This window comes from Pseudomonas sp. 1176_21, from assembly GCF_052850635.1.
Genome location: NZ_VXCV01000001.1, coordinates 272331 through 329094, shown reverse-complemented (window position 1 = coordinate 329094; position 56764 = coordinate 272331). Strand labels below are relative to the sequence as shown.

General features: G+C 66.2%; 50 protein-coding genes and 1 tRNA gene (2 of these 51 only partly in view). 20 read left to right on the top strand and 31 right to left on the bottom strand.

From position 1 onward, the window contains the following. From FW760_RS01805 to FW760_RS01770, 8 genes are all read right to left on the bottom strand, one after another. Positions 1 to 150, bottom strand: partial view of a thiamine pyrophosphate-binding protein gene (locus FW760_RS01805; RefSeq protein WP_116055328.1) — the start only. Its footprint begins 1536 nt before the window's first position; the window shows 150 of its 1686 coding nt (coding positions 1-150); the start codon lies at positions 148 to 150; its stop codon lies beyond the left edge, outside the window. A 27-nt stretch (positions 151 to 177) separates the two neighbouring features. Next, positions 178 to 1374, bottom strand: a complete 1197-nt coding sequence (locus tag FW760_RS01800) for an NAD(P)/FAD-dependent oxidoreductase (RefSeq protein ID WP_116053703.1) — start codon at positions 1372 to 1374, stop codon at positions 178 to 180. 33 nt (positions 1375 to 1407) lie between these two features. Continuing rightward, positions 1408 to 2220: an NAD-dependent epimerase/dehydratase family protein gene (locus FW760_RS01795; RefSeq protein ID WP_043864051.1), complete on the bottom strand. Its 813-nt coding sequence runs from the start codon at positions 2218 to 2220 to the stop codon at positions 1408 to 1410. A gap of 33 nt (positions 2221 to 2253) precedes the next feature. Further along, positions 2254 to 3456 (bottom strand): aminotransferase class I/II-fold pyridoxal phosphate-dependent enzyme, encoded by a 1203-nt coding sequence (locus tag FW760_RS01790; protein WP_043864052.1) that lies wholly within the window; start codon positions 3454 to 3456, stop codon positions 2254 to 2256. A 3-nt stretch (positions 3457 to 3459) separates the two neighbouring features. Further along, a complete protein-coding gene (locus FW760_RS01785) occupies positions 3460 to 5112 on the bottom strand; it encodes a hydantoinase B/oxoprolinase family protein (protein ID WP_236171901.1) in 1653 nt (550 codons plus the stop codon). Between the two features lie 40 nt (positions 5113 to 5152). After that, a complete protein-coding gene (locus tag FW760_RS01780) occupies positions 5153 to 7228 on the bottom strand; it encodes a hydantoinase/oxoprolinase family protein (protein ID WP_043864054.1) in 2076 nt (691 codons plus the stop codon). Positions 7229 to 7388: 160 nt separating this feature from the next. Continuing rightward, positions 7389 to 8147 carry an SDR family oxidoreductase gene (locus tag FW760_RS01775; RefSeq protein WP_116053700.1) on the bottom strand — a complete coding sequence of 253 codons (759 nt, stop codon included), beginning with the start codon at positions 8145 to 8147 and terminating at the stop codon, positions 7389 to 7391. Next, positions 8140 to 8889, bottom strand: coding sequence for an SDR family NAD(P)-dependent oxidoreductase (locus tag FW760_RS01770; RefSeq protein ID WP_043864056.1), 750 nt, complete (start codon positions 8887 to 8889; stop codon positions 8140 to 8142). Before FW760_RS01770 ends, FW760_RS01775 begins: the two co-directional genes overlap by 8 nt. A gap of 97 nt (positions 8890 to 8986) precedes the next feature. Here FW760_RS01770 and FW760_RS01765 point away from each other — a divergent pair, with 97 nt between their 5' ends. Further along, on the top strand, positions 8987 to 9589 hold the full coding sequence (locus FW760_RS01765) for a TetR/AcrR family transcriptional regulator (RefSeq protein ID WP_054914335.1): 603 nt from the start codon (positions 8987 to 8989) through the stop codon (positions 9587 to 9589). Between the two features lie 5 nt (positions 9590 to 9594). Continuing rightward, positions 9595 to 10824, top strand: coding sequence for a DUF3422 domain-containing protein (locus FW760_RS01760; RefSeq protein WP_446443535.1), 1230 nt, complete (start codon positions 9595 to 9597; stop codon positions 10822 to 10824). 154 nt (positions 10825 to 10978) lie between these two features. Here the strand turns inward: FW760_RS01760 and FW760_RS01755 are convergent. Both FW760_RS01755 and FW760_RS01750 read right to left on the bottom strand, forming a co-directional pair. Next, positions 10979 to 11053: transfer RNA gene (locus tag FW760_RS01755), tRNA-Gln, on the bottom strand. Between the two features lie 124 nt (positions 11054 to 11177). After that, on the bottom strand, positions 11178 to 12218 hold the full coding sequence (locus FW760_RS01750) for a GlxA family transcriptional regulator (protein WP_253086961.1): 1041 nt from the start codon (positions 12216 to 12218) through the stop codon (positions 11178 to 11180). A gap of 176 nt (positions 12219 to 12394) precedes the next feature. Between FW760_RS01750 and FW760_RS01745 the strand changes: the two genes are divergently transcribed. From FW760_RS01745 to FW760_RS01720, 6 genes are all read left to right on the top strand, one after another. Beyond that, positions 12395 to 14185, top strand: a complete 1791-nt coding sequence (locus FW760_RS01745; protein WP_054914333.1) for a thiamine pyrophosphate-requiring protein — start codon at positions 12395 to 12397, stop codon at positions 14183 to 14185. A 219-nt stretch (positions 14186 to 14404) separates the two neighbouring features. Then, positions 14405 to 14878: a hemerythrin domain-containing protein gene (locus FW760_RS01740; protein WP_446443534.1), complete on the top strand. Its 474-nt coding sequence runs from the start codon at positions 14405 to 14407 to the stop codon at positions 14876 to 14878. Between the two features lie 185 nt (positions 14879 to 15063). Beyond that, on the top strand, positions 15064 to 15645 hold the full coding sequence (locus FW760_RS01735; protein WP_116053692.1) for a hypothetical protein: 582 nt from the start codon (positions 15064 to 15066) through the stop codon (positions 15643 to 15645). Next, a complete protein-coding gene (locus FW760_RS01730; protein ID WP_078481157.1) occupies positions 15645 to 16073 on the top strand; it encodes a phage holin family protein in 429 nt (142 codons plus the stop codon). The genes FW760_RS01735 and FW760_RS01730 overlap by 1 nt, the downstream gene beginning before the upstream one ends. After that, positions 16070 to 16864: a DUF3618 domain-containing protein gene (locus FW760_RS01725; protein ID WP_446443533.1), complete on the top strand. Its 795-nt coding sequence runs from the start codon at positions 16070 to 16072 to the stop codon at positions 16862 to 16864. The genes FW760_RS01730 and FW760_RS01725 overlap by 4 nt, the downstream gene beginning before the upstream one ends. 74 nt (positions 16865 to 16938) lie before the next feature. Continuing rightward, the gene (locus FW760_RS01720) at positions 16939 to 18159 is read left to right on the top strand and encodes a zinc-dependent alcohol dehydrogenase (protein WP_446443532.1); all 1221 of its coding nucleotides are present in this window, start codon (positions 16939 to 16941) and stop codon (positions 18157 to 18159) included. Between the two features lie 46 nt (positions 18160 to 18205). Here FW760_RS01720 and FW760_RS01715 read toward each other — a convergent pair whose 3' ends face one another. The 8 genes from FW760_RS01715 to FW760_RS01680 form a co-directional block, all read right to left on the bottom strand. Continuing rightward, on the bottom strand, positions 18206 to 18586 hold the full coding sequence (locus FW760_RS01715; RefSeq protein WP_327781019.1) for a termination factor Rho: 381 nt from the start codon (positions 18584 to 18586) through the stop codon (positions 18206 to 18208). 172 nt (positions 18587 to 18758) lie between these two features. Further along, complete coding sequence (locus FW760_RS01710; RefSeq protein WP_054914329.1) at positions 18759 to 20072, bottom strand: MFS transporter; 1314 nt, start codon at positions 20070 to 20072, stop codon at positions 18759 to 18761. Positions 20073 to 20158: 86 nt separating this feature from the next. After that, the gene (locus FW760_RS01705; RefSeq protein WP_123753253.1) at positions 20159 to 21376 is read right to left on the bottom strand and encodes a fumarylacetoacetate hydrolase family protein; all 1218 of its coding nucleotides are present in this window, start codon (positions 21374 to 21376) and stop codon (positions 20159 to 20161) included. Between the two features lie 26 nt (positions 21377 to 21402). Next, positions 21403 to 22461, bottom strand: coding sequence for an Ldh family oxidoreductase (locus tag FW760_RS01700; RefSeq protein WP_446443531.1), 1059 nt, complete (start codon positions 22459 to 22461; stop codon positions 21403 to 21405). Then, positions 22454 to 24040 (bottom strand): aldehyde dehydrogenase (NADP(+)), encoded by a 1587-nt coding sequence (locus tag FW760_RS01695; protein ID WP_446443530.1) that lies wholly within the window; start codon positions 24038 to 24040, stop codon positions 22454 to 22456. Before FW760_RS01695 ends, FW760_RS01700 begins: the two co-directional genes overlap by 8 nt. A gap of 36 nt (positions 24041 to 24076) precedes the next feature. Further along, the gene (locus FW760_RS01690; RefSeq protein ID WP_043864068.1) at positions 24077 to 25627 is read right to left on the bottom strand and encodes a UxaA family hydrolase; all 1551 of its coding nucleotides are present in this window, start codon (positions 25625 to 25627) and stop codon (positions 24077 to 24079) included. A 158-nt stretch (positions 25628 to 25785) separates the two neighbouring features. Beyond that, positions 25786 to 26757 (bottom strand): LysR family transcriptional regulator, encoded by a 972-nt coding sequence (locus FW760_RS01685; protein ID WP_054914326.1) that lies wholly within the window; start codon positions 26755 to 26757, stop codon positions 25786 to 25788. Between the two features lie 38 nt (positions 26758 to 26795). Then, the gene (locus FW760_RS01680; RefSeq protein ID WP_054914325.1) at positions 26796 to 27743 is read right to left on the bottom strand and encodes a LysR substrate-binding domain-containing protein; all 948 of its coding nucleotides are present in this window, start codon (positions 27741 to 27743) and stop codon (positions 26796 to 26798) included. Between the two features lie 101 nt (positions 27744 to 27844). On the opposite strand from FW760_RS01680, the gene FW760_RS01675 reads away from it, so the two are divergent. The 5 genes from FW760_RS01675 to FW760_RS01655 all read left to right on the top strand — a co-directional run bounded on the left by FW760_RS01675 (position 27845) and on the right by FW760_RS01655 (position 36586). Next, positions 27845 to 29155, top strand: coding sequence for an L-fuconate dehydratase (locus FW760_RS01675; protein ID WP_043864071.1), 1311 nt, complete (start codon positions 27845 to 27847; stop codon positions 29153 to 29155). Between the two features lie 70 nt (positions 29156 to 29225). Continuing rightward, the gene (locus FW760_RS01670) at positions 29226 to 30539 is read left to right on the top strand and encodes an MFS transporter (protein ID WP_043864072.1); all 1314 of its coding nucleotides are present in this window, start codon (positions 29226 to 29228) and stop codon (positions 30537 to 30539) included. A 201-nt stretch (positions 30540 to 30740) separates the two neighbouring features. Next, the gene (mexE, locus tag FW760_RS01665; protein WP_100632623.1) at positions 30741 to 31973 is read left to right on the top strand and encodes a multidrug efflux RND transporter periplasmic adaptor subunit MexE; all 1233 of its coding nucleotides are present in this window, start codon (positions 30741 to 30743) and stop codon (positions 31971 to 31973) included. A gap of 12 nt (positions 31974 to 31985) precedes the next feature. After that, positions 31986 to 35165, top strand: coding sequence for an efflux RND transporter permease subunit (locus tag FW760_RS01660; protein ID WP_054914324.1), 3180 nt, complete (start codon positions 31986 to 31988; stop codon positions 35163 to 35165). After that, positions 35162 to 36586 (top strand): efflux transporter outer membrane subunit, encoded by a 1425-nt coding sequence (locus tag FW760_RS01655; protein ID WP_043864075.1) that lies wholly within the window; start codon positions 35162 to 35164, stop codon positions 36584 to 36586. The genes FW760_RS01660 and FW760_RS01655 overlap by 4 nt, the downstream gene beginning before the upstream one ends. 180 nt (positions 36587 to 36766) lie before the next feature. On the opposite strand, the gene nfuA is transcribed toward FW760_RS01655, so the two are convergent. From nfuA to FW760_RS01640, 3 genes are all read right to left on the bottom strand, one after another. Then, a complete protein-coding gene (gene nfuA, locus FW760_RS01650) occupies positions 36767 to 37351 on the bottom strand; it encodes a Fe-S biogenesis protein NfuA (RefSeq protein WP_043864076.1) in 585 nt (194 codons plus the stop codon). 57 nt (positions 37352 to 37408) lie between these two features. After that, positions 37409 to 38443: an acyltransferase family protein gene (locus tag FW760_RS01645; protein WP_446443529.1), complete on the bottom strand. Its 1035-nt coding sequence runs from the start codon at positions 38441 to 38443 to the stop codon at positions 37409 to 37411. A gap of 111 nt (positions 38444 to 38554) precedes the next feature. Then, positions 38555 to 40852, bottom strand: coding sequence for a fatty acid cis/trans isomerase (locus FW760_RS01640; protein ID WP_054914322.1), 2298 nt, complete (start codon positions 40850 to 40852; stop codon positions 38555 to 38557). Between the two features lie 156 nt (positions 40853 to 41008). Between FW760_RS01640 and metH the strand changes: the two genes are divergently transcribed. Both metH and FW760_RS01630 read left to right on the top strand, forming a co-directional pair. Then, positions 41009 to 44716 carry a methionine synthase gene (gene metH, locus FW760_RS01635; protein WP_058540347.1) on the top strand — a complete coding sequence of 1236 codons (3708 nt, stop codon included), beginning with the start codon at positions 41009 to 41011 and terminating at the stop codon, positions 44714 to 44716. A 54-nt stretch (positions 44717 to 44770) separates the two neighbouring features. Then, positions 44771 to 44989 (top strand): DUF2970 domain-containing protein, encoded by a 219-nt coding sequence (locus FW760_RS01630; protein WP_043864080.1) that lies wholly within the window; start codon positions 44771 to 44773, stop codon positions 44987 to 44989. Between the two features lie 98 nt (positions 44990 to 45087). Here the strand turns inward: FW760_RS01630 and FW760_RS01625 are convergent, their stop codons facing one another. After that, a complete protein-coding gene (locus tag FW760_RS01625) occupies positions 45088 to 45708 on the bottom strand; it encodes a TetR/AcrR family transcriptional regulator (protein WP_043864081.1) in 621 nt (206 codons plus the stop codon). A gap of 159 nt (positions 45709 to 45867) precedes the next feature. Between FW760_RS01625 and dkgB the strand changes: the two genes are divergently transcribed. Continuing rightward, a complete protein-coding gene (gene dkgB, locus FW760_RS01620; RefSeq protein ID WP_078481166.1) occupies positions 45868 to 46671 on the top strand; it encodes a 2,5-didehydrogluconate reductase DkgB in 804 nt (267 codons plus the stop codon). On the opposite strand, the gene FW760_RS01615 is transcribed toward dkgB, so the two are convergent. From FW760_RS01615 to FW760_RS01600, 4 genes are read right to left on the bottom strand one after another with little or no spacing between them, the layout of a single operon-like run. After that, positions 46672 to 46911: a DUF2790 domain-containing protein gene (locus FW760_RS01615; RefSeq protein ID WP_078481167.1), complete on the bottom strand. Its 240-nt coding sequence runs from the start codon at positions 46909 to 46911 to the stop codon at positions 46672 to 46674. It lies immediately after the preceding gene. Positions 46912 to 46966: 55 nt separating this feature from the next. Continuing rightward, on the bottom strand, positions 46967 to 48184 hold the full coding sequence (locus FW760_RS01610) for a cyanate transporter (protein WP_054914319.1): 1218 nt from the start codon (positions 48182 to 48184) through the stop codon (positions 46967 to 46969). Further along, entirely contained in the window at positions 48184 to 48639 is a 456-nt protein-coding gene (locus FW760_RS01605; RefSeq protein WP_054914318.1) for a nucleoside deaminase, read from the bottom strand. Before FW760_RS01605 ends, FW760_RS01610 begins: the two co-directional genes overlap by 1 nt. Before the next feature lie 19 nt (positions 48640 to 48658). Next, positions 48659 to 49324, bottom strand: a complete 666-nt coding sequence (locus FW760_RS01600; RefSeq protein ID WP_446443528.1) for an ankyrin repeat domain-containing protein — start codon at positions 49322 to 49324, stop codon at positions 48659 to 48661. 92 nt (positions 49325 to 49416) lie between these two features. Here FW760_RS01600 and FW760_RS01595 point away from each other — a divergent pair, with 92 nt between their 5' ends. Next, a complete protein-coding gene (locus tag FW760_RS01595) occupies positions 49417 to 50340 on the top strand; it encodes a LysR substrate-binding domain-containing protein (protein WP_446443527.1) in 924 nt (307 codons plus the stop codon). On the opposite strand, the gene FW760_RS01590 is transcribed toward FW760_RS01595, so the two are convergent. Beyond that, positions 50282 to 51292 carry an AraC family transcriptional regulator gene (locus FW760_RS01590; RefSeq protein ID WP_104572573.1) on the bottom strand — a complete coding sequence of 337 codons (1011 nt, stop codon included), beginning with the start codon at positions 51290 to 51292 and terminating at the stop codon, positions 50282 to 50284. The genes FW760_RS01595 and FW760_RS01590 overlap by 59 nt on opposite strands. 180 nt (positions 51293 to 51472) lie before the next feature. Here FW760_RS01590 and FW760_RS01585 point away from each other — a divergent pair, with 180 nt between their 5' ends. From FW760_RS01585 to FW760_RS01575, 3 genes are read left to right on the top strand one after another with little or no spacing between them, the layout of a single operon-like run. Beyond that, positions 51473 to 52657 (top strand): acetyl-CoA C-acyltransferase family protein, encoded by a 1185-nt coding sequence (locus FW760_RS01585; protein WP_043861759.1) that lies wholly within the window; start codon positions 51473 to 51475, stop codon positions 52655 to 52657. Between the two features lie 13 nt (positions 52658 to 52670). Next, the gene (locus tag FW760_RS01580; RefSeq protein WP_043861758.1) at positions 52671 to 53519 is read left to right on the top strand and encodes a 3-hydroxybutyryl-CoA dehydrogenase; all 849 of its coding nucleotides are present in this window, start codon (positions 52671 to 52673) and stop codon (positions 53517 to 53519) included. Between the two features lie 9 nt (positions 53520 to 53528). After that, positions 53529 to 54134, top strand: coding sequence for a TetR/AcrR family transcriptional regulator (locus FW760_RS01575; protein WP_446443526.1), 606 nt, complete (start codon positions 53529 to 53531; stop codon positions 54132 to 54134). Between the two features lie 19 nt (positions 54135 to 54153). On the opposite strand, the gene FW760_RS01570 is transcribed toward FW760_RS01575, so the two are convergent. The 4 genes in view from FW760_RS01570 to FW760_RS01555 are tightly spaced (at most 55 nt apart) and all read right to left on the bottom strand, a layout consistent with a single transcriptional unit that may run on beyond the window. Further along, complete coding sequence (locus FW760_RS01570; protein WP_043861756.1) at positions 54154 to 54531, bottom strand: response regulator; 378 nt, start codon at positions 54529 to 54531, stop codon at positions 54154 to 54156. A 55-nt stretch (positions 54532 to 54586) separates the two neighbouring features. Then, on the bottom strand, positions 54587 to 55813 hold the full coding sequence (locus FW760_RS01565) for a hybrid sensor histidine kinase/response regulator (protein ID WP_043861755.1): 1227 nt from the start codon (positions 55811 to 55813) through the stop codon (positions 54587 to 54589). Further along, positions 55807 to 56382: a chemotaxis protein CheB gene (locus FW760_RS01560; protein ID WP_043861754.1), complete on the bottom strand. Its 576-nt coding sequence runs from the start codon at positions 56380 to 56382 to the stop codon at positions 55807 to 55809. The genes FW760_RS01565 and FW760_RS01560 overlap by 7 nt, the downstream gene beginning before the upstream one ends. Beyond that, positions 56379 to 56764: the 3' end of a CheR family methyltransferase gene (locus tag FW760_RS01555; protein ID WP_043861753.1), read on the bottom strand. The gene runs 436 nt beyond the window's last position; only the last 386 of its 822 coding nucleotides appear in the window; its start codon lies off the right edge, out of view — the gene reads right to left on this strand; it ends in the stop codon at positions 56379 to 56381. Before FW760_RS01555 ends, FW760_RS01560 begins: the two co-directional genes overlap by 4 nt.

Genomic DNA, 56764 nt, shown 5'->3' with positions numbered 1-56764 from the left:
CTCGATGTCGTCCCTGGCATCGTGCAAGGCATCGAGCACCGCCAGGTAGCTCTCGCCGGGCACGCAGAACGCGCGTTCCACGCCATTGATGCGCAAGGCATCGACCAGCACCTGCCCGCCCGTGCGCAGCCCGTTGTTGTCAGTGTTCATCTTGTTGTTCTCCATCAGGCGGCGCGGTCAGATGACCGAGTCTTCCAGGAAAGGACGGTTCTCGATCACCCGTTGATAACTCAGGGCACTCAGGTCCAGGGTGCGGTAGCCCCCGTAGATGATCAGCTCGCTCAGGCCGCGGCCGATGGCCGGTGCCTGCTGCAGGCCGTGGCCACTGAAACCGTTGCAGAACAGGAAGTTGCGCACCTGGTCATGGGGGCCGACGATGGCGTTGTGGTCGAGCACGCAGAAGTCGTAGTGCCCGGCCCAGGAGTTGACCACCTTGATCGCCTCGAACGCCGGCACACGCTCGGCCAGCACCGGCCACACCTCTTCCTCGAACTCGTCGTGCATCACGTCGAAGTCGCTGAAATCCACCTCCGGGTCGTGGCGTGGGTAGGTGCCGCCCAGGTACAGGTGGCCTTCGGGGCGGAAGAACACCCCGGTGGGGTCGATGGTCAGCGGCACGGTGCCGGGCAGCGGCGTATGGCAGTCGAACACGAACAGCGAACGGCGCCGCGCCTCCACCGGAATGTCCAGCCCGGCCAGGCGCGCCACCTGGCGTCCACGGGTGCCGGCGGTGTTGACCAGTTGGCCACAGCCGATCAACTGGCCATCGCCCAGGCGCACACCGGTGATCACATCACCCTCGCGCAGCACCTGGACCACTTCGTTCTCGACATACTCCACGCCCAGGCTGCGGGCCTTTCTGCGAAAGCCGTTCATGATCCCGTAGTTGTCGAACCAGCCCTCGTCCTTCTCGCCATAGGTGCCGCCGGCCAGGCTGTCGGGGTTGACCCACGGGAAGCGGCGGATCAGCGCCTCGGTGTCCAGCAACGTGACGTCGGCACCGTTGTCCAGCTGGGTCTGGTGCAGACGCCTGAGCACGTCGAAGCCTTTCTGGTCGGCCAGGAACAGGTAGCCGTTCTCCTTGAAGGCCAGGTCGGGCCTGTCGCCATTGACCGCCATCAGTTCGGGGAAGTCGCGGATGAACTGCGCGCCAAAGCGCGAGATCTGGATGTTGATCGGGTTGGAGAACTGCACCCGGATAGAGCTGCTGGACAACGCCGTGGCCGATTGGGCATAGGTCCAGTCGCGCTCCACCACCAGCACCGAGCCGGTGAAGTCCGGGTTGCTGGCCAGAAAATACGCGGTGGCGCTGCCATTCACCGCACCGCCGACGATCACCACATCGTAATGCTGCTTTGTTGCTGTCGAAGCCATGGCTGGGGTCTCTTCAAAAGTGCTCGGAAAAGGTCATTTCGGGTCTTCGAAGTGGCCGGCGCCGGCGAAGTTGCCGCCGTGGTAGCGCGCCGCCGGCTCGTTCGGGTCCAGCGGCGGGTGCTCGGCCAGGACCTTCTCGCGGTAGTCGTCGGCGCTGTCCCTGGGCACGTAGCCGAGGGAGGACGCCAGGCGGTTGTCCCACAGGGTTTCGCGGTTGTCGGACATGCCGTACACGATCATGTGGCCGACCCGTGGCGCCAGCAGCGAGCGCTCGCACAGCTGCGCGAAGTCGGCGAACGACAGCCAGGTGGCGAGCATGCGCCGGTCCAGCGGCTCGGGGAACGAGGAGCCGATGCGCAGGTTCACCGACTCGATGGCGAACTTGTCCCAGTAGTAGCGGCCCAGGTCCTCGGCAAAGCACTTGCTCACCCCGTACAGGCTGTCGGGGCGGTGCGCTGCGCTGGCGTCGATGGTTTCGGTGCGGTCATAGAAGCCGATGGCGTGGTTGGAGCTGGTGTAGATCACGCGCTTGACGCCATGCTGGCGCGCCGCTTCATAGATGTTGTAGGTGCCCACGATGTTGCCGTTGAGGATCGCCGCGAAGGTGTCCTCCACCGGCACGCCGCCGGCATGGATGATGGCATCCACGCCCTCGGCCAGCGGCAGCACATCGGCCAGGTTGCCCAGGTCGCAGCGCACCAGCTCTTCGTGCGGCGCGGCGCTGCCCATGTCGGCGATATCGGTCAGGCGCAGCTCGTCGGCAAAGGCCTGCATGTGCTTGCGCAACACGCTGCCCAGGCGGCCGGCTGCACCGGTGATCAACAAACGTTTGAACGGCTTGCTCATGCTTGAAACCTCGTGAAAGTCGGTTTGTCGGTACTAGGCCAGCGCCGCGAACGCATCGCGCAGCTGCCCCAGGGCCTGCTCCAGCTCCTGGCGTGAGGTGGCGAACGACAGGCGAATGTAGGGTTCGAGGCCAAAGGCCGAGCCCGGCACCGTGGCCACCTTGCCCACCCGCAGCAGGTAGCTGGCAAGGTCGGCGTCGGTTTCGATCACCTGCCCGTCCGGTGTGCGCCTGCCGATGAACGCGGCGCATTGCGGGAAGGCATAGAACGCGCCCTCGGGCATCTGCAGGCTCAGCCCCTCGATGGCCGCCAGGCCCTCGACCACCAGCGCCCCTCGGGCCTGGTACTCGCGATTGGCCTGGCGCACGAAATCCTGCGGGCCGTTGAGCGCCGCAGCAGCCGCCAGTTGCGAAATGGTCGACGGGCAGGTGGTGGTCTGCGACTGGGTCTTGTTCATTGCCACGATCAGCTCGCGTGGCCCGGCCGCATAGCCCAGGCGGTAGCCGGTCATGGCGTAGGCCTTGGACACGCCGTTGATCAGCAGAGTGCGCTCGCGCAGGTGCGGGCAGGCGCTGACGAACGACACGAACGGCTGCCTGCCCAGCACGATGTGCTCGTAGATCTCGTCGGAGATCACCAGCACCCGGGGGTGGCGCTCCAGCACGGCGCCCAGGGCCGCGAACTCTTCACGGCTGTAGATCGCCCCGCAGGGGTTGTTCGGCGAGTTCAGCATCAACCAGCGGGTACGCGGGGTGATGGCGGCCTCAAGGCGCGCGGCATCCAGCTTGAAGCCGTGTTCGGCGCCGCACGGCACCACCTTCGGCACGCCGCCGTTGAGCATCGCCATGTCGGTGTACGACACCCAGTACGGCGCTGGCGTGAGCACTTCATCGCCCTGCTCCAGGGTGGCGAGAAACGCATTGAATAGCAGCTGCTTGGCGCCATTGCCCACGCAGATTTCGTCCAGTGCGTAGCGCAGGCCGTTTTCCCGCTCGAACTTGTCGACGATGGCCTGGCGCAGCACCTCCAGGCCATTGGGCGCGGTGTAGTGGTTGTTGCCCTCGAGCATCGCCTGGTGCGCGGCCTCGATCACGTGGGCCGGGGTATTGAAGTCCGGTTCGCCCAGGCTCAGGTTGATCACCGGCTCGCCCTTGGCCAGCATCTGCTTGGCCAGCACCGATACCGCCATGCTCGGCGAGCTTTTCACCGCCCGCACACGGGCACTCTGAAAGTCCATGGGTCAGCCCTCCTGGCCGGGTTCGAAAGCGTAGTCGTCGCGTGCCTGGCTGGCACTGATGTAGCCAAAACGCAGGTCGCGCGCCACCTCGTGGCGTGGCCGCTGGCGCGGGTCGCCGTAACCGCCGCCACCCGGCAGGCGCAGCACCAGGCGCCGATCGGCCGGCACGAACTGCTGGCCCTTGCCGCGCAGCAGGGTGCCGTCGTCCAGGCCCACGTAGCCCTGGGCCCCCTCCTTGCCCCCCTCGAGCCCACGCGCCGGGTACTGGATGCGGTCGAACATGGCGCTGAAGCGGAAGCTGTAGCCTTCGGCGGCCGACACCTCGATTTCCTGGCCCAGGCCGCCGCGCAGCAGGCCGGCACCGCCAGAGCCTTCGCGCAGTTCCTTGCGCCACACCACCACCGGGCCGGCCTGTTCGGTGGCTTCCACCGGCATGGTGTGCACGCCGCTGGGGAACGCGGTGGCGCTCAGGCCGTCCATGCCGGAGCGCGCGCCCATGCCGCCGCTGTTGAACATCAGCATCTCGGCGTTGCGCCCGGTCGGGTTGCTGTCCAGCGGACGCACGCTCAGGTGCAGGTTCCACAGTGCGCTGGCGCCCTCGGCCGGCACCTGGCCGGGCAGGCATTTGTGCAGCGCACCCAGCACCAGGTCGGGCACGAAGTGGCCCAGTACATGGCGTACCGATACCGGCGCCGGGTGCTTGGCATTGAGAATGCAGCCTTCGGGCGCAGTGACCGCAAAGGGCTCCAGCGAGGCGCTGTTGTTGGGGATCTCAGGCGCCACGATGCACTTGAGCCCGTAGCAGGCATAGGCCTTGGCGTAGCCCAGCGGCACGTTGATGCCGAACTGGCTCATGCCCGAGGTACCGCTGAAGTCGGTGAGAATGCCGTCCGGGCCCACCGTCAGGGTCACCGCCAGCGTCACCGGCACGTCGTAGCCGTCCAGGGTCATGCTGTTGTGGTAGGTGCCATGGGGCAGCGACTTGAAGCATTCCAGGGTGGCGCGGCGACTGTGCTCCAGGATGAACCCGCCGATGTGCTCCAGGTCGTCCAGGGCAAACTCGTCGAGCATGCTCAGCAGGCGTTTGTGCCCGGTCTCGTTGCAGGCCGACAGTGCGTAGAAGTCGCCGACCACGCGGTCGTTCTCGCGCACGTTGTTGCGCAGGATGTTGATCAGGTCGCGGTTCACCTGGCCGCGCTCGAACAGCTTCATGATCGGGATGAACAGGCCTTCCTCGTACACCTCGCGGGCATCCGGGCCGAAACCGCGCCCGCCGATGTCCACCACGTGGGCGGTACTGGCGAAGTAGCCGATCAGCCGGCCCTTGTAGAACGAGGGCGAGACGATGGTGATGTCGTGCAGGTGCCCGGTGCCCTTCCACGGGTCGTTGGTGACGTACACGTCGCCTTCGAAGATGTTGTCCGGGCCGATGTCGTTGATGAAGTGCACCACAGCCTCGGCCATGGTGTTGACGTGGCCGGGGGTGCCGGTGACGGCCTGGGCCAGCATGTTGCCGGCGCGGTCGAACACCCCGGCCGAGAGGTCGCCGGCTTCGCGCACGCTGGTGGAGAACGCGGTGCGGATCAGGGTCAGGGCCTGTTCTTCGACCACCGACACCAGGCGGTTCCACATCACCTGCATTTGAATATCGATCATTGTTTCGCTCATGGGTTATCGCCTTCCAAACGAATGCGGCTTAGCGCCGGACGACCAGCAGGCAGCCGTCGGGCTGGACCGTGGCGGTGAACGAGGACGACACGAAGGTCGAGGTTTCGCGCTCGGCGATGATCGCCGGGCCATCGATGCGCGCACCGGCCTGCAGCGCTTCGCGCTGGTAGATGCCGGCATCGACGAAACCGCCGGCGACCACGTCGAACACCTGGCGACGCGCCACTTCGTGGGCGCGGTGCGAGGCCTTGACCTGGCTGGCCAGCGCCACGGGCGGCAAGGGCGAACTGGCCTTGACCGACCAGCTGACGATCTCCACGTCCGGGCCTTCGATCGGGCGGCCGAAGAACACCGTGTAGGCCGCCTCGAACAGCGTCTTGAACTGCGCCGTGTCGCTGTTGCTGAAAGCCTTGAACGGCAGGCTCACGGGGATCTCCCAGCCCTGGCCGACGTAGCGCATGAACGCGGTGCACTCCATCTCCGGCTCGCCCTCGGGCATGCCCTGGCGCAGGAAGCCCAGAGCCTCGGCCTTCATGTCGTCGATCAGTGCATTGACCTGCCCCGCCTCGAACTCGGCCAGGCGCACGAAGGCGCTGCGTACCGCTTCATAGCCGAACGGCGCACGCAGAAAACCGATGGCCGACCCTACCCCGGCGCCGGCCGGCACCAGAAAGCGCGACACACCCATCTTTTCGCACAGACGCGCAGCGTGCAGCGGGCCACCGCCACCAAAGGTGATCATGGTGTAGTCGGCAATGTCCTTGCCGCTCTCCACCGCGTGCACACGGCCGGCGTTGGCCATGTTCTCGTCGACCACTTCGCAGATGCCGAAGGCGGCGGTGCGCGGGTCCATGCCCAGCGGCTGGCCGATCACCCGGTCCACCGCGCTGGCGGCGTTGTCGACCGACAGGCGCAGCGCGCCGCCGGCAAAATTGTCGGCATCCAGGCGGCCCAGCAGCAGGTTGGCATCGGTGATGGTCGGCTCAAGGCCACCGCGGTCATAGCAGGCCGGGCCCGGCTCGGACGCCGCGCTGTGCGGGCCCACACGAATCTGGCGCATGCTGTCGATGCTGGCGATGGAACCACCGCCGGCGCCGATCTCGACCATCTCCACCACCGGGATGGAAATCGGCATGCCGCTGCCCTTCTTGAAGCGGTAGGTGCGCGCCACTTCGAAGGTCTTGGCGGTCTTGGGCACCTGGTTCTCGATCAGGCAGATCTTGGCCGTGGTGCCGCCCATGTCGAATGACACCACCGCGTCGAGCGCGTATTTGCGTGCAATGTCGGCGGCGAAGATCGCCCCGCCCGCCGGGCCCGACTCCACCAGGCGCACCGGAAACTCGGCGGCGCTCTGCACCGAGATGATGCCGCCGCCGGAATGGATCATGAACACCGGGCAATCGGCGCCGGCGGCCTTGAGGGTGACCACCAGGCGGTCCAGGTACGACTTGATCAGGGGTTTGACGTAGGCGTTGGCGCACACGGTGTTGAAGCGTTCGAACTCGCGCATCTGCGGCGAGACTTCGCTGGAGATCGAAATCGACAGGTGTGGCAGGCGCGCCTGCAGGGCGTCGCGCAACAGGCGCTCGTGGGCACCATTGATGTAGCTGTGGATCAGGCCGATGGCCACGCTCTGGTAGTCACCCTCGCCGATGCGCTGCACCAGCGCGTCGATATCGGCCTGTTGCGGGGCGATCAGCACGTTGCCGCGTACGTCCAGGCGCTCGCGCAGGGTGTAGCGGTGCTCGCGCTCGATCAGCGGCGGTGGCAGCGCAATGTTGATGTCGTACTGCTCGAAGCGGTTTTCGGTGCGCATCTCCAGCGTGTCGCGAAAACCTTCGGTGGTGATGAACGCAGTGCGGGCGCCGCGGCGCTCGATCAGGGCATTGGTGGCCAGGGTGGTGCCGTGGATCAGTTGCTCGATATCCGACAGCTTCAGGCCTGCCGCGTCGACGACCGCCTGCACACCCGTGAGGATCGCACGCTCGGGCAATGCGTAGTCCGTCAGAATCTTGGTCGAGTGCAACACCCCGCCGACATCCAGCGCGATATCCGTAAAGGTCCCACCTATGTCCACGCCGACTCGGCATGCTGTAGCAGTCATCGTCGTTCCCCTGAATTCTTGTGCTTGTCACACCCGACTGGTTGGCGGGTTTAATGTAAGTTATATGTTGTCTTACAGGTGGTCAAGCACTAACACCACGCTTTTCCACCCTCGCCCGGGCTGGCGTGCCGATGCGCCGTGCGCACCGGCACCGCCTGCCTCAGCCGAGCGTCTTGACCATCCGCGCGCCGCCCACGGCCTGGGCCGTGGGGAACACCTCCAGACGCGAAACGTCCACCTGCTCGGGCAGGCGCAAGGCCGCCAGCAGCAGCTGGGCGATGTCCTCGGGCATGATCGAGGCGTAGCCGTCATACAGCTCGCTGCCCGCGGCCTGCATGCCCATGGCGGTGCGGTACAGCTGGGTCTGCACGCGACCCGGGGCGATTTCGGTCACCCGCACCCCGCTGCCCAGCAGGTCGCAGCGCAGCGCGTCGCAGAACAGGCTGATGCCGGCCTTCGACGAACCATACACCGCCGCCCCGGGGTGCGGCGCACGCCCGGCACTCGAGCCGATGAAGAACAGGTGGCCATGGCCGCGCTGCACCATGCCCGGCAGCACCTGACGGGTCAGGTGCAGGGGCGCCTTGAGGTTGATGTCGAGCATGGTGTCGATCTCGGCCGGGTCCATGTCCTGGAACGCGGCGCGGCTCGACAGCACCCCGGCATTGTTGACCAGCACGTCCACCGGGTACTGGCTCAGCACCTGGGCAAAGGCGTCGGCCTGGCGCACGTCGGCCTCCACCGTCACCACGCCCTGCTCCTGGCCCAACGCCTGCAGCGCCTCGCGGCTGCGGCCCACGGCAATCACCTGCAGGCCGGCATCGCGCAGGGCCAGTACGATGGCCTTGCCGATGCCGCTGGTGGCACCGGTCACCAGTGCACAGCGGTAGGACACCGGTAATGCGGCTGCTTCAGGCATAGATGTAACCCCCGCTGACAATCACGTTCTCACCCGTGGCATAGCTGTTGCGGCTGCTGCCCATCATCACGATCCATTCGGCGATCTCTGCAGGTTCCGCCGCGCGGCCCAGCGGGTTGGCGGCGGCCAGCTCGCCGAGAAAACCCAGCTGGCGGGCGCGCTCGGTGGCAAAGCCGGCCGGCGCCACCGAGTTGACCAGGATCTGGTCCTTGGCACAGGCCTGGGCGAAGGATTTGGTCAGGCTCACCACCGCCGCCTTGGTGGCGGCATAGTGGGCGTTCTGCGGGTGCGCCTTGAAGGCGTCCACCGAGGTCACGTTGACGATGCGCCCGGTCACCTGCGGCGCCGCGACGAAGCCCTGCATGTGGCGCACGGCGGCGACCATCATGTGGTAGGTGCCCTTGATGTTGACCGCGTTTTCCAGGTCCCACTCTTCGTCGGTGATCTCGAAGATGTCCTGGCGCGGGTAGATCGCCGCGCTGTTGACCAGGCAGTGCACACGCCCCAGTGCCTCGACGACCTGCCCGAAGGCTGCATGGGCGCTGGCCTGGCGCGAAATGTCCGCCGCCGCCGTGGCCACCTCGCAATCCAGGGCGCGCAAGGTGCTTGCCGCCTCGGCCATCAACTGCTCATTGCGATCGATCAAGCCGATTTTTCGTGCCCCACGCTTGACCATCAACCTGGCGGTCTCCAGGCCCAAACCCGAAGCCCCGCCAACGATTACGACCGTCTGACCTTCCATAACCACCTCCGCGCATTAGTCTTTACGTAAGATGCCTGTTGTCTTACATTTGGTCAAACCGAATTTGCCCCGCTCGATGCCCATACAGGACTGCGCCATGCCCGCTGCCGCTACTGCCTGCTCGCCCCGGGACCGCCTGCTCGACGCGGCCACCGAACTGTTCGCCACCCGCGGCTACCAGGCCATCGGCCTGCGCGACCTGGCCAGCCATCTGGGCCTGCGTGCCGGCTCGCTGTACCACCACATCGAGAACAAGCAGTGCCTGTTGTTCGAGCTGATCGAGTCGACCCTGGCCGACCTGGTGTTCGACACAAAACGCTGCATGAAAGGCGCCAGAACCCCCGAAGAACGCCTGCAGCGCTTCGTCCAGGCGTTTGTGCGGTTCAACCTGGCCCACGCCCATCGCGTGCAATTGGTGACTCGCGAGTACGTCAACCTGTCCCACGAACAGCAGTTGCAGATCGACGCGCTCAACCGCAGCCATGCGTCGATCCTGAGCGGCATCATTGCTAGCGAGTGTGCACGCGACGGGCGCCAGGGAGGCGCGATCGGCCTCGTCACCCATGCCGTCATCGGCATGCTGTACGGGCACGCGCAGTGGCGCGGGGTGCAGGTCAGCGAACAGGGCCTGACCCAGGCCCTGATCACCTTCGTCACGGGCATCATCGAAAGCGCCAAGAACAATTCCAACATGGCCTGATCTACATGCACCCACAGCGCAAGACCTTGCACAACGAGCTGCACGCCCGCCCCTCGCTGTACTTCGACGAGCCCGCCCACGTCTACCACCTGGCCTTTCTCAGCGACGACGCACGTTGCGAGGCGCTGCTGCAGCAGTGCTGCCCGGAGCCAGTGAGCCCCGGCGCCGTGCAGGGCATCACCCGACTGCAAGGCCACGCCCTGAAATGGGAACGGCACGCCGAGTTCGTCACCCTCACCCTGGTGGTCACCACCACCGAGCAGACGCCGGCCTGGCAGCCCCTGCCCGCGCTGCTGATGGACAGGATCGATGCCTTTTTGCCGTACCTGATCAATGCCGTGCAGATCATGGTGCACAACGACACGGCATTTGCCGGCGAGCTGTCGCGCTACGGTTTCAAGGACCCGTGCGGCTCGTGCATTGGCGGGGGCGATGCGCGGGTATGGAGCGATTTTCGCCTGGGCGAGGACGGCACCAACCGCTTCCTGTTCGTCAACAGGCGCCTCAATGCCTACCGCCAGGGCCGCATGATCCGGCGCCTGCTGGAGATCGAGACCTACCGCATGATGGCCTCGCTGTCGCTGGACACCGCCAAGGCCCTGAGCGTGGAGCTCAATGCCTACGACAGAACCCTGGTGAGCCTGTCCGAGCGCAACGCCGACCCGCAGCCGGGCAACGCCAAGGCACTGCTGGGCGACATTGCCGGGCTGTCGGCGCAGATGGTGCGCAGCGCCGCGAAGACCCGCCACCGCTTCAGCGCCACCCAAGCCTATGCGCAACTGGTGTTCGAGCGCCTGGGCGAGCTGCGCGAAAGCCACCTGGGCGATTGCCAGCGGTTGGGTATCTTCATCGAACGGCGCTTCAAGCCCACGGTGCGCTACTGCGCCGTGACCGAACAGCGCCTGGACCAGCTGGCCAAGAGCGTGGCCAACCTGGGCGACCTGCTGCAGGCACGGGTGCAGGTGGAAATGGAGGAGCAGAACGCGGAGATCCTCAAGAGCCTGAGCACCCGCGCCGACACCCAGATCAAGATCCAGCGCGCAGTGGAAGGGTTGTCGATCATCGCCATCACCTACTACCTGCTCAACCTGTTCAAGCTGATCTATTCAGGCCTGACGGTGATGGGGCTGCAGGTCAGCGCACGGGACGCACTGCTGGGCATGGCGCCGCTGGCCATCGGCGTGCTGGGGTTGATTCTGGTGCGGGTGCGCAAGGTCAAGCACAACGATCACTAGCCCTGCGGCCAGCGTTTGAACCTGCATTGCTTAAACCGAGCGCCATGGCCTGCATGCCTTGGCGCCGCTGGCCTGGCAGCGAAACGCAACACGAACGGAAGCCGATCGCAATCAAGCAGCTTTTGATAGTTGGGGAAGGTTGATACGAGAAAAATGGCAGGGGCGGCTGGATTCGAACCAACGCATGGCAGGATCAAAACCTGCTGCCTTACCGCTTGGCGACGCCCCTGTGATGCAACTGGAAGCCCATGAAAGGCCTCGGCAGGAATGAGCGGAAATGTACCAACTTTCGCTTCGCCAGGGAAGCCCCCAACGATAAAAAATAACCAAAAAACAGGTGGTTACCGCATGGCTTACGGCATATCCGGCTTTTGCGGCCCGTTCACGCAGCCAAATCGCGTCTCCTTCGACGGGCCGTACCCATAAAAAGAGGTGTAGCACTTGCTGAAATGGCTGGGCGAAACAAAGCCGCACGCCAGGGCCACATCGATCAATGCCAGGTCCGAGTGCTGCAACAACCGGCGACTCTCGGTAATGCGCAACTCCAGGTAGTAACGGACCGGCGTGGTCCCCAGCTGCGACTGGAACAGCCGCTCGATCTGACGCCGGGACAACCCCACATACTGCGCCAACTGCACCTGGCTCAGCGGCTCTTCAAGGTTGGCCCCCATCAGCTTGATCGCCTCGCGCAGCGGCGCACTCATGTTCTGGTGCACGGTCGGCTGCACCCGGCGAAAGCGCGAGGCCTCGTAGGCCAGGATATCGACCACGGCATCCACCAGGCCACGCCCATGACGCTGGCCGATCCATTCCAGCACCATGTTGAACGCCCCCGCCGGGCTGCCCGCCGTCAGGCGGTCTCGGTCCACCGTGTAGCTCTCCCCTGTCACCTGGCTATGCCTGGCCAGCTCGGCCAGCGCCGCACGGTTTTCCGGGTGCACCGCACACTGGTAGCCATCGAGCAGGCCGGCCTGGGCCAGAAACCAGGCACCATTCCACAGCCCCGCCAACGCCACCCCCACCTGCGCAGCCCGTTGCAGCAACAGCGCCAGCTCCGGCAGCGGGCGCAGCACGGTGCGCAGGCCACCACACACCACCAGCAGGTCCAGGCCTTCGAGCGTCTTCAGCCCCAGCGGGGCATCCGGGCAGATCACCAGCCCCAGGTCGCTGACCACCGAGGCACCGTCAAGGCTGAAGGTGGTGGTGGCGAAGGCATCGGCCTGGATCAGGTTGGCGGTGACCAGGGTATCGAGCGCCTGGGTGAAGGCCGGCAACGAAAAATGTTCGAGCAGCACAAAGCCCACCCGCGCCCGGGGCCCGCTGCCGTGACCCTGCCCGCCTACAAAACGCAGGTTCGAGCCCTGCAGGGCACCGCTGAACTGCCGCCGTTGCACCACGTTCTGCCTCTTCTGGTTGTTCTGGTAAAGCGTGCAGCGCACGCCGGGTGGCACGGCAATATGCCTTCAAATGCCCCCGCCGCGATAGTCGTCGCCACGCTCGACAGTTGAAACTTTCTGCGCGCGCGCCCGGTCCAGACCTCTGACTATCACTTGTAAACGTGAGGGATCGAATGACGACGACAGTGGGCGACTTCCTGGTTGAGCGGCTGTATCAATGGGGCGTGCGACGTATCTACGGCTACCCCGGCGATGGCATCAACGGCGTGTTCGGCGCGCTCGACCGGGCCCGGGGCAAGATCGAATTCATCCAGGCGCGGCACGAGGAAATGGCCGCGTTCATGGCCGCAGCCCATGCCAAGTTCACCGGCGAGCTGGGGGTGTGCATCGCCACCTCCGGCCCCGGCGCCTCGCACCTGCTCACCGGCCTCTACGATGCGCGCATGGACCACATGCCGGTGCTCGCCATCGTCGGCCAGCAGGCCCGCACCGCGCTGGGCGGCCATTACCAGCAGGAACTGGACCTGTTGTCGATGTTCAAGGACGTGGCCGGCGCCTTCGTGCAGCAGGCCTCCGAACCCTCCCAGGTACGCCACCTGATCGACCGTGCCGTGCGCACGGCGGTGGGCGAGCGCCGCGTCACGGCGGTGATCCTGCCCAACGACCTGCAGGATCTGCCCTATAAAGAACCCGCCCGTGCCCACGGCACCCTGCATTCGGGCGTCGGCTACAGCAAGCCCAGGGTGGTGCCCTACGAGGCCGACCTGCAGCGCGCCGCCGACATCCTCAATGCGGGCAAGAAGGTCGCCGTGCTGGTTGGTGCGGGCGCGCTGAACGCCACCGACGAGGTCATCGCCGTGGCCGAAAAACTCGGCGCCGGCGTGGCCAAGGCGCTGCTGGGCAAGGCCGCCCTGCCCGACGAACTGCCCTGGGTCACCGGCGCCATCGGCCTGCTCGGCACCGAGCCCAGCTACAAGCTGATGCAGGAGTGCGACACCCTGCTGATGATCGGCTCGGGCTTCCCCTACGCCGAGTTTCTGCCCAAGGAGGGCCAGGCCCGCGCGGTGCAGATCGACATCCAGCCCGACATGCTCAGCCTGCGCTACCCGATGGAGGTCAACCTGGTGGGCGATGCGGCCGAAACCCTGAGCGCCCTGCTGCCGCTGCTCGACAGCAAGACCAGCCGCAGCTGGCGCAAGAAGGTCGAAGGCTGGCGCGCCCGCTGGGACAAGACCCTGGAAAAACGCGCCCTGGTCAGCGCCAACCCGATCAACCCGCAGCGGGTGGTGCACGAGCTGTCCCCGCGGCTGCCCGACCAGGCCATCATCACCAGCGACTCGGGTTCGTGCGCCAACTGGTACGCCCGCGACCTGAAGATCCGCCGCGGCATGCAGTGCTCGCTGTCCGGCGGCCTGGCCTCGATGGGTGCGGCCGTGCCCTACGCCATCGCGGCCAAGTTCGCCCACCCCGAGCGCCCGGTGATCGCGCTGGTGGGCGACGGCGCCATGCAGATGAACAACATGGCCGAGCTGATCACCGTGGCCAAGTACTGGCGTCAGTGGCAGACCCCGAACTGGATCTGCGCGGTGTTCAACAACGAGGACCTCAACCAGGTCACCTGGGAGCAGCGGGTAATGGAGGGCGACCCCAAGTTCGAGGCGTCGCAGAACATTCCCGACGTGCCCTACCACCTGTTTGCCATCTCCATCGGGCTCAAGGGCATTTTCGTCGAGCGTGAAGAAGACGTTGCCGCCGCCTGGGAGCAGGCCCTGGCCAGCGACTGCCCGGTGCTGATCGAGTTCAAGACCGACCCCAACGTGGCGCCCCTCCCGCCGCACATCACCGTGCAACAGGCGAAGAACTTCGCCACCACCCTGCTCAAGGGCGACCCCGACGAAGCCGGCGTGATCACCCAGACCGCCAAGCAGGTGCTCAGCGCGGTGCTGCCCAAGCGCAAGCGCTGATTACATGCCCACGCCACTTCGCTGAGGCAGCGTGGGCAGTGTGCCTTCATCCAAACTGCATGATCCGGTGGCCGTTTCGGGCAATTTGCAAGCCTGACGCTGCCCATGCGCGGGCGACGCCGTTGATTCAGCGAGGTTTTTCCAGCGGTGCAGGCTGGCACCGTTGATGCAACGACTACCGAGGCGAACACGCCACCGTACCCGCCACCGGAGATCACCATGAATGCCATTGAACTGCTCGAAGCCGATCACAAGCGCGTAAAGGCCCTGTTGGCAAAACTGAGCGCATCCACCGAGCGCGGCGTCAAGACGCGCACCCAGCTGCTTGCCGAACTGGAGATGGAAATCACCGTGCACACCGAGATCGAGGAGCAGATCCTCTACCCGGCGTTCAAGCAGGCCGGCGGCAAGGAACAGGACGTGATGTACTACGAGGCCAAGGAAGAGCACCGCACCGTCGACTCCCTGGTGCTGCCCGACCTCAAGACCACCGACCCGTCGACCCCGGAGTTCACCGGCCGCGTGAAGGTGGTGAAGGAGCTGCTCGAACACCATATCGAGGAAGAAGAGTCCGAGATGTTCCCGCGGGCCCGCAAGCTGCTGAAAAAAGCCGAACTCGAGGCCCTTGGCGAACAGATGCAGGCGTTCAAGGCCAACTACATGAAGGCCCTCAAGAATACCACCAGCCACTGACCCCTTCCCCAGGCCCGCCGCCGGGCGGGCCCGCCCCACCTTTGGTCGTGCCCTTGGCAGTCACCTGTCACTTGCCTTGAACTCTGCCGCCACGTCCATCGTCATCCGCCTGAGAGTCCGTAAAACAGTGCTTGGCAATCAGCGCAGTGTGCCCGGCGTTTATCCGAACGTAAGGGAGAACCACAATGAACGGGACTGATCAGTCGGCCCACGGCGACGCCTCGCAGTCGCCCCAGGGCACCCCGCAGGAACACCTGCACACCCTGGCCGAAGACGCCGGGGCATTGCTCGACGACGCCAGGGAACACGGCGCCAGACAGTACGAGCAGTATCGCGACCTGGCCGCCGAACAGCTCGACTCGCTGGTCGAAGGCGCCCAGTCGGCAGCCTCGGCCCTTGAAGGCAAGGATTCCCTCGGGCTGGCCCAGTACATGGCGCAACTGGCCAGCGGGCTGGGCGATTTTGCCGACCAGGTCCGCGACAACAGCATCGAGGACCTGGTGCACAAGGGCGCGCAACTGGCCCGCGACAACCCCACGCTGTTCCTGGCCGGCAGCGTCGCCATCGGCTTTGGCCTGTCGCGCTTCCTGCGCGCCAGCAGCAGCCACCCGACCGCGTCGGGCACCCCCACGCAGGCCTACGGTGCCAGCACGCCCTACCAGAGCTCGGTACCGCCGCTGCGCGACAACCCCGTGCCCGCCGACCCGCTGGGCCGCACCCTGGCCGATGGCCCCAACACCCAGGACAGCTTCAAGGGAGGTGTGTGATGGAACGCGACCCACTCGATACCCTGCCCCCCGCGCCACCGGGCGAGCACGACAACACCAGCATCGGCAGCCTGCTGCGCCAGCTCACCCGTGAAGTGCCCGAGCTGTTCACCAAGGAGCTGGCACTGGCCAAGGCCGAACTGCAACGCAGCCTGACCACCCTCAAGGCCGGTACAGCCGCCGTGGCCGGCGGCGCCATGGTGCTGCTGGCGGGCCTGATCATCCTGCTGATGGCGGCGGTGTACGGCCTGGCCTACGTGGTCGCGCCCTGGCTGGCGGCGCTGATCGTGGGCGCGGTGACCCTGGTCATCGGCTTCATGATGCTGCAGGCCGGCAAGAAGCAGTTCGACCCGTCCAACCTCACCCCTGACCGCACCCTGCATGCCCTGCAACAGGACAAGGACGCACTGAAGAGGAAAGTCTCATGAGCACCTCATTCGAAGCCGAATCGCACAAGAGCCCGGAAACCCTGGAGCAGGAGATCGACGCCAAGCGCGCCAGCATCAGCCACCTGGTGGACTCGCTGGAACACCGCCTCACCCCCGGCCAGCTGATCGACCAGGGCATGGCGTACTTCAAGGGCAACGGCGGCGAGTTCTTCCAGAACCTGGGCACCACCCTGAAGAACAACCCGGTGCCCACCGTGCTCACCGGCGTGGGCCTGGCGTGGCTGGCGCTGAACCAGAACCGCCCCTTCTCACCCGGCTCGCCGACCTTTGGCGGCAGCGGCCTGGCCGACACGCTGGGCGACGCTGCCAGCGGCATCAAGGGCGCCATGGCCCAGGCCGGCGAGCACCTGCACCACGCCTCGGACGTGGCCCACGACAAGGCGCGCGACGCCAGCGACAGCCTGGGCAGCTCGGCCGACAAGGTGCGCCAGGCCGCGCACCACGCCAGCGACCGGGTGCAGGCCCAGGCCGCGCAGCTCAAGGGCCAGTTCGACCACCTGCTCAAGGACCAGCCGCTGGTGCTGGCCGCCATCGGCATCGCCCTCGGCGCGGCCCTGGGCGCGGCATTGCCCGGCACGCGCAAGGAGGACGAACTGATGGGCGAAACCCGCGATGCCCTGGCCGACAAGGTGACCCGCACCGGCAAGGCGCTGTACGCCGACGCCACCCAGGCCGTGCACAACGCCGACGCCAACGCGCCGGCAGCTGCCGCGCAGGCCCCCCGAGAGGGGCCTGCCGACCTGTCCGACGGCCTGGGCTTCAGGCCCTGAGTGTCGCCCCGGCGCCCTGCGCGCCGGGGCACGCCCCTCTGTGTTGCACCTACCTACGCGAAGCTGGAGAGACCATGAGAGCACTCACCTACCACGGCGCCCACGACGTCAGGGTCGATACCGTTACCGACCCCATTCTGGAAGAATCCGACGACCTGATCCTGCGGGTGACCGCCACCGCCATCTGCGGCTCGGACCTGCACCTGTACCGCGGCAAGATCCCGGCGGTCGAAGACGGCGACATCTTCGGTCACGAGTTCATGGGCGTGGTCGAGGAAGTCGGCACCGGGGTGACCGCGGTGCAGCCGGGCGATCGCGTGGTGATCCCGTTCGTGATTGCCTGCGGCAGCTGTTTCTTCTGCCAGCAGGACCTGTTCGCCGCGTGCGAGACCACCAATACCGGGCGCGGCGCGATCCTCAACAAGAAGCTCATCCCCTCTGGCGCAGCGCTGTTCGGCTACAGCCACCTGTACGGTGGCGTACCCGGCGGCCAGGCCGAGTACGTGCGCGTACCCAAGGCCAACACCGGGCCGTTCCGCGTGCCCGGCACGCTGAGCGACGAGAAGGTACTGTTTCTGTCCGACATCCTGCCCACGGCCTTCCAGGCGGTGAAGAACACCGAGATCGGCCAGGGATCGAGCCTCGCCATCTACGGCGCGGGGCCGGTCGGGCTGCTGTGCGCGGCGGTAGCGCGGATGCTCGGCGCCGAACGCATCTTCATGGTCGACCACCACCCCTACCGGCTGGCCTATGCGCAGCAGACGTATGGCGTGATCCCGATCAATTTCGACGATGACGACGACCCGGCCGATACCATCATCCGCCAGACCCCGGGCATGCGCGGGGTGGATGGTGTGGTCGATGCGGTGGGCTTCGAGGCCAAGGGCAGCACCACCGAAACCGTGCTGGCCGCGCTCAAGCTCGAGGGCAGCAGCGGCAAGGCCTTGCGCCAGTGCATCGCGGCAGCCCGGCGCGGTGGTGTGGTCAGTGTGCCGGGGGTGTATTCGGGGTTCATCCACGGCCTCCTGTTCGGCGATGCGTTCGACAAGGGCCTGACCTTTCGCATGGGCCAGACCCACGTGCAGCGCTACCTGCCCGAACTGCTGGGCTACATCGAAACCGGCGCGCTCACGCCGGAAACCATCATCACCCACCGCCTGTCGCTGGAGCAGGCGGCCGAGGGCTACAGGATCTTCGACAAGAAGGAGCAAGAGTGCCGCAAGGTCATCCTCACGCCTGGCGACAGCAGCATCGAGTTGCCGATGGCCATCGTCGACGACGGCGTGGTGGCCTGAGCCCGTGACGCTGGCCGGCAGCCTCGCCGGTCAGCGTCGGGCGGGGTCAGTGGTGGGCGTGCAGCGCTTCGATCAGCTGCGCCTTGGTCATGCTCGAGCGCCCCTTGATGTTCTTGCTGCGCGCCTCCTTGAGCAGGCTTTGCTTGGTCTGGCTGGCCAACGAGGTGGTGGAGGTGCGCGCGTGGCCGGCGCGGGTGCTGGCGGCGCGTTTGGCCGAGTCGGAGGCAGCGGCGTGCTTTTCGCCGGCCGGGGTGCTGCGACCTGAGCCGCCCTTTTTCTCGCCCCCGCCAGACTGCTTGTTCACCGTGGCCCAGGCACGCGCCTCGGCCTCGGCTTTGGGCGTGCCTTTTTGCTCGTAGCTTTCTTCGATGTGCTGCGCCTTGCGTTTCTGCTCGGCGGTGTACTTGGCTTTGCTTCCCTGGGGCATGGTGCTCACCCTCGATCCGGTTGAATGCGGGCCCGTGTCACGGGCCATTCAGGGGGTTTGAGGGCACGGGTGCGCCAGGGTGCGATTGGGTGGATGAATGGCAGAGGAGCGAAGACCACCGGCCTCTTCGCTGGCACGCCAGTGAACGAGCGCGAAGCGCTCGCCACCTGTCCTACTGGGTAGCCCCGGCCATCTGCCCCGCCGGCTCATCCGCCCCGCCGATCGGCGCCTTGAGCAACAGGAAGTACGCCAGCGCCGAGCACAGCGCCACCACCGCACTGATCATGAACGCGGTATTGAACGAGCCCGAATACTGGATGCTGAACCCGGTCACGATCGGCGCCACGGACCCTGCAATGTAGCCGCCAAAGTTCTGGATCGAACCAAACGAGGCCACCCGCGGGCTGTCGACGATGGTGTTGACGATCATCCACGCCGTGGCACTGGCCATGTTGATGCTGAACAGCGCCAGGCACAGCAGTATCACGCACCCGGTCAACCCGCTCACATACGACAGCGGCAAGGTGAACAGCGCCGCCAGCACCAGCCCGGTGATCACGCTGAACTTGCGGCTGGCCAGCACGCTCATGCCACGCCGTACCAGCAGGTCGCAGAACCGCCCCGCCACGATGGTGCCCACCGCGCCGAAACCATAGGCCAGCGATACCACCCACGCGGTGTCGTACAGGTTCAGCCCGTGCTCGCGCTCGAAGTAGCCCGGCAGCCAGGTCAGGTGCAGCCACAGCATGTAGATCACGCCCATGAAGCCCAGCACCGCGCCCCAGGTGCTGCGATGCTTGAACAGGTCGAGCCAGCCGGCAAAGTACGACGCCTTGGGCGCCTGCACCGCGTCAGCCCGCGGCGCCGGCTGTTCGCTTGGCAGCGCCTGGCCCTGCGCCGCCAGTTCGGCCAGGTACCTGGCCTTGCTCTTGTAGAACGTCAACCAGCACAGCGCCAGCACAATGCCGATCACGCCGGTGATGATGAACATCCCGCGCCAGCCGAAGTTGACCATGAACAGCGTCAGCAACGGTGGCGCCAGGCACGGCCCCAGGCAGGTCGACGACCACACGATGCCGGTCGGCGTGCCCCGCTCGTTGGCGTCGAACCATTCCGACAGCGCCTTGGCCGCCGAGGGGAACATCGGCGCCTCGCCGATCCCCAGCAGCACCCGCAGGCCCATGAAGCCGCCAAAGCTGTTGACCAGCCCGCACAGCGACTGCGCCACCGACCAGGCCAGCAACGAGGCGCCCAGGGCGATCTTGCTGCCCAGGCGGTCGATGATCAGGCCCAGTGGCAACTGCGCAAAGGCATAGGCCACGGAGAAGGCCGACAGCAGGATGCCCATCTGCGAAGGGCTGATGAGCATGTCGCGCTGGATCGAGGTGTTGGCAATCGACAGCGCGCTGCGGTCCAGATAGTTGACGATGCCGATCAACAGCAGAAACACGACGGTGATGCGTTGGTACTTCTTCAGTGCGTTCATCTGATGGCCTTTATTATTGTTGTTGCAGCGTCAAACGCCGAGGCGATCCTTCATCCACACGTCATCCCTGGAATACGCACGCCCGCTCAGGGCTGGCGTGCAGTCACTGCCACCTCCAGCAAGCCACGACGGCTCAGGCTTTCGATCAGCGCACGCAGGCCGAATGCCCATTGTGGCGCCTGGTCGCTGGTGGTCACGCGGTTGCACAGGCTGCCCAGCAGCGGGTTGCTGATGGTGACCACATCGCCCAGCTTGTGGGTGAAACCGCTGCCGGGCTGGTCACGGTCCTGCTTGGGCGCGAACAGGGTACCCAGAAACAGCACCAGGCCGTCGGGGTACTGGTGGTTCTCGTTGAGGGTCTGCTGCACCAGGTCGACCGGGTCGCGGCTGATCTGGCGCATCGAGCTGCGCCCCTGCAGCACGAAGCCATCCCGGCCTTCGACGCGCAGGTCGACTTCGGCGGCGCGCACGTCCTCCAGGCTGAAGGTCTCGTCGAACAGGCGCAGCAGCGGGCCGAGGGCGGTCGAGGCGTTGTTGTCCTTGGCCTTGGACAGCAGCAGCGCGCTGCGCCCCTCGAAGTCGCGCAGGTTCACGTCGTTGCCCAGCATGGCGCCGTGGATGGTGCCGTTGCTCGACACCGCCAGCACCACCTCGGGCTCGGGGTTGTTCCAGCTGGACTTGGGGTGCAGGCCGATATCGGCGCCGTGGCCGACCGCCGACAACGGCTGGGCCTTGGTGAACACTTCGGCGTCCGGGCCGATGCCCACTTCCAGGTACTGCGACCACATGCCCTGCTCCACCAGCAGCACGCGCAGTTCTTCGGCCTGGGCCGAGCCGGGCACGATACGCGACAGGTCGGCGCCGATGCGGCTGACCAGGGTGTCGCGAATCGCGTCGGCCTTGGCCGGGTCGCCCTTGGCCTGCTCTTCGACCACACGCTCCAGCAGACTGGCGGCGAAGGTCACGCCGGCGGCCTTGACCGCCTGCAGGTCGATGGGGGCCAGCAACCATGGCAGGCGCGCATCGCGCTGCTGCGGGTCGCTGTTGGCCAGCAGCGCGGGCAGCTCGATCAACGCCTCGCCCAGCGGCAGTGCGCGCAGATAGGCGGCCGGGTCGGGTTGTTCGAGCAGGGCCGAGACGGTGGCCACATGGGCACTGATGTCATGCACGGCGCCGGCCCTGACCAGCACCACGGCCGGGCCCTGCTCGGGCAGCCACACCCGCCCTACCCAGCTGCCGGTGGCGAACACGGCGAGATCGTTGCTCAGTGCGAGAGGCGCGTGCGCCTGGTTCTGGTTGGTCATGTGTGCACTCTTGTTGTGGTGGTCGGTCATTGCGGGAGCGGCGCCAGTTGCAACTGCGCAGCGGTCTGGTTCAGCGCATCGAGCACCGCCGGCGACAGGCCCAGGCCCTCGCGCAACGCCTGCTCGCGCAGTTTCAGCCCGGCCTGGCCCGGCAGGCGCACCGGGCGCTGCGGGTCGAGCGGACGGCTGGCCAGCACCAACTGGCCAAGGAAGCTGCTCTCGGCGGCAAAGGCCTCAAGCCCGCCGAAGAAGCGCGGGTCGATCACCACTGCGGTGGCCGAGGCGCCCCACTGCTGCGGCGCGTCCTTGCGCCCGTGCCCGGCCAGGCCCGAGGTCAGCGCCTCGACCAGCAGGGCCAGGGCAAAGCCCTTGTGCCCGAAGGCCTGCCCGCCCAATGGCAGCAGGCTGCCCTGGGGCGTGGTGAAGAAGTCGCGCGGGTCGTTGCTCGGCGTGCCGTCGTTACTCATCAGCACGGCGTGGGGCAAGGTGGTGCCGGCATCGCGGCACTGGCCCACCAGGCCGAGGGTGACGCTGGACATGCTCACATCCAGCAGGATCGGCTCGCCCTGGGTCGGAATACCCGCGGCAATCGGGTTGGGGGTGTAGATCGGGTCGATGCCGCCCTGGGCGCACACCAGCCCCACCGACGGGTCGGAGGAATACAGCAGGGCCACCAGGCCACGGTCGGTGTAGGGCTTGAGGTAGGCCGCCAGGCAGCCGATGTGCGAGGCACGGCGCACCACCGAGATGCCGATACCCTGCGCCTGGGCACCCTGCGCGGCGCATGCCAGGGCACGCTCCACGCAGTACGGGCCCAGCACGTAGTGGCCGTCGAGCAGCGTGGCGATGCCGCTGCCCTGCAGGTGTTCGAGGTCGGCGGCACGTGCCTTGACCTCACCGCGCTGTACGCCATCGACATAGCGGCTGACCAGGTTCAGGCCGTGGGTGCGGTGCCCCAGCAGCTCGCCCTCGAGCAGCACGCGGGTCACCACCCGGGCCACCTCGGCGTCGGCCCCGGCACCCTCGAACAACTGTTCGACGAACCGGGTCAGCGTGGCCGTGTCGTAGCGCCGGGCTTCAGACATCGCTCAGGCCCTGGCGGCTGTACTGGCCATCGACCAGGCGCTGGATACCCAGCGGGTTGGCGTCCTTCAGGGCATCCGGCAGCAACGCGTCGGGCACGTTCTGGTAGCACACCGGGCGCAGGAAGCGGTCGATGGCCAGGGTGCCGACCGAGGTGCCGCGGGCATCGGAGGTGGCCGGGTACGGGCCGCCGTGCACCATCGCGTCACACACCTCCACACCGGTGGGGTAGCCGTTGACCAGCACGCGGCCGACCTTGTCTTCGAGCACGCCGAACAGCTGGGCGAAGGCCGGCAGGTCGTCACCGTCGGCCAGCAGCGTGGCGGTGAGCTGGCCCCGCAGGGCGCTGACGGCGCGCAGCAGCTCGGCGTCGTCGGCCACCTGGATCACGATGGTGCAGGGGCCGAACACCTCTTCCTGCAGCAGTTCGTCGTGTTCCAGCAGCAGGCTGACATCGGCGCCGAACAGCTGCGCCTGGGCCTGGTTGCCGGCTTGTGCCTGGCCGCTCAGGTGCTGGATGCCGGGGTGCGCCAGCAGTGCCTGCAGGCCCTTGCCATAGCTGGCCAGGGTGCCGGCGTTGAGCATGGTCTGCGGCGCCTGTTCGGCCAGGTGGCCGCCCAGTTGCTCGATGAAGGTGGTGAAGGCCGGCGAGCGGATGCCCAGCACCAGGCCCGGGTTGGTACAGAACTGGCCGCAGCCCTGCACCACCGAGGCGGCCAGTTCCCTGGCCATCTGCGCACCACGGCTGGCCAGTGCCTGCGGCAGCGCCAGTACCGGGTTGATGCTCGACATCTCGGCAAATACCGGGATCGGCTGCGGCCGCGCCGCCGCCATATCGCACAGGGCACGGCCGCCCTTGAGCGAACCGGTGAAGCCCACGGCCTGGATGCCGGGGTGCTTGACCAGCGCCTCGCCCACACCGCCACCGAAGATCATGTTGAACACGCAGGCCGGCATGCCGGTTTTGTCGGCCGCACGCAGCAGCGCTTCAGCCACGCGCTCGGCAGTGGCCATGTGGCCACTGTGGGCCTTGAACACCACCGGGCAACCGGCTGCCAGCGCTGCGGCGGTGTCGCCGCCAGCGGTGGAGAATGCCAGCGGGAAGTTGCTGGCGCCGAACACCGCCACCGGGCCCACGCCGATGCGGTACTGGCGCAGGTCCGGACGTGGCAGCGGCGTGCGCTCGGGCAGCGCCTGGTCGATGCGCGCACCGTAGAAGTCGCCACGGCGCAGCACCTTGGCGAACAGGCGCATCTGGCCGCTGGTGCGACCGCGCTCCCCCTGGATGCGTGCGCTTGGCAGCGCGGTTTCGCGGCAGGTCAGCGCCACGAAGTCCTCGCCCAGGGCGTCGAGTTCATCGGCAATGGCGTCGAGAAATTCGGCCCGGCGCACGGCCGGCAGGCTGCGAAACACCGGGAAGGCCGCGCTGGCACCGGCAACGGCACTGTCGACTTCGCTCAGGGTGGCCTGGTGGAAACCGCCCGGCAGGCGTTCGCCGGTGTGGGCGTCGACGCTGTAGACCAGGGTGTCGCCCAGGGCGCTGCGCTGGCCTGCGATGAAGTTGTGTCCGGAAAAGCTCATGTGCATTTCGCCTCTGTAAGGGTGCGGAAAGGTCAATCAGGTCACGGCGCCGATCTGCCACGGCACGAACTCGTTCTGCCCGTAGCCGTGTTGCTCGCTCTTGCTGCGCTGGCCCGATGCGATGCGCAGCATCTGTTCGAAGATGTAGGCGCCGCGTTCTTCAATGCTGGTGGAACCGTCGGCAATGCCGCCGCAGTTCACGTCCATGTCTTCTTCCTGGTGCTCGAACACCCGGTTGTTGGTGGCCAGCTTGATCGACGGCGCCGGGGCGCAGCCGTAGGCCGAACCGCGACCGGTGGTGAAGGCGATCAGGTTGGCGCCGCCGGCGACCTGGCCGGTGGCCGACACCGGGTCGTAGCCGGGGGTGTCCATGAACACCAGCCCCTTGGCGCGCACGGCCTCGGCGTACTGGTACACGTCCACCAGGTTGCTGGAGCCGGCCTTGGCCACGGCGCCCAGGGATTTTTCGAGAATGGTGGTGAGGCCACCGGCCTTGTTGCCGGCCGAGGGGTTGTTGTTGAGCTCGGCGTTCATGCGCTGGCAGTAGTCTTCCCACCAGTGGATGCGCGCGATCAGCTTCTCGCCCACTTCGCGGCTGACCGCACGGCGCGTCAGCAGGTGCTCGGCGCCGTAGATTTCCGGGGTTTCGGACAGGATCGCGGTGCCGCCCGCAGCCACCAGGCGGTCTACCGCATTGCCCAGCGCGGGGTTGGCGGTGATGCCCGAATAGCCGTCGGAACCGCCGCATTGCAGGCCCACGATCAGGTGCCGGGCGCTGACCGGCTCGCGGCGCACCTGGTTGGCGTCGGCCAGCAGCGCCTTGACCTGCTCGATACCGGCGGCGATGGTCTTGGAGGTGCCGCCAATGCCCTGGATGGTGAACGCGCGCAACTGGGCGCCGGCGGTCAGCCCCTGGGTCTGCATCAGGCTTTCGATCTGGTTGGTCTCGCAGCCCAGGCCGATGATCAGCACGGCGGCGAAGTTGGGGTGCACGGCATAGCCGCCCAGGGTGCGGCGCAGCAGGCCCAGGGCTTCGCCGCTGGGATCGACCGCGCAACCGGCACCGTGGGTCAGGGCCACCACGCCATCGACGTTGGGGTAGTCGGCCAGCGCCTCGGGGTGGATATCGCGGCGAAAATGGTCGGCCACGGCACGGGCAACGGTCGCCGAGCAGTTCACCGAGGTCAGGATGCCCACGTAGTTGCGGGTGGCGACCCGCCCGTCGGCGCGCACGATGCCTTCGAAGAAGGCTTCCCTGGCCGGCACGCTGTGGGCGTCTTCGCCAAAGGCGTAGTCACGGGCGAAGTCGCCCATCTCCACGTTGTGCACATGCACGTGTTCGCCGGCCTCGATGGGCTGCGAGGCAAAACCGATGATCTGGCCATAGCGGCGCAGCGCCTCGCCCTGCTCCACGCGCTGGCTGGCCACCTTGTGCCCCGAAGGGATCGACTGGCGCACGGTGACCGCCTCGGCGTCCAGGTGCAGGCCCTCGGGCAGCACCTGGCGGGCAATCAGCACGTTGTCCAGCGGGTTGAGGCGGATGACCGCAGGGTCTTCGCTGCTGCGGGTTCTGGCAATCAGGTGCATGGGACCTCTCAGGGCGCTACGGCAAGCTTCTTGTTATGGCATCACGCCCGTCTTGTGCAGGCGAATCTGCACCAACTGTAAGGAGCCGGCCGGCGTATTCCCAATGAGATGATCCGATCAAGCGATAACCCTGGGTTATCGAAGTGCGAATTCTCGTTTCATTTATAGATCGTTTTATGACCCTCGGCCTGACGGCGCTGACGGGCGAAGTCCAGCAGGATATCGGCGAACACCTGCGCCGAGCCGGTCAGCGGCTGGTCCTTGCGGGTGATGATGCCGTACTCCAGCGGTGCCAGGTGCAGCGGGGTCTGCAGCTCGCGAAACTGACCGCTGGCCAGCTGCGCCGCCACCATCGAGCGCGGCAGCATGGCGATCATCGGCCCCGACTGCAGCAGTTGCAGGAACATCGGCATCGAGATGGTATCCACGCTGTCGGCGGGGGTGGCGATGTTGGCAGCGCGAAACGCCCGCTCCAGGCGGTCGCGGATCGGCGTGCCGACCGGGTACAGCACCCACGGCCAGTCGCCCAGGGCCTCCAGCGGCGTGACCTCGAGTTGGTTGAGCGGGTGGCTGCTGTTGACCACCAGGCAGAAGGGCTCGGGCTCCAGTGCCTGGAAGTCGAACAACTGGGCGAAGCGCGGTTCGGTGAAGCGCCCGATCATCAGGTCGAGCTTGTTCTGTTCGAGCATCGCCAGCAGGTAGTCGCTGGACTGCTCCACCACTTCTATCGACAGCAGCGGGCTGCGCGCCTTGATCGCGGCAATGGCCTGGGGCAGCACCACCGAGGTGGCGGCGAAGATGCCGCCCACCTTGATGAAGCCGTGCCCGCCCTTGCGCAGGCGATTGACCTGGTCGACGAAGGTGTGCGAGTCGGCCAGCGCGTTCTGCGCATAGCGCACCACGTACTCGCCCAGCTCGGTGGGCGGCATGCTGCGCGGCAGGCGTTCGAACAGGGCAAAGCCGAACTGCTCCTCGAGGTCGCGCAGCATCTTGCTCAGGGCCGGCTGGCTGAGGTTCATGCGCGAGGCGGTAGCGTGCATGTTGCGCGTGCGCGCCAGGGTGTCGATCAGCACCAGGTGCTTGAAGCGCACCCAGTTGCAGAAGCTGGAATGGGTAATGTCCGAGGGCATCGGCTCAGTGCCTCCTGAAGGTGGCGGCGCAGGTCATGTCATTGCGCCCGCAGGTAATGCAGCAGGGTGTTCAGCGCCACCGAGCGTGGGCGCGAACGCAGGGTCAGCAGGCCCAGGTTGACCATGCTGATGGGCAGCTCCACCGGCAGGATGGCGACCATGCCATAGCGCGCATAATGCTCGGCCACGTCGTTGGGCACCACCGCGATCATGTCGGAGGCTTCGAGCATGGCGGTGGTGGCCAGGATCGAGGCGGTCTCGACGATGTCCAGCGACTGCACCATGCCGCCGGCCTGCAGCGCGCTTTCCACGCGCCGGCGCATCGGGCTGCCGAGCGGGTGAAGGATCCAGGTGAGGCTCACCAGGTCGGCCAGTTGCAGCGCCGCAGCGCCGGCCAGCGGGTGCCCTGCCCTGGCGATCACGCGCATCTGCTCGCCGATGTCGAACAGCTCGATGTCCAGGTCCTGGCTGTCACCCTGGTCGGGCAGGCGCCCGAGCACCACGTCGAAGTCGCCGCGCAGCAGCGCCGGCAGCAAGGTGTCGCTGGTGCCCACCTCGATGCTGATGCGCACCTTGGGATGGTCGCGCTTGTAGGCCAGCACCGCGCCGGTCAGCAGGCGCGGCACCGGGCCCATCACCGTGCCCACCCGCACCAGGCCCATGGCACCGCGGGCCAGTTCGGCGATCTGCGCCTGGGCGTGCTCGAACTCGTGCAGCGCGCCCTGGGCATAGCGGATCATCACCTCGCCATACAGGGTGGGCTGCATGCCCCGGGGCAGGCGCTCGAACAGGCGTACGCCCAGGCGCTCCTCCAACTGCTGCAACAGCAGGCTCGCCGCCGGTTGGGTGGTGTGCATGGCCGCTGCGGCGCGGCGCAGGTTGCCGAACTCGCCCAGGGCGTTGAGCAAGGTGATCTGGCGGCTGGAAATTTTCAGCGCGCCGAGGCTGCGTGGCAGCAGCGGATCGGCTTCAGGGCTCGCAGACATATCGAATTCGGTATCCCTGGTTAGGAAACCGCGATTATGCACGTATCGCTCGGCAACCTACAGTCGGGTCTCCAAGTGGTCACCGAGAACAAGAGCCCGCCATGAGCATTCGAATTACCCACCTGAGCGTTCGCGATATCCGTTTCCCTACCTCGCTGTCGCTCGACGGCTCCGACGCGATGAACAGCGCACCGGACTATTCGGCGTCCTACGTGGTGCTGCACACCGACAGCCCCCTGGAAGGCCACGGCCTGACCTTCACCATCGGCCGCGGCAACGAGATCTGCGTGGCCGCGATCCAGTCGCTGGCACCGATGGTGGTGGGCCTGACCCTGGAAGAGATCACCGCCGACATGGGCGCCTTCTGGCACAACTTCACCGTGGGCGACAGCCAGCTGCGCTGGCTGGGCCCGGAAAAAGGCGTGATCCACCTCGCCACCGCGGCCATCATCAATGCCGTGTGGGACCTGTGGGCCAAGCACGAAGAAAAACCGGTGTGGAAGCTGCTGGCCGACATGAGCCCCGAGCAGCTGGTGCGCTGCCTGGACTTCAGCTACGTCACCGACGTGATCACCCCCGAGGAAGCCATCGCCCTGCTGCGCCGCAATGCGCCGGGCAAGGCCGAGCGCGAGGCGCAGATGCTGCGCGAAGGCTACCCGGGCTACACCACCGCACCGGGCTGGCTGGGCTACAGCGAAGAGAAGATGCGCCAGCTGACCCGCGAGGCCGTGGCCGATGGCTGGACCCACGTGAAGCAGAAGATCGGCGCCAACCTGGAAGACGACATTCGCCGCGCCGGCATCCTGCGTGACGAGCTGGGCTGGGAACGCACCCTGATGATGGACGCCAACCAGGTGTGGGGCGTGGACGAATCGATCGAGAACATGCGCCGCCTGGCCGCCTTCGCACCGCTGTGGATCGAGGAGCCGACCAGCCCCGACGACATCCTCGGCCATGCCACCATTCGCCAGCGCATCGCGCCGATCGGCGTGGCCACCGGCGAGCACTGCCACAACCGGGTGATGTTCAAGCAGATGTTCCAGGCCGGTGCGCTGGACTTCTGCCAGCTCGACGCGGCGCGCCTGGGCGGGCTGAACGAGGTGCTGATCGTGCTGCTGATGGCGGCCAAGTACGACGTGCCGGTGTGCCCGCATGGCGGGGGTGTGGGTTTGTGCGAATACGTGCAGAATATCGCGCTGTTCGACTACATCGGCGTTTCGGCCTCGCTGCACAACCGCGTGCTGGAATACGTCGACCACCTGCACGAGCACTTCATCGACCCGGTGGTGATCCGCCGCGGCCGCTACATGCCACCGCTGCGCCCCGGCTACAGCATCGAGATGCACGCCGACACCCTGGAGCGCTACCAGTACCCGAACGGCCCGGTGTGGCTGGACATCGCCCGCACCTGATCGACACCCAAGCCCGCCGCCGCGCCCTGCGCGTCGGCGGGCCGCACCATCAATACCGGGGTTAACAATAATGACAATCCTCAATACCGCGACAGCGGCGGCCGCGCCCGCCGTGCCTGCCGAACAACGCCTGAACAGCCTGCTGCTGCGCAAACTGCTGCCGTTGCTGGTCATCGTCTACGTGATGAGCTTTCTGGACCGCACCAACATTGCCCTGGCCAAGGCCAGCATGGGCATCGACCTGGGGCTGTCGGCCGCTGCCTACGGCCTGGGCGCCGGGCTGTTCTTTCTGACCTACGCGCTGGCCGAGGTGCCGAGCAACCTGATCATGCACCGGGTGGGCGCACGTTTCTGGATCACCCGCATCATGATCACCTGGGGCCTGCTGTCGGCGGGCATGGCGTTCGTGCAGGGCGAGACCTCGTTCTACATCATGCGCCTGCTGCTGGGCGTGGCCGAGGCCGGGCTGTTCCCGGGGGTGATGCTGTACCTGACCTACTGGTTCGACCGCGAACAGCGGGCACGCGCCACCGGTTACTTTTTGCTGGGCGTGTGCCTGGCCAACATCCTCAGCGGGCCGCTGGGCGGTGCGTTGCTGCAGATGGACGGTCTGCTGGGCTGGCATGGCTGGCAGTGGCTGTTCGTGATCGAAGGCCTGCCGGCAGTGGCGCTGGCGTATGTGGTGTGGAAGAAACTGCCTGACGGGCCGGCCTCGGCCAAATGGCTGTCGGAGGCCGACAAGCGCGACATCGAGCAGCGCCTGAGCGCCGAAAAAGCCGCCGCGCCGCCACAGACCCGCCTGAGCCAGATGTTTCGCGACAAGCAGATCTGGCTGGCGATCGCGGTGTACTTCGTGCACCAGATCACCATCTACACGGTGATCTTCTTTCTGCCGGGCATCATCGGCACCTATGGCAACCTGTCGCCGTTCCAGATCGGCCTGCTGACCTCGGTACCGTGGATTGCCGCCGCCATTGGCGCCGCGACCTTCCCGCGCCTGGCCACCACCCCCACCCGCTGCCGGATGATCATGTTCTTCGGCTTGCTGACCATGGCGGCGGGGCTGGTGATTGCCTCGTTCTCCAACTCGTTCATCGGGCTGGTGGGCTTTTCGCTGACGGCGCTGATGCTGTTCGTGGTGCAGTCGATCATCTTCGTGTTCCCGTCCAGCCGCCTGAGCGGCAGTGCACTGGCGGCGGGGCTGGCGTTCGTGACCATGTGCGGGCTGTTCGGCGGGTTTGTCGGGCCGTCGGTGATGGGGTTGATCGAGCAGACCACCGGTAGCACGCGTAACGGGCTGTGGGTGATCGCCGGCCTGCTGGTGCTGGCGGCGCTGATCAGCACGCGGTTGCGTCAGGGGCAGGAGGAGAAGGCTCAGGCCTGAGCCCATCTCGAATCGGCGCTGCCTGCATCGCGGGTCAAGCCCGCTCCCACAAGGATCATCGCGGTCCGTGTAGGAGCGGGCTTGACCCGCGATGGTGTTCATATCATTCCGAATGATAGTTACCTTCGCCCCATTCGATTCGTTGTTAATAGTTACAAATCGCAGAATCCGCCCACTCTCAATACATTGGCGGATCTATCCATGGAACACTCACTCAAACCCTTGCGCTATCCCCTTGCTGCCCTGGCACTGGTGGTGATGAGTGCCTGTGGTCGTACCCCGGAGGCCCCGCAAGCGCCCGGTGCGCCGAAAGTCACGGTGGCCAAGGTGCTGGAGCAGCCCATCAACGAATGGGACGAGTTCACCGGCCGCCTCGAAGCCCCCGAAACCGTCGAAGTACGCCCGCGCGTGTCCGGCCAGATCGACCAGGTAGCCTTCACCGAAGGTGCCCAGGTCAAGAAAGGCGACCTGCTGTTCCAGATCGATCCGCGCCCGTTCCAGGCTCAGGTACGCCAACTTGAAGCCCAACTGCAACAAGCCCGCGCCACCGCCACCCGCAGCCAGACCGAAGCCCAGCGCGGCGAGCGCCTGCGCAGCAGCAACGCGATTTCCGCCGAACTCGCCGAGTCGCGCACCAGCGCCGCCGCCGAAGCCCGCGCCGGGGTGGCCGCGATCCAGGCGCAACTGGACCTGGCCAGGCTGAACCTGAGCTTCACCCGCGTGACCGCGCCCATCAGCGGGCGTGTCAGCCGCGCCGAGTTCACCGCCGGCAACATCGTCACCGCCGATGTCACCGCGCTCACCAGCGTGGTGTCCACCGACAAGGTCTACGCCTACTTCGACGCCGACGAACGCGTGTACCTCAAGTACACCCAGCTGGCCCGCGACGGCCAGCGCGGCCAGAGCACCCCGGTGTACCTGGGCCTGTCCAACGAAACCGGCAACCCGCACCTGGGCCAGATGAACTTCGTCGACAACCAGGTCAACCCCAAGACCGGCACCATTCGCGGTCGCGCGGTGTTCGACAACAGCGACGGCCAGTTCACCCCCGGGCTGTACGCGCGCCTGAAACTGGTCGGCAGCGCCACCTATTCGGCCGTGCTGATCAACGACGAGGCCGTGGGCACCGACCTGGGCAAGAAGTTCGTGCTGGTGATGGACAAGGACAACAAGGCCGATTACCGCGCCGTGGAGCTGGGCCCCAAACTCGAAGGCCTGCGTATCGTGCGCAGCGGCCTGAGCAAGGAAGACCGCATCGTGGTCAAGGGCCTGCAGCGTGTACGCCCTGGCTCGCCGGTCAGCCCTGAAGAAACCCCGATGGCCAGCGACGCCACCCTCGCCGCCCTCGCCCAGCAACGCCAGGCCCTGGAAGCCAGCACCCCGAGCAAGCCGGTCACGGTCAAGCTCGCCAGTGCCGCGGCACCACGCGGTTAAGGGACCAGACCGATGAATTTTTCCCAGTTCTTCATTACCCGGCCGATCTTCGCCGCCGTGCTGTCGCTGCTGATCCTGATCGCCGGCAGCATCTCGCTGTTCCAGCTGCCGATCAGCGAATACCCCGAGGTGGTACCGCCCACCGTGGTGGTGCGCGCCAACTTCCCCGGTGCCAACCCCAAGGTGATCGGCGAAACCGTGGCCGCGCCGCTCGAGCAGGCCATCACCGGTGTCGAGAACATGCTGTACATGTCCTCGCAGTCCACCGCCGACGGCAAGATCACCCTGACCATCACCTTCGCCCTGGGCACCGACCTGGACAACGCGCAGGTGCAGGTGCAGAACCGTGTGACCCGCACCCAGCCCAAGCTGCCCGAGGAAGTCACGCGTATCGGTATCACCGTCGACAAGGCCTCGCCCGACCTGACCATGGTGGTGCACCTGACCTCGCCGGACAACCGCTACGACATGCTCTACCTGTCCAACTACGCGATCCTCAACATCAAGGACGAGCTGGCTCGCCTGGGTGGCGTGGGTGACGTGCAGCTGTTCGGCATGGGCGACTACTCGCTGCGCGTGTGGCTGGACCCGAACAAGACCGCCTCACGCAACCTGACTGCCAGCGACGTGGTGGCTGCCATTCGCGAGCAGAACCGCCAGGTGGCCGCCGGCCAGCTCGGTTCGCCGCCCGCCCCCGGGGCCACCAGCTTCCAGCTGTCGGTCAACACCCAGGGCCGCCTGGTGAGCGAAGAGGAATTCGAGAACATCATCATCCGCTCTGGCGCCGACGGTGAAATCACCCGCCTCAAGGACATCGCCCGGGTGGAGCTGGGCTCCAGCCAGTACGCCCTGCGTTCGCTGCTCAACAATCAGCCGGCGGTGGCGATCCCGATCTTCCAGCGCCCTGGCTCCAACGCCATCGAGATCTCCGACGAAGTACGCGCCAAGATGGCCGAGCTGAAGAAGGACTTCCCCGAGGGCATGGACTACAGCATCGTCTATGACCCCACCGTGTTCGTGCGCGGCTCGATCGAAGCGGTGGTGCACACCCTGTTCGAGGCGCTGATCCTGGTGGTGCTGGTGGTGATCCTGTTCCTGCAGACCTGGCGCGCCTCGATCATCCCGCTGGTGGCGGTACCGGTCTCGCTGATCGGCACCTTTGCGGTGATGCACCTGTTCGGCTTCTCGCTCAACGCGCTGTCGCTGTTCGGGCTGGTGCTGGCCATCGGTATCGTGGTGGACGACGCCATCGTGGTGGTGGAGAACGTGGAGCGCAACATCGAGCTGGGGCTCAACCCGCTGGAGGCGACCAAGCGCGCCATGAGCGAAGTGACCGGGCCGATCATCGCCACCGCGCTGGTGCTGTGCGCGGTGTTCATCCCGGCGGCGTTCATCTCCGGCCTGACCGGGCAGTTCTACAAGCAGTTCGCCTTGACCATCGCGATTTCCACGGTGATCTCGGCGTTCAACTCGCTGACCCTGTCGCCGGCGCTGGCTGCGGTGTTGCTCAAGGGCCATCACGCCCCCAAGGACCGCTTCTCGAAACTGCTCGACCGCCTGCTCGGCGGCTGGCTGTTCAAGCCGTTCAACCGCTTCTTCGAGCGTGCCAGCCATGGCTACGTGGGCACCGTGGGCCGCGTGATCCGCAGCAGCGGCATCGCCCTGTTCGTGTACGCCGGGCTGATGGTGCTGACCTGGATGGGCTTTGCCGCCACCCCGACCGGTTTCGTGCCCGCTCAGGACAAGCAGTACCTGGTGGCCTTCGCGCAACTGCCGGATGCGGCCAGCCTTGACCGCACCGAATCGGTCATCAAGAAGATGAGCGAGTTCGCCCTCAAGCAACCGGGTGTGGCCGACTCCATCGCCTTCCCGGGCCTGTCGATCAACGGGTTCACCAACAGCCCCAACAGCGGCATCGTGTTCGTCGCACTCAAGTCGTTCGACCAGCGCAAGGACCCCAGCCAGTCGGCCGCGGCGATTGCCGCCACGTTGAACGCGCAGTACGCCGACATCCAGGAAGCCTACATCGCGATCTTCCCGCCACCGCCGGTTCAGGGGCTGGGTACCATCGGCGGTTTCCGCCTGCAGATCGAAGACCGTGGCAACCTGGGCTACGAGGCGCTGTACAAGGAAACCCAGAACATCATCGCCAAGAGCCACAACGTGCCGGAGCTGGCCGGGCTGTTCACCAGCTACCAGGTGAATGTGCCGCAGGTGGATGCCGCCATCGACCGTGAGAAGGCCAAGACCCACGGTGTGGCGATCAACGATATCTTCGACACCCTGCAGATCTACCTGGGCTCGCTGTACGCCAACGACTTCAACCGCTTTGGCCGTACCTACCAGGTCAACGTGCAGGCCGAGCAGCAGTTCCGCCTGGATGCCGAGCAGATCGGCCAGCTCAAGGTGCGCAACAACCAGGGCGAGATGATCCCGCTGGCGACCTTCATCAAGGTCAGCGACACCTCCGGGCCGGACCGCGTGATGCACTACAACGGCTTCATCACCGCCGAGATCAACGGTGGCGCAGCACCCGGCTACAGCTCCGGCCAGGCCGAACAGGCCATGGCAAAACTGCTCAAGGAAGAGCTGCCCAACGGCATGACCTTCGAATGGACCGAGCTGACCTATCAGCAGATCCTCGCCGGCAACACCGCGCTGTTCGTGTTCCCGCTGTGCGTGCTGCTGGCGTTCCTGGTACTGGCTGCCCAGTACGAGAGCTGGAGCCTGCCGCTGGCGGTGATCCTGATCGTGCCGATGACCCTGCTGTCGGCCATTACCGGGGTGATCCTGTCCGGTGGCGACAACAACATCTTCACCCAGATCGGCCTGATCGTACTGGTGGGGCTGGCGTGCAAGAACGCGATTCTTATCGTCGAGTTCGCCAAGGACAAGCAGGCCGAAGGGCTCGACCCGCTGGCTGCGGTGCTGGAAGCCTGCCGGCTGCGGCTGCGCCCGATCCTGATGACCTCGTTCGCCTTCATCATGGGTGTGGTGCCGCTGGTGTTCTCCTCCGGGGCCGGCGCCGAAATGCGCCATGCCATGGGCGTGGCGGTGTTCTCCGGGATGATCGGGGTGACGATTTTCGGCCTGTTGCTGACCCCGGTGTTCTTTGTGTTGATCCGTCGTTATGTAGAGCGCAGCGAGGCCCGCAAGGCGGCCCGCCAGCTGCAGCTGGAGAACCAGGCATGAACCACTTGAAACTGTGGGCACCGAGCCTGCTGGTGCTGGCCCTGGCCGCCTGTGCGGTCGGCCCGGACTACCAGGCCCCGCACACCGACGCCGCGCACCTGGCGGCGGCCGATGCGCAGGAGGCCAAGGCGGCCTTCGACCGCACCCGCTTCGATGCGATCTGGTGGCGTCAGTTCGACGACCCGGTCCTCAACCAGCTGGTGAGCCAGTCGCTGGCCGACAACCGCGAGCTGCGCGTGGCGTTTGCGCGCCTGAAAGCGGCGCGGGCGATCCGTGACGATGTGAGCAACGATGCGCTGCCCACCGTCACCAGCCGCGCCAGCAGCGACCTGGGCAAGGGTCAGATACCTGGCCAGACCGACCGCCGGGTCAACAGCGAGCGCTACGACCTGGGCCTGGACATGGCCTGGGAGCTTGACCTGTTCGGCCGCATTCAGCGCCAGCTGGAAGCCAGCGAGGCGCAGGAGGCCGCGGCCCAGGCCGACCTGCAACAATTGCAGGTGAGCCTGATTGCCGAGCTGGTTGATGCTTATGGACAACTGCGCGGTGCGCAGTTGCGCGAGAAGATAGCCCTGGCCAACCTCAAGACCCAGCAGGATTCGCGCGGCATTACCGAAACCCTGCGTGATGCAGGGGTTGGCAACGAATTGGACGTGGTGCGCGCCGATGCGCGCCTGGCGGCGGTAGAGGCCAGCGTGCCGCAGCTGCAGGCCGAGCAGGTGCGTGCGCGCAACCGCATCGCCACCTTGCTGGGGCAGCGGCCGGATGCGTTGAGTGTCGACCTGTCGCCGGCGCAGTTGCCGGCGATTGCCAAGGCCCTGCCGATTGGCGACCCGGGCGAACTGCTCAAGCGTCGCCCGGATGTGCGCAGCGCCGAGCGCCAGCTGGCGGCGGCCACGGCGAATGTGGGGGTGGCCACGGCCGACCTGTTCCCGCGGGTGAGCCTGAGCGGCTTCCTGGGCTTTACCGCAGGGCGTGGTTCGCAGTTGGGGTCGAGTGCGGCGCAGGCGTGGGCACTGGGCCCGAGCATCACCTGGGCGGCGTTCGACCTGGGCAGTGTGCGGGCGCGTCTGCGCGGCGCGAATGCCGAGGCCGAGGGTGCGTTGGCGACCTATGAGCAGCAGGTGCTGCTGGCGTTGGAAGAGTCGGAGAATGCGTTCAGCGATTACGCCAAGCGTCAGCAACGGCTGATGGCGCTGCTGCGCCAGAGCGAGGCGAGCCGCAAGGCGGCGGACCTGGCGTCGATTCGTTACCGCGAGGGTACGGTGGATTACCTGGTGCTGCTGGATGCCGAGCGTGAACGGCTCACTGCCGAGGACGCGCAGGCGTTGGGCGAGGTGGACCTGTATCGCGGGATCGTGGCGATCTACAAGGCACTCGGTGGTGGCTGGCAAACCGACAGCGTGGCTGCGGCGAACTGATTCAGAGCTCCTTTGGTTGGTTAGCACCGACCACTTTGCCCCGCCATTGGCGGGGCTTTTTTTTGTGGCCTGAACGCAGTTTGCCTGTCGCCGTACGGCAAATCGCGGGTCAAGCCCGCTCCCACAACGGCTACGGTGATCCTTGTGGGAGCGGGCTTGACCCGCGATTGGGCATAACTGTCAGTAGTAGGCGTTTTCTTTCTGCGAATGGTCGGTCACGTCACGCACGCCCTTGAGCTCCGGAATGCGTTCGAGCAAGGTGCGCTCGATGCCTTCGCGCAAGGTAACGTCGGCCTGGCCGCAACCCTGGCAACCACCGCCGAACTGCAGCACGGCAATACCGTCCTCGACCACTTCGATCAGGTTGACCTGACCGCCGTGGCTGGCCAGCCCCGGGTTGATCTCGGTTTGCAGGTAGTAGTTGATGCGCTCGTTGATCGGGCTGTCGGCATTGACCATCGGCACCTTGGCGTTCGGCGCCTTGATGGTCAGCTGGCCGCCCATGCGGTCGGTGGCGTAGTCCACCACCGCATCCTCCAGAAACGGGATGCTGACCGCATCCAGGTAGGCGGTGAAGGACTTGAGCCCCACCGCTTCGTCTTCTGGCTTTTCTTCACCTGGCTTGCAGTAGGCAATGCAGGTTTCGGCGTAGCTCGTACCCGGCTGGGTAATGAAAATGCGAATGCCAATGCCTGGGGTATTCTGCTTTTCCAGCAGATCGGCCAGGTAATCGTGCGCGGCGTCGGTAATCGTTATGGCGCTCATGTAAGTTCCTCACAGACTTGTGCGCAGTTTACGCCAACACGGCCGGCGAACAAAGTCCTAGTAATTCTGTCGGGAAAGTGCCACCGGCACCGCCGGGCCCAGACGCGCCTCGAACCAGCCACTCATGCGCCGGTACAGGCCCTTTTCCAACCAGCGGTAACTGGCCCACGACGCCCCGCCGATCAGCGGCACGCACAGCGCGAACACCAGGTAGGGGTTGAGCCCCAGACGCTTGCTGGCAAACCAGCCGCCGTACAGCACCAGCACATGGATCAGGTACACCGAATAGGAGCAGTCGCCCAGTGCCTTGAGCACCCGGTTGCCCTTGAAATACGGCTCCAGCGAGATGCACGCCAGCACGATCAGCGCGCTAGGCAGGCCCCAGTGCAGCAGGCGTGACGAGGCATCCAGGCGGTAGATCGCCACCGATGCGGCCGCCAGGGTCAGCAACGGCAGCCACAGCCCCTGGGCAATCCAGCCGCGCCGGTAGAGCACGCCGATGGCTACGCCCAGCAGGAACTCGTAGATGATGTTGTTGCTGTAGAACCGCCCCAGCACGCCCAGGCCGGTGAGCACCTCGCTGACCGCGAACAGCGCCAGCGCCACCAGCCACAGGTGATGGCGCTGGCGCACCAGGAACACCAGCGAGAACAGCAGGTAGAAGAACATCTCGTAGTTCAGCGTCCAGCCCACGTTGAGCGTGGGGTACAGGCCGTAGCCGCCGGGGTTTTCCGCCGGAATGAACAGCAGCGACAGCAGCAGGTGCGACAGCTCCAGGGTCTGGTGCGGCATCCACTGGCTGGCCACCACCAGCAGCAGCGCCATCAGGCCGGTATAGAACCAGTAGGCCGGCACGATGCGCAGCACCCGGTTGAGCAGAAAGCGCCGGGGCGCCATGGGTTTGTCGCGGGTCGAGAGGTAGATCACCAGCCCGCTGATGACGAAGAAGATGTCCACCCCGACCGCACCGCGATCGGCCAGAAACTGCCCTACCGGGCCGCTGGCCTTGAAGTCGAAGAAGATCTGCATGAAGTGGTGACAGACCACCACCCAGGCGGCGAGCGCCCTCAATGCCTGAAGCGAAAACAGCATGTCGATTCCCGTCTCTCGTTACCCCACCCTGGCCCCGCACAAATCGGGACCGCTTGCGGGTGGGACTACGAAAGGCCGGGAAAGATCAGCCCGATCTGCCCGGCGGTTGCTTCAGAGGTTCTCGTAGCGGTTCATGTCGAGCACGCCGGCCTCCACCGGATCGGTCTGCTGGATGTAGCGGCTCAGGTCATGAAAGTACTGCCAGAACTGCGGGTGGCTGCGGCGCACGCCCCAGCGCATGACGATGCGCTCGAAGCGGGCCGGATCGTCCCGCGCCGCCTCCATGTCCTCGACCCACTCGGGCACGTCGCTGGCCGGAATGTTGAACATGAAGTTGGGGTAGCTGCTCATCACCCCCGGGTAGAGGGTCAGGGTGTCCAGCCCCGGCTGGTAGCGGTAGGCCTCGCCGAGCATGAAGGCCACGTTGCTGTGGGCGCGGTTGCGCAGCAGGCTGTAGACCTTGCGCTGGCCGCCCTGCCCTTCGATGCGCAGCATGGTCGCCTCGGGCAGCTGGCCGATCACCTTGAGCCCGGCCGCCGGGCGCGAGGCCAGCCGGCTCAGGGCCTGCTCCACGTCACGGAACTCCTCGCTGCCGGGCAGCGAGCAGTACGCGCCCTGGCAGCGGTTGATCGGGTCGGGCGCGGCGTTCAGGCTGCCGGTGCGCTCCACCAGCTTGAGGCCGAAGTCGCGCTTGGGGTCGCGCGGGTCGAGCTTGAGGGCGGTCGGGGTCTTGCTGTCGATCGCCTCGTAGTCCAGCCACATCTTGACCTTGCCGCTGTTCTGGTACCAGTCGCCGAGGATGTCGCTGCGCTGCTTGGCCGGCATCAGGCGCAGGAAGTTGACCTCGGCCCCGTTGCGGATCAGGTCGAAGTACAGGCGCGTCTGCGCCTGGTGCGAGACGTTGCCGTACACGTCGAAATTCACCGCCAGCTGGTAATAGGTGCGCTCGAACAGCGGGTAGTCGAACAGCCACAGGGTCTTGGGCACATCACCGATCAGGCCCTTGCTCACCGAGGCGCTGTCGAAGTGGCGGAAGATGGTCAGCAAGGCATTGTCGTTGCCAGCCCACAGGCTCGACCAGCTCGGTGGCGGCAGGTCGGCATAGGCGTCGCGGCGCAGTTTTTCGTACTCGTTGCGCTTGTCGCGGTAGGCGTGCCACAGGGTCAGGATGCTGCCCACGTCGTCGATCTGACCGGGCATCGCCAACAGGGGCGTGGCCTTGCCGCGGTACTCGGCATCGGTGATGTAGCGGTCGTGTGCCGGCTCCTGGAACAGGGTCCAGAAGTTGTCGCGGATCACGTCGGTGGCGATCTGCCCACGGCATACCGGGCCGCGAATGAAGGTGCGCACGAAGTACTCGGCGTTATCGAGCATGAACTGGTAGCGCGCTATCGCCGGGATCGCCTCGAAGGTCTCGAACGGGTTGGCGCGGTGGCGCGGGCCGTAGCCAGGCAAGGCCGTGGCATGCCAGTCGCCGCTGTAGAACAGCTGCTTGACGCGCTTGAGCTTGTTCGGCCCCATCGGGTAGGTGATGTGGGTCTTGTGCACGATCACGCCCTGCACGGGCATCAGGCGGTAGTAGAAGTCGGTGCCGGGCGGATCGTTGGGGCGGCGTGTGGCGATCAGGTCGATCGGCTGGCCGCTGGGCGTGCGCGAGCGCACCCACTGGAAGAAGTGGCCCTGCTCGCCGCCGACAAAGTAGATGTGCGCCAGGAACAGGTGCTCGTACAGCCAGCGCCCCACCAGCGCCTCGGTGGACCCGGGGCGGTTGAGCAGCGCCTCCCATTCGGTGATCTGCGCGGCCTCGCTGGCACTTGGCTGGATCGGGTTGTACTCCACCGGCGCACCGGCGGCGAACCAGCGCTGCAGGGTCTGGTACTCGGCATCGGTAAGGCCGGTGACGGCCAGCGGCATGCCCTCCCTGGGGTGGGCGCCGGCGTAGGCGTCGAACTCGCCGGGCAGCGGGCACATGTTGTTGCGGTTGAGCCCCAGCACGATCTCCTCGGGCAGCTTGGCGTTGGGGGTGAGCGGCGTGTTGTGGCCCAGCTCGAGCATGCGCGCCATCAGCGCGGCCTGGCTGCCCTGGCTGTCGAGCACCGAACTGAAGCCCTTGCGCTGCCAGGCCTCGACACTGTGCGCGTCGTAGAACAGCCGGGTCGGCGCGACCGCCGTACTGCGGTCGCCCTGATACACAGGCACCTTGGAGGCACCGCGCGCGGCGCCCTCGGCACTGCCCAGGTTCAGCTGGCAGGCCGCGTCGTTGCAGGCATGGCAGGCAACGCACTTCTCGGTGAAGATCGGTTGGATGTCCCGGGTATAGGAAATAGCCGGGCTTGTGACGGGGGCTTGTCCGAGCGCCGCGCCGCTGATGAGCAGTGCGAAGGCGCCGGCAAGTAAACGATGCACCATGTGCCGAATGTCCTGGGTATTGATAGCTTCACGATTCTACCGGTGGCGGCAGCGTGCCAACATGAATCAAATTCATGCAAACCGGCAACACGCCTAAAAACCGCGCAGGTTTGTTATTATTCCGCAACTTTTGTATTTGCCCGACCAGGTAGTCCTATGTCTGACCGCAGCGCCCGTTACCAAGCACTTCAGCAAGCCCTCAAAGAGCGCATACTGATCCTCGATGGCGGCATGGGTACTATGATCCAAAGCTACCGCCTGGAGGAACACGACTATCGTGGCACGCGCTTTGCCGACTGGCCTAGCGACGTCAAGGGTAACAACGACCTGCTGCTGCTTTCGCGCCCCGACGTGATCGCGGCCATCGAGAAAGCCTACCTGGATGCCGGCGCCGACATTCTCGAAACCAACACCTTCAACGCCACCCAGGTATCCCAGGCCGACTACGGCATGGAATCGCTGGTGTACGAACTCAACGTGGAAGGTGCGCGCATCGCCCGCCAGGTGGCCGATGCCAAGACCCTCGAAACCCCCGACAAGCCGCGCTTCGTCGCCGGCGTGCTGGGCCCCACCAGCCGGACCTGCTCGATCTCCCCGGATGTCAACGACCCCGGCTACCGCAACGTCACCTTCGACCTGCTGGTGGAAAACTACATCGAGGCCACCCGCGGCCTGATCGAGGGCGGCGCCGACCTGATCCTGATCGAGACCATCTTCGACACCCTCAATGCCAAGGCGGCGATCTTCGCCGTGCAGCAGGTGTTCGAGGACGACGGCATCGAGCTGCCGATCATGATCTCGGGCACCATCACCGACGCCTCGGGCCGTACCCTCTCGGGCCAGACCACCGAGGCGTTCTGGAACTCGGTGCGCCACGCCAACCCGATCTCGGTGGGCCTGAACTGCGCACTGGGCGCCAAGGACCTGCGCCCCTACCTCGAAGAGCTGTCGAACAAGGCCGGCACCCACGTTTCGGCGCACCCCAACGCCGGCCTGCCGAACGCCTTCGGCGAGTACGACGAGACCCCGGCCGAAACCGCCGCGGTGATCGAAGAGTTCGCCGCCAGTGGGTTTCTGAACATCATCGGCGGTTGCTGCGGCACCACCCCGGGGCATATCCAGGCCATCGCCGAGGCAGTGGCCAAGTACCCGCCACGGGCGATCCCCGAGATTCCCAGGGCCTGCCGCCTGTCGGGCCTGGAGCCGTTCACCATCGACCGCAGCTCGCTGTTCGTCAACGTCGGCGAGCGCACCAACATCACAGGTTCCGCCCGCTTCGCGCGGCTGATCCGTGAAGAGAACTACACCGAGGCGCTGGAAGTGGCCCTGCAGCAGGTCGAGGCCGGCGCCCAGGTGATCGACATCAACATGGACGAAGGGATGCTCGATTCCCAGGCGGCCATGGTCAAGTTCCTCAACCTGATCGCCGGCGAACCCGACATCTCCCGGGTGCCGATCATGATCGATTCCTCCAAGTGGGAAGTGATCGAGGCCGGCCTCAAGTGCATCCAGGGCAAGGGCATCGTCAACTCGATCTCGATGAAGGAAGGCGTCGAGGCGTTCAAGCACCATGCCCGCCTGTGCAAGCGCTACGGCGCCGCCGTGGTGGTGATGGCCTTCGACGAGGTCGGCCAGGCCGATACCGCCGCCCGCAAGCGCGAGATCTGCAAGCGCAGCTACGACATCCTGGTCGATGAGGTGGGCTTCCCGCCCGAAGACATCATCTTCGACCCGAACATCTTCGCCGTGGCCACCGGCATCGAGGAACACAACAACTACGCGGTGGACTTCATCGAGGCCTGTGCCTACATCCGCGACCACCTGCCGTATGCACTGACCTCCGGCGGGGTATCCAACGTGTCGTTCTCGTTCCGTGGCAACAACCCGGTGCGCGAGGCGATCCACTCGGTGTTCCTCTACCACGCGATCCAGAACGGCCTGACCATGGGCATCGTCAACGCCGGCCAGCTGGAGATCTACGACGAGATCCCGGCGCTGCTGCGCGAGAAGGTCGAGGACGTGGTGCTCAACCGCACCCCCGACGGCACCGATGCGCTGCTGGCGATTGCCGACGACTACAAGGGCGGCGGCGCGGTCAAGGAGGTCGAGAACGAGGAGTGGCGTTCGCTGCCGGTGGACAAGCGCCTCGAGCACGCCCTGGTCAAAGGCATCACCGCGTTCATCGTCGAGGACACCGAGGAGTGCCGCCAGCAGTGCGCGCGCCCCATCGAGGTGATCGAGGGGCCGCTGATGAGCGGCATGAACGTGGTGGGCGACCTGTTCGGCGCAGGCAAGATGTTCCTGCCCCAGGTGGTCAAGTCGGCGCGGGTGATGAAGCAGGCGGTGGCTCACCTGATCCCGTTCATCGAACTGGAAAAAGGCGACAAGCCCGAGGCCAAGGGCAAGATCCTGATGGCCACGGTCAAGGGCGACGTGCACGACATCGGCAAGAACATCGTCGGCGTGGTGCTCGGCTGCAACGGCTACGACATCGTCGACCTGGGCGTGATGGTGCCGGCCGAGAAGATCCTGCAGGTGGCGCGCGAGCAGAAGTGCGACATCATCGGCCTGTCGGGGCTGATCACACCGTCGCTGGACGAAATGGTGCACGTGGCCCGCGAGATGCAGCGCCAGGACTTCCACCTGCCGCTGATGATCGGGGGGGCAACCACCTCCAAGGCGCATACCGCGGTGAAGATCGAGCCCAAGTACAGCAACGACGCGGTGGTCTACGTGACCGACGCCTCGCGTGCGGTGGGCGTGGCCACGCAGTTGCTGTCCAAAGAGCTCAAGCCGGCCTTCGTGCACAAGACCCGCGAGGACTACGTGGAGGTGCGCGAACGCACCGCCAACCGCAGCGCGCGCACCGAGCGCCTGAGCTATGCGCAGTCGATCGAGGCCAAGCCGAAGTACGACTGGTCTGCCTACCAGCCGGTGGCACCGACCTTTACCGGTACCCGCGTGCTGGAGAACATCGACCTCAAGGTGCTGGCCGAGTACATCGACTGGACGCCGTTCTTCATCTCCTGGGACCTGGCTGGCAAGTACCCGCGCATCCTCAACGACGAGGTGGTGGGCGAAGCGGCCACCGCCCTGTTCGCCGATGCACAGGAAATGCTGGCCAAGCTGATCGACGAGAAGCTGATCAGTGCCCGCGCGGTGTTCGGCTTCTGGCCGGCCAACCAGGTGGCGCACGACGACATCGAGGTGTACGGCGATGACGGCCAGCCCCTGGCCCTGCTGCACCACCTGCGCCAGCAGACGATCAAGCCCGACAGCAAGCCCAATTTCTGCCTGGCCGACTTCGTGGCGCCCAAGGACAGCGGCATCACCGACTACGTGGGCGGCTTCATCACCACCGCCGGCATCGGCGCCGAAGAAGTGGCCAAGGCCTACCAGGACAAGGGCGACGACTACAGCTCGATCATGGTCAAGGCCCTGGCCGACCGCCTGGCCGAGGCCTGCGCCGAGTGGCTGCACGAGCAGGTGCGCAAGGAGTACTGGGGCTATGCCAAGGACGAGCACCTGGACAACGAGGCGCTGATCAAGGAGCAGTACGCGGGTATCCGCCCTGCCCCGGGCTACCCGGCGTGCCCGGACCACACCGAGAAGGAAACCCTGTTCCGCCTGCTCGACGGCACGGCGATCGGCGAGACCGGCCCGAGCGGCGTGTTCCTCACCGAGCACTTCGCGATGTTCCCGGCGGCGGCGGTCAGCGGCTGGTACTTTGCCCACCCACAGGCGCAGTACTTTGCCGTGGGCAAGGTCGACAAGGACCAGGTCCAGAGCTACACCGCGCGCAAGGGGCAGGACCTGGCGGTAACCGAGCGCTGGCTGGCGCCCAACCTGGGGTACGACAACTAAGCGCTGGTGAGGTAAGGGTCTACACTGAGCTGAAGCCTTTTACAGGAGCAGATCATGGAAGACCCGGCCGAACACAAACCGCCGACCTTCTGGCAAATGCTGCACAGCGTGCTGGCTGCAGCCTTTGGCGTGCAGACCGGCAAGAACCGCGCCCGCGACTTCACCCACGGCAAGCCCGCGCACTTCATTGCGCTGGGCACGGCCTTCACGCTGGTGTTCATCCTGGTGCTGATAGGGCTGGTTCAGCTGGCGATGCACCTCACCGCCCGCTGAGGCGACCGCGTTGGCGCCTTCGCCGGCAACGCCGGCTCCTACAGGTCATGTGTGGCCCTGTGGGAGCCGGCCTTGCCGGCGAAAAGGCCGGTACAGCCTCAGGGCTCCAGCCCGATCCCGCGCAGTATCACACTGGTCACCGTCTGCAACGCCCGCTCGAACTGCGGTTCGCTCAGCGGCTGGTGCGCGTTGAGCAGGTTCACCTGGTGGCTGAAGTCGGCGTAGTGCTGGGTCGAGGCCCAGATCATGTACAGCAGCCCCGAGGGCTCCACCGGCAGAATCCGCCCGTCCTCGACCCACTGGCGAATCTTGCCCTCCTTGAGCTTGGCCCATCCGTACAGGCTGTCATCCAGCGCCGCCCCCAGGTGCGGCGCACCGTGGATGATCTCGTTCGCCCACACCTTGGAGCCGTGCGGGCGGGTCCAGGAATGGTTCATCTTGGCGCGGATATAGGTGCTGAGCACGATGCGCGGGTCATCGTAGAGCTCGAAGCACAGGGCGTCCTGCTTCCACACTTCCAGCAAGCCGAACAGCACCGCCTGGTACAGCTCGGCCTTGGTGCTGAAGTAATAGTGCACGTTGCTGCGCGGCAGCGCGGCGGCCTCGGCGATGTCGGCCATGGCCGTGCCGGCGAAGCCCTTCTCGGCAAAGACCTTTTCTGCTGCCAGCAGGATGCTGTCGACATTGCGTTGGCGAATGCTGTGCTTGTGCGCGGCCATGGGCGGGTCCGTTGCGGATGACCCTGCAAGGCTACCACCGCCAGGGCGATTCGTGCCGCACGCTCAAAAAAGTTGTGCCGCGGGCGGTGTTTTTCAGCGCCGTGCGCTGTCCGATACTGCGCATCACGGCATTACATCCCAAAGAAGAGGACGCACTCCATGACTATTCCCCTGCTCGGCCTGGGCACCTTCCGGCTCAAGGACCAGGTGGTCATCGACTCGGTCAGCCAGGCCCTCGAACTGGGCTATCGGGCCATCGACACCGCGCAGATCTACGGCAACGAGGCCGACGTCGGGCACGCCATCGCCGCCAGCGGCGTTGCACGCAACGAGCTGTTCCTGACCAGCAAGATCTGGACCGAGAACCTGGGCGCCGACAAGCTGATCCCCAGCCTGAAAGAGAGCCTGCACAAGCTGGGCACCGACTATCTGGACCTGACCCTGATCCATTGGCCGTCGCCCAAGGGCGCCGTGCCGGTGGCCGAGTTCATGGGCGCCCTGCTCGAAGCGAAGCGCCAGGGCCTGACCCGCCAGATCGGCGTGTCCAACTTCACCATCGCCTTGCTGCGTCAGGCCATCGAGGTGGTTGGCGCCGAACAGATCGCCACCAACCAGATCGAGCTGCACCCCTACCTGCAGAACCGCACGCTGGTGGATTTCATGCACGAACAGGGCATCGCGGTGACCTCCTACATGACCCTGGGCTATGGCAAGGTGCTGCACGATCCGCTGATCCAGCAGATCGCCGAACACCATGGCGCCACCCCGGCGCAGGTGGCCCTGGCCTGGGCGATGCAGCTGGGCTATGCGGTGATCCCCTCCTCGACCCGGCGTGAAAACCTGGCCAGCAACCTAAAGGCAGCGCAGCTGCGCCTGAGCGAACAGGACATGGCGCAGATTGCCGGCCTGGACAAGGGCGAGCGCCTGGTCGACCCCGAGTCGCTTGCACCCGCCTGGGACTGATCAACCGCGGTCGGTGCACACCTTGGCCAGTTTCAGGTACTGCACGGTGTGCTGCCGGCCGGCAGAGTCCACGTAGGTCATGTACGCCTTCACCACGTCGCAGACCTCGGTGGCCGGCTCGTCCAGTTGCACCACGCGCGCCACGTCCAGTGGCATGCCGTACTGATAGACCGTGGTCGTCTGGGCCTGGGCGGCACCGGCCAGCAACAGCGCCAGGGGCAGCAGCGTTCGCAGCGTCATGACAGTTCTCCCGTGAAATGGAAGGCACGCCCGGCACCGGCGCGCGCCGACCCTTTCAGTGTGGTGCCATGCCTGCCCTGGCGTCGCTTTCGCGGATCAACGGCATGCCCATCGCCTGCGCATAGCCGCTGGGGGCGAAGCGCCAGGTCACCAGCAGCATCAGCAGCACCGTCACGCTCAGCAGCAGCCAGGAGGCCTGGAAGTCGCCGCTGACGTCGCGCAACCAGCCGGTGACGTAAGGCACGATGCCGGTGATGATGAAGCCCACGCCCTGCACGAACGCCGCCAGCGCCCCCGCACTGGCCGGGGCCTTGAGGTGTTCGAGGGTCAGCGTGAGGCTGAGGCTGAAGCACGCGCCCAGGCCGAAGCCGATCAGGGCCACCCATAGCCCGGCGATCGCCGGGGCCAGCAGCAGGCCGACAAAGCCTGCCAGTTGCACGGTCAACGCCAGCCACAGGCCGGGGCGCCGATCCACCAGGCGACGCAGCAGCAAGGGCAGCCCGAGGGCGCCGGCCACCTGGAACACGGTCATCAGCCCCACCAGCTCGCCACCGCCCTGGGCACTGCCGCCGACCTGCTGGTAGTAGGCCGGCAGCCACGCCACCATGCTGGTGTAGCCGCCATTGATCAGCCCGAAATAGACCGCCAGCAGCCATGCCCGACGGCTGCCGAACAGGTGCCCGCTGGCACCTGCGCCGCCGACCGCCGCTTCGAGCTGCGGGCGCACCCAGGCCCATACCGCGAACGCCAGCAAGGCCGGCAACAGCCAGATGCCCAGGCCTGCCTGCCAGTGCGAGAACTGCTCGGCCACCCGCGGCCCGAGCACGGCGGCGGCCCCGCCGCCGCTCATCAGGGCTGCCGAATACACACCCATGGCCATGGCCAGGCGGTGAGGAAACCAGCGGTTGACCAGCCCCGGCATCAGCGCCTGAATGCAGGCCACCCCAAGCCCGGCCAATGCTGCGCTGGCGATCAGCGCAGCGGCGGAGTCGAGGGTCAGGCGCCAGGCGCAGGCCAGCGCGATGGCGGCCAGCCCGGCGAGCATCGCGCCCTGCTCGCTGACCCAGCGGCGCAACCAGGGTTGCAGCAAGGGCACCAGCCCCATGCACAGCACGGGCAAGGCGGTCAGCAGCGCGGCCTGCTGGTAACCGATGCCGGTGCTCTGGCGGATGGCCTCCAGCAATGGGCCGATACTGGTGAGGATGGGCCGCAGGTTCAGCGCCATCACCACCACCAGCAACAGCAGCAAGGTACTGCGAGCCTGCTCGCGCATCACCCCTGCACCTGCCGCCAGGCGGCGTACAGGCCCTGCTCGCCGGCTGGCTTCAGGGGTGCCAGGGGCAGCGACTGCTGCTGCGGCGGGCGTGCCATCTGCGCGTACACCGCTGCCGTCGACAGGCCATAGGGCTCGCCGTCTTCGTTGCTGTAGGCGAACCAGGCACGCTCGATACCGCACAGGTGCATGGCGGCCAGGCACATCGGGCAGGGGTGGCCGGTGGCGTAGATTTCGCAGCCCTCCAGGCGCGGGCTGCCGAGCACCTGGCTGGCCAGGCGGATGGCCTGCAGTTCGGCGTGGGCGGTCGGGTCCTGGGTCAGGTGGATCTGGTTGACCGCCTCGGCGATCACCCGGCCCTGGTGCACCAGCACCGCCGCGAACGGGCGGCCGCCGGCCTGGATGTTCGCCCGGGCCAGCCCCAGCGCTTGCTGCATGAAATGTTCGTTGGCCATGGTCAGGCTCCTGTCAGGTTCAATGGGCATCGTGGGCCAGCAGCAACTCGACGATCCGCTGCTGGCCGCGTTCCCGGGCGTGCTGCAGGGGCGTCACGCCCTGGCGGTCGGCAAGGTTGACGTCGGCACCGGCGTCTATCAGCAGTTGCACGATGGCCTGGTGGCGCGGGCCGCCATCGCTGAGCAGGATGGCTTCGAGCAGCCCGGTCCAGCCCAGCGAGTTCACGTGGTCGGGTGCAACGCCGGCGGCCAGCAGGCAGGCGACCACCTCGACATGGCCGCGCTCGCATGCGGGGATCAGCGCCGTGCCGCCATAGCGGTTGGTGCTCTTGAGGTCCGCGCCATGGGCCAGGGTCATCTCCAGAATCTGCAACTGGCCTTCGGCGCCGGCCAGCAGATACGGGCTGTCGTGCATCCAATTGCTGGCGTTGACGTCGGCGCCGGCGTCGATCAACCGGCGCGCCGCCGCCACATGCCCGCCGGCGGTGGCCAGCAGCAGCGGCGTATTGTTGCGCGAGTCGCGCTGATCGACGTCGGCGCCCTGGGCCAGCAAGGCGCCGACGCGGGTGGGGTTGCCGCTGGCGGCGGCTTCGAGCAAGGTGTCGGCCGCCCCGGCGGCCCCGGCGATGCCGAGGCTGGCGCACAGCCCGGCAACCCCGTACATCCAGTGTCTGAGCAATGACATGGCGCCTCCTTTGGTGCAATGAAGCGGGATTATCCGAGGCTTGGGGTGTAGCATGAAATTAATTGATTTCATGCATACCAGTGGGTAATCGAATGCTTGACCCCGTACTGCTGCGCAGCTTCGTGACCGTGGTGGAAACCGGCAATTTCACCCGCGCCGCCGAACGCCTGCACCTGACCCAGTCGACCATCAGCCAGCAGATGATTCGGCTGGAGCAGCACCTGGGGGTGCGCCTGCTGGATCGCAGCCAGCGCCAGGTGTGGCCGACCGAAGACGGCGAGCGCCTGCTGGGGTATGCCCGGCGCCTGCTGCGCCTGGACGAAGAGGCGCGCCAGGCGTTCAGCCCGGTGCAGGCGCAACGGGCACTACGCCTGGGGGTGCCGGAAGACCTGGCCGGGGAAGTGCTGACCGAGCCATTGAGCCGGTTCATCGGCGAGCGCCCGCATGTGCGCCTGGAGGTCGAGAGCGGGCTGAGCAGCCCGCTGCTGCGCCTGTACCGTGATGGCGAGCTGGACTTGCTGCTGGTCAAGCAATGGGGTGCGGACCGCGACCGCCATGCCGGCTGGCGCGAGCCGTTGTCGTGGGTGTGCAGTGCCGGGCAGACGCAGCTGGCCGACCCGGTGCCGCTGGTGGTGTTTCCGGTGGGGGCGCTGTACCGGCAGGAAATGATCAATGCGCTGGAAGCCCGTGGGCGCAGCTGGCGTATCAGCTATTCGAGCACCAGTCTGGCCAGCCTGGGGGCGGCGGTGAGTGCGGGGTTGGGCGTGAGCCTGATACCGACCCGCAGCGTGTTGCCGACCCATCGGGTGCTGGGTGAAGCGCAGGGGTTTACCCCGGTCCAGGGCCTGGAGCTGGCGTTGTACGGGCGCAAGGGGCTGGACGCCGATGGCCTGGCGCTGCGCGAGCTGCTGCAGACCCTGTGCGAGCAGCGCGCAGGGTGTCGAGGGGGCCAGCCCCCTACTCCCCCGCCACCCGCGCCCGGTAGCTCCCCGGGCTCTCCCCCGTCCATTTCTTGAACGCGCGATGAAACGCGCTGGGCTCCTGGAAGCCGGTCTGCTCGGCAATCTGCGCCACGCTCAACACACCATCGCGCAGACACTCGAACGCCAGTGCACGGCGCACCTCGTCCTTGATCTGCTGGTACGAACACCCCTCACGCTCCAACTGCCGGCGAAAACTGCTCGGGCTCAGGCCCTCGGCTGCCGCCATGCCCAGCAAGGTTGGCCACTGCCCGTACTGACGCCCGCGCAGATGCCGGTATACCCGCGCCGCCAATCCGTTCTGGTTGCGGTAGCGCACCACCAGCCACTGCGGCGCACTGCGCAGGAAGGTCTTGAGCGCACCCAGGTCCTGCACCACCGGCAAGCGCAGGTAGTGCGCCGAGAACTCGACCTGGGTGCGGCCACTGCCCAACTGCAGGTTCGGCCCCCACAGCAACGCGTCGTCCTCCAGCACCGCACGCCCGTCGCGCAGTTCGGTACGGTCGATGGCGATGCGCCGCCCCCCCAGCCAGCACAGCAGGCTGACCACCAGCACCAGGAAGGTCTCCTCTGCATATACCCGAGTCTGCGCATCGTCGAAATGCGACTCCAGGCTGATCACCGCACGCTGCCCACGCACCACCAGGCGCCCGCGCACGTCACGCAGGAACAGGCCGAAGTTGCTCAGGCACTGGCGCAAGGCCTTTTCCAGCGTCGGCTCCTGGATCAGCCCACGACAGATCAGGGCGAAACTGCCCAGCGGCATGCCGTGGCTGTCGAGGTTGAAGAATTCGTCGCCCAGGTCTTCAATGAGCAGCAGCCACAGCCGTGCGAACGCCCTGGCCGGCACCCGTGCATCGGGTGCGTCCACCACCGCCGGGTCGATGCCCGCCTGCACCAGCAACGCACTGGCGCGCGCCGGCTGTTGGCGCAGTGTGTACAGCATGATGTGCACGAAGTACACCGCGACCGAATCGTTTTCCCGCATGACTGTTTCCGCTATGCAGCGTAAGAATATGGCAAAAAGTGCCAGCCTCGCTGGGCAGTTATGGCATAGGCCCAGGCGTGACCTTTGCCTAGACTCGAACCCATCCCGAGCGTGGCCCCGGGCGCCATTCTGGCAGAGCCAGGCAGCGCCCCGCCACGCTTTCGCACACTGGAGTCGCGTATGAACACCCCGCAAATCTATGTAGTGAGCGCCGTTCGCTCGGCCATCGGCACCTTCGGCGGCTCGCTCAAGGACCTGCCCCTGGCCGACCTGGCCACCCAGGTGACCCGCGCCGCCATCGAACGCTCCGGCATTGCCCCCGAACAGATCGGCCACATGGTCATGGGCAACGTGATCCCCACCGAGCCGCGTGACGCGTACCTTGGCCGCGTGGCTGCGATGAACGCCGGCGTACCCAAGGAAACCCCGGCATTCAACGTCAACCGCCTGTGCGGCTCGGGCCTGCAGGCCATCGTCTCGGCCGCGCAGAGCCTGCTGCTGGGCGAGGCCGAGGCGGTGATTGCCGCCGGCGCCGAATCCATGAGCCGCGGCCCGTACCTGCTGCCGCAGGCGCGCTGGGGCGCGCGCATGGGTGACCTGAAGGGTGTCGACTACATGCTGGGCATTCTGCAGGACCCGTTCGAAGGCTTTCACATGGGCATCACCGCCGAGAACGTGGCGGCGAAAAACGGCATCACCCGCCAGATGCAGGACGAGGTGGCCCTGACCAGCCAGCAGCGCGCCGCCCGCGCCATCGCCGAAGGCCGTTTCACCAGCCAGATCGTGCCCATCGAGATCCCGAGCCGCAAAGGTCCGGTACGTTTCGAGGTGGACGAGCATGTGCGTGGCGATGTGAGTGCCGAGCAACTGGCCGGCATGAAGCCTGCCTTCAAGAAGGACGGCACCGTCACCGCCGGCAACGCCAGCGGCCTCAACGACGGCGCCGGCGCCCTGGTGCTGGCCACCGGCGAAATGGTCGAGCGCCTGGGCTTGCGCCCGCTGGCGCGCCTGGTGGCCTATGCACATGCAGGCGTCGAGCCCGAGCTGATGGGCCTGGGCCCGGTGCCGGCCACGCGCAAGGTGCTGGAAAAGGCCGGCCTGAGCGTCGCCGACCTGGACGTGATCGAGTCCAACGAAGCCTTCGCTGCCCAGGCCTGCGCCGTGTCGCGGGAACTGGGCCTGGACCCCGAAAAGGTCAACCCCAACGGCTCGGGCATTTCCCTGGGCCACCCGGTGGGGGCCACCGGGGCCATCATCGCCACCAAGGCGATCCATGAGCTGCAACGTATCCAGGGCCGCTACGCGCTGGCCACCATGTGCATCGGCGGCGGTCAGGGTATCGCCGTCGTGTTCGAACGTGTTTGAGTCGGAGTTAACCGTGAGTATTGAAAACATCGCCGTGATCGGCGCCGGCACCATGGGCAACGGGATTGCCCAGGTGTGTGCAGTGGCCGGCTACCAGGTCACCCTGATCGACGTGTCCGAGGCCGCGCTGGAGCGTGGCCTGGCCACCCTGCGCAAGAACCTGGAGCGCCAGGTCAGCAAGCAGACCCTGCAGGCCGAACAGGCCGAGGCAGCCCTGACGCGCATCGCCACCAGCACCGACTACGCGCAGCTCAAGGGCGCGCAGCTGGTGATCGAGGCAGCCACCGAGAACCTCGCCCTTAAGGTGAAGATTCTGCAGCAGGTGGCCGCCAGCGTGGCCGACGACTGCGTCATCGCCACCAACACCTCGTCGCTGTCGATCACCCAGCTGGGCGCATCGGTGAGCCAGCCCGAACGTTTCATCGGCGTGCACTTCTTCAACCCGGTGCCGATGATGGCGCTGGTCGAGATCATTCGCGGCCTGCAGACCAGCGACGCCACCTACGCCAGCGCCATGGCCCTGACCGAGCGCGTGGGCAAGACCGCCATCAGTGCCGGCAACCGCCCGGGCTTCGTGGTCAACCGCATCCTGGTGCCGATGATCAACGAGGCGATCATGGTGCTGCAGGAAGGCCTGGCCAGCGCCGAGGACATCGACACCGGCATGCGCCTGGGCTGCAACCAGCCCATCGGCCCGCTGGCCCTGGCCGACCTGATCGGCCTGGACACGCTGCTGGCGATCATCGAGTCGTTCCACGACGGCTTCAACGACAGCAAGTACCGCCCCGCTGCCCTGCTCAAGGAAATGGTCGCCGCCGGCTACCTGGGGCGCAAGAGCGGCCGCGGCTTCTTCACCTACTGAGGTACGGGCATGCCGCAGACCTGCGCCGAACGTTGCGCCAACTTTGAAGAACGTCGGGACAAGGCACTCGAACTCTTTGCGGTCAAGGGGTTCGGCCAGGTCAGCATGCGTGAACTGGCCAGCCACCTGGGGCTGACGGCGGGCTCGCTGTATCACCACTTCCCGAGCAAGCAGCACCTGCTGTTCGACCTGATCGAAGAGCTGTTCGAGGAGTTGCTGGCCACCCTGCAGCCCCGTGGGCGAGGCAAGCCCGAGGCCACTGCGTTGAGCCGGGTGATAAAGGCACACTGGGCGCTGCATGCCGAGCGCCCGTTGCAGTTTCGCCTGGCCGAACGTGACCTGTGCTGCCTGAGCGAGGAACAACAGGCACGTATCGCCCAGCTGCGCCGTGAATACGAAACCCGCCTGTTGCAGCTGATCGCCCCTCACGCGGCCCTGCCGCCGCCGGCCCGGGAGGCGACCGGCCATGTCATCGCCACGCTGCTCAACAGCCTGCCCGGCTGGTTGCAGGCCTCACCGCTGGGGCAGCCACAACGCCTGGCGCTGATGGAAAACATGCTGCTGGGGGCGATAGGGCGCACCCTGCAGACCGGTGCGCTGGACGCTGCCGCTTGAACTCACGCCAACGTCAGGCCTATTTCAGGAGTTCCTGAATCTGGTCGCGCAGGCTGTCCAGGTCGAACGGCTTGGCCAGGATCGGTGCCTTGAACGCGATCGGGCTGCCCGACTCGCGGATCTCCGCCGGGTAGCCACTGATGAAGATCACCTTCAGGTCCGGGCGCAGCTTGACCGCAGGTTCGGCGATCTGTACCCCTGAAATGCCGCCCGGCAGGCGGAAGTCGGTCACGATAAGGTCCAGGTGCGGCTTGCTGGCCAGGATCTTGAATGCCTGCTCGCCATCTTCGGCCACCAGCACGTGATAGCCCTCGCCTTGAAGATAGTCCTTCAGGATCATGCGAATGACCGGTTCGTCTTCGACGACCAGTACTACATCTTGCGCATCTTCACTCATGCCAATGCCTTCAACTCGTATTTGATTCATGGGGGATCGCTATACGACCCCGGCCTCACGCAGAGGTTGCCTGCTGCGCGCCACTTTCTTGCGGGCTGCGTACCAGTGGCAGGCGCACGCTGAATGTCGCGCCCTGGCCCTCGGTACTGCTGACCGTGATGCTGCCGCCATGGGCCAGCACGATCTGTTCGGAAATATACAGGCCCAGCCCCAGGCCGGCACTGCTCTGGTTGGAGCATACCCGCTCGAACTGCTGGAAGATGCGCTGCTGGTTCTCGGCACTGATGCCGATGCCATGGTCGCGCACCTGCACGCAGGCCATGCCCTGCTCCTCGAACACGCGCACCTGCACCGGCGACTTGGCGCCATAGCGCAGGGCGTTGGTGAGCAGGTTGGCGATCACCTGCTCGATACGAAACTCGTCCCAGTAGCCGACCAGTTCGGCGCCGGCCTGCAGGCTGATGCTCGAGTCGACCGCAGCCGCCTGGGCGGCGAAATTCTCGACCAGGCCGCTGACCAGCTGGCACAGGTCGAACGATGCGGGCCGGATCGACAGCTTGCCGGTACGGATGCGCGACACGTCGAGCATGTCTTCGATCAGCCGGATCAGGCTGTTGATCTGGCGCTCGTCACGCTCGACCATGGCGTGCATCTTGTCCAGGGTGAAGGCATCGGCGTTGTTGCGCGCCAGGTGCAGCTTGCGCAGCTGGGTCTCCAGTATCAGACCGTTGAGCGGTGTGCGCACCTCGTGGGAGACGATCGACATGAAGTCGTCGCGCATGCGTACCGCGTGCTCCAGCTCGCTGCGCGTGACCTGCAGTTGCGCCAGCAGCAGCTCCTGCTCCTGGCGGCTGCGCTCCAGGGCCTCCAACTGCTGGCCGAGGGCCTTGCGCTGGCGGTACAGGTCGATGAACACCGCCACCTTGCTCTTCACCGCCTGGGTGTCCAGCGGCTTGTGCAGGAAGTCCACCGCGCCGCTCTCGTAGCCCTTGAAGGCGTAGTTCATCTCGCGCGCCGCAGCGCTCACGAACACGATGGGAATGTTCTTGGTCTTTTCCGTACCGCGCATCATCTCGGCCAGTTCGAAACCGTTCATTCCGGGCATCTGGACGTCGAGGATGGCCAGCGCGAACTCGTGCTCGAGCAACAGCGACAACGCATGGTCGGCCGATTGCGCCTGGTACACGTTGCGGTCCGGCCCCTTGATCAGCGCCTCGAGCGCCAGCAGGTTTTCCGGCAGGTCGTCGACGATCAGCAGGTTTGCTTGGATATGGCTTAGCATGCACGTGGTTCCAGCTTGGCGAGCAATTGCCCGATGCCATTCAATGGGAGTATGTGGTCGGGCCGGTGCAGCGCCAGCGCCGCCTCGGGCATGACCGCGACTTGCGCCTCATGCGGGTCCTGAATCAGGGTGGTACCGCCGTGCTCCTTGATGCGCGCCAGCCCGCGCGCACCGTCTTCGTTGGCGCCGGTCAGCAACACGCCGACCAGGCCGTCGCCATAGGCATCGGCGGCCGACTCGAAGAGGATGTCGATCGAGGGCCGGGAAAAGTGCACGCGGTCCTCCTGGCTCAGGGACAGGCTGCGGTCACGCTCCACCGACAGGTGATAGCCGGGGCCGGCCACGTAGATCATCCCCGGCACCACGCTTTCCTTGTCGCGGGCCTCCTGCACGGGGCGCTGCAAGCGGCGACTGAAGACTTCGGCCAGCTGGCTGTGGCGGTCGTCGGGCAGGTGCAGCACGCACAGCAGCGCAATGGCGTAGTCGGCGGGCAAGGCGGCAAACACCGTGAGCAGCGCCGACACGCCCCCGGCTGAAGCCCCCACCACGATCGCATCGGTGCCTTTCATGACTTTCGGTAGATCCGTTCTGGCTTGACCAGCGCGTCGAAGCGGTTGGCGTAAGCGGAAAAATCCAGTGTTTCCTTGCTGCCCAGCACCAGAAAGCCACGGTGGCACAGCGAGTCGTGAAACAGGCCGAAGGCCCGGTCCTGCAGGGTCTTGTTGAAGTAGATGAGCACGTTGCGGCACGAGATCAGCTGGGTTTCGGAGAACACGCTGTCGGTGGCCAGGCTGTGGTCGGCGAAGGTCACGTTTTCGCGCAGGCTGCTGTCGATGATCGCGTTGCCATAGGCGGCAGTGTAGTAGTCACTGAAGGCCCGGCGCCCGCCGGCCTTCTGGTAGTTCTCGGTGTACTCGCGCATGTTCTGCATCGAGTAGATGCCCTGCTTGG

Bases quoted from the DNA above. Each gene is read 5' to 3' on its own strand.
- FW760_RS01675 (WP_043864071.1), top strand. From the start codon at position 27,845: ATGAGCATTCGAATTACCCACCTGAGCGTTCGCGATATCCGTTTCCCT.
- FW760_RS01585 (WP_043861759.1), top strand. From the start codon at position 51,473: ATGAACACCCCGCAAATCTATGTAGTGAGCGCCGTTCGCTCGGCCATC.
- FW760_RS01645 (WP_446443529.1), bottom strand. From the start codon at position 38,443: ATGCTGTTTTCGCTTCAGGCATTGAGGGCGCTCGCCGCCTGGGTGGTG.
- FW760_RS01720 (WP_446443532.1), top strand. From the start codon at position 16,939: ATGAGAGCACTCACCTACCACGGCGCCCACGACGTCAGGGTCGATACC.
- FW760_RS01730 (WP_078481157.1), top strand. From the start codon at position 15,645: ATGGAACGCGACCCACTCGATACCCTGCCCCCCGCGCCACCGGGCGAG.
- mexE (WP_100632623.1), top strand. From the start codon at position 30,741: ATGGAACACTCACTCAAACCCTTGCGCTATCCCCTTGCTGCCCTGGCA.
- FW760_RS01715 (WP_327781019.1), bottom strand. From the start codon at position 18,586: ATGCCCCAGGGAAGCAAAGCCAAGTACACCGCCGAGCAGAAACGCAAG.
- FW760_RS01780 (WP_043864054.1), bottom strand. From the start codon at position 7,228: ATGACTGCTACAGCATGCCGAGTCGGCGTGGACATAGGTGGGACCTTT.
- FW760_RS01640 (WP_054914322.1), bottom strand. From the start codon at position 40,852: ATGGTGCATCGTTTACTTGCCGGCGCCTTCGCACTGCTCATCAGCGGC.
- FW760_RS01610 (WP_054914319.1), bottom strand. From the start codon at position 48,184: ATGCGCGAGCAGGCTCGCAGTACCTTGCTGCTGTTGCTGGTGGTGGTG.
- FW760_RS01705 (WP_123753253.1), bottom strand. From the start codon at position 21,376: ATGACCAACCAGAACCAGGCGCACGCGCCTCTCGCACTGAGCAACGAT.
- FW760_RS01600 (WP_446443528.1), bottom strand. From the start codon at position 49,324: ATGTCATTGCTCAGACACTGGATGTACGGGGTTGCCGGGCTGTGCGCC.
- FW760_RS01595 (WP_446443527.1), top strand. From the start codon at position 49,417: ATGCTTGACCCCGTACTGCTGCGCAGCTTCGTGACCGTGGTGGAAACC.
- FW760_RS01670 (WP_043864072.1), top strand. From the start codon at position 29,226: ATGACAATCCTCAATACCGCGACAGCGGCGGCCGCGCCCGCCGTGCCT.
- FW760_RS01760 (WP_446443535.1), top strand. From the start codon at position 9,595: ATGCACCCACAGCGCAAGACCTTGCACAACGAGCTGCACGCCCGCCCC.
- FW760_RS01685 (WP_054914326.1), bottom strand. From the start codon at position 26,757: ATGCCCTCGGACATTACCCATTCCAGCTTCTGCAACTGGGTGCGCTTC.
- FW760_RS01785 (WP_236171901.1), bottom strand. From the start codon at position 5,112: ATGATCGATATTCAAATGCAGGTGATGTGGAACCGCCTGGTGTCGGTG.
- FW760_RS01775 (WP_116053700.1), bottom strand. From the start codon at position 8,147: ATGCCTGAAGCAGCCGCATTACCGGTGTCCTACCGCTGTGCACTGGTG.
- metH (WP_058540347.1), top strand. From the start codon at position 41,009: ATGTCTGACCGCAGCGCCCGTTACCAAGCACTTCAGCAAGCCCTCAAA.
- FW760_RS01790 (WP_043864052.1), bottom strand. From the start codon at position 3,456: ATGGACTTTCAGAGTGCCCGTGTGCGGGCGGTGAAAAGCTCGCCGAGC.
- FW760_RS01745 (WP_054914333.1), top strand. From the start codon at position 12,395: ATGACGACGACAGTGGGCGACTTCCTGGTTGAGCGGCTGTATCAATGG.
- FW760_RS01560 (WP_043861754.1), bottom strand. From the start codon at position 56,382: ATGAAAGGCACCGATGCGATCGTGGTGGGGGCTTCAGCCGGGGGCGTG.
- FW760_RS01695 (WP_446443530.1), bottom strand. From the start codon at position 24,040: ATGAGCTTTTCCGGACACAACTTCATCGCAGGCCAGCGCAGCGCCCTG.
- FW760_RS01575 (WP_446443526.1), top strand. From the start codon at position 53,529: ATGCCGCAGACCTGCGCCGAACGTTGCGCCAACTTTGAAGAACGTCGG.
- FW760_RS01765 (WP_054914335.1), top strand. From the start codon at position 8,987: ATGCCCGCTGCCGCTACTGCCTGCTCGCCCCGGGACCGCCTGCTCGAC.
- FW760_RS01625 (WP_043864081.1), bottom strand. From the start codon at position 45,708: ATGGCCGCGCACAAGCACAGCATTCGCCAACGCAATGTCGACAGCATC.
- FW760_RS01680 (WP_054914325.1), bottom strand. From the start codon at position 27,743: ATGTCTGCGAGCCCTGAAGCCGATCCGCTGCTGCCACGCAGCCTCGGC.
- FW760_RS01770 (WP_043864056.1), bottom strand. From the start codon at position 8,889: ATGGAAGGTCAGACGGTCGTAATCGTTGGCGGGGCTTCGGGTTTGGGC.
- FW760_RS01710 (WP_054914329.1), bottom strand. From the start codon at position 20,072: ATGAACGCACTGAAGAAGTACCAACGCATCACCGTCGTGTTTCTGCTG.
- FW760_RS01565 (WP_043861755.1), bottom strand. From the start codon at position 55,813: ATGCTAAGCCATATCCAAGCAAACCTGCTGATCGTCGACGACCTGCCG.
- dkgB (WP_078481166.1), top strand. From the start codon at position 45,868: ATGACTATTCCCCTGCTCGGCCTGGGCACCTTCCGGCTCAAGGACCAG.
- FW760_RS01735 (WP_116053692.1), top strand. From the start codon at position 15,064: ATGAACGGGACTGATCAGTCGGCCCACGGCGACGCCTCGCAGTCGCCC.
- FW760_RS01660 (WP_054914324.1), top strand. From the start codon at position 31,986: ATGAATTTTTCCCAGTTCTTCATTACCCGGCCGATCTTCGCCGCCGTG.
- FW760_RS01605 (WP_054914318.1), bottom strand. From the start codon at position 48,639: ATGGCCAACGAACATTTCATGCAGCAAGCGCTGGGGCTGGCCCGGGCG.
- FW760_RS01690 (WP_043864068.1), bottom strand. From the start codon at position 25,627: ATGCACCTGATTGCCAGAACCCGCAGCAGCGAAGACCCTGCGGTCATC.
- nfuA (WP_043864076.1), bottom strand. From the start codon at position 37,351: ATGAGCGCCATAACGATTACCGACGCCGCGCACGATTACCTGGCCGAT.
- FW760_RS01725 (WP_446443533.1), top strand. From the start codon at position 16,070: ATGAGCACCTCATTCGAAGCCGAATCGCACAAGAGCCCGGAAACCCTG.
- FW760_RS01615 (WP_078481167.1), bottom strand. From the start codon at position 46,911: ATGACGCTGCGAACGCTGCTGCCCCTGGCGCTGTTGCTGGCCGGTGCC.
- FW760_RS01655 (WP_043864075.1), top strand. From the start codon at position 35,162: ATGAACCACTTGAAACTGTGGGCACCGAGCCTGCTGGTGCTGGCCCTG.
- FW760_RS01700 (WP_446443531.1), bottom strand. From the start codon at position 22,461: ATGTCTGAAGCCCGGCGCTACGACACGGCCACGCTGACCCGGTTCGTC.
- FW760_RS01570 (WP_043861756.1), bottom strand. From the start codon at position 54,531: ATGAGTGAAGATGCGCAAGATGTAGTACTGGTCGTCGAAGACGAACCG.
- FW760_RS01795 (WP_043864051.1), bottom strand. From the start codon at position 2,220: ATGAGCAAGCCGTTCAAACGTTTGTTGATCACCGGTGCAGCCGGCCGC.
- FW760_RS01740 (WP_446443534.1), top strand. From the start codon at position 14,405: ATGAATGCCATTGAACTGCTCGAAGCCGATCACAAGCGCGTAAAGGCC.
- FW760_RS01800 (WP_116053703.1), bottom strand. From the start codon at position 1,374: ATGGCTTCGACAGCAACAAAGCAGCATTACGATGTGGTGATCGTCGGC.
- FW760_RS01590 (WP_104572573.1), bottom strand. From the start codon at position 51,292: ATGCGGGAAAACGATTCGGTCGCGGTGTACTTCGTGCACATCATGCTG.
- FW760_RS01630 (WP_043864080.1), top strand. From the start codon at position 44,771: ATGGAAGACCCGGCCGAACACAAACCGCCGACCTTCTGGCAAATGCTG.